Below are 55,967 nucleotides of genomic sequence, written 5' to 3' on the forward strand. Positions count from 1 at the left end.
ACCCTTGACCTCGGCGGCGACCACCGCGAAGCCGCGGCCGGCCTCTCCGGCCCGGGCCGCCTCGATCGTGGCGTTGAGCGCCAGCAGATTGGTCTGCTCGGCGATCACCGAGATGATCCGCACGACCTCGCCGATCCGCTCGGCCACGGAGGCCAGCCCCTGGATCTGCCGATCGGTGCGCTCGGCCTCGCCGACGGCTTGAAGCGCGATCTCAGCCGATTTGGAGACCTGGTCGCCGATCTCCGCGATCGAGGCCGATAGCTCCTCGGTGGCGGCGGCCACGGTCTGGACATTGGCCGAGGCCTGCTGCGCCGCATCCGCGGCCGAACCGGTCTGCCGGGCGGTCGCGGATGCGGTCTCCGACATAGCCCGGCAGGCCTCCCGCATCCCGGCCGCTGCCGTATCAACTTTTTGCAGGAGGTCGCTCGCGCTCTGGTCGAAGCTGCGGCTCGTCTCCTCGATCCAGCGGGCGCGCTCCTCGCGCTTCGCCTGTTCGGCGAGCTGGTCGGCGGACAGGGTCTGCGCCTGGATCATGCTGTCCCGGAACACGCCGGCCGCGGCGGCCATCTGGCCGATCTCGTCGCGCCGGCCGATCCCCGGGATCGCGATGGCGAGCTCGCCCGCCGCGAGTCGGCGCAGGGCCGCCGTGAAGGCGCTCAACGGCTTGGTGATGCTGCGGGCGAGCAGGATTCCAGCCACCACGATCCCGCTGAGGATCGGGATCAGCCAGAACAACGTCTGGATCAGCCGCTGGCGGCTCAACGCGTAGATGTCGTCCACGTAGAGCGACGCGTTGACGGACCATTGCCAGGGCGCGAAGCCCAGCGAGTAGGCGACTTTGGGCGCGGGCTCGGCCTCACCGGGCCGCGGCCAGCGATACTCGGTGAAGCCGCCTCCCGCTTGCCCACGCTCGACCATCTGCCCGACGAAGGTCGCCTTCATCTCTTCGTCGCTGCGGCTCTTGGTGCCCTCGATCTTCGGATCGGGGTGAACGACAACGCGTCCCCATTGGCCCGGCTCGGTATTGTAGACAAAGATATACTCGTTCCCATTGAACCGGATCGACCGCAGGGCATCGGCAGCCCGTCGCTTCGCCTCGTCCTGGGTGATCGTCCCGGCCTCGGCCTGCTTGGCCAGGGCCACCACGATGCTGTGCGCCGACTCGACCTGATGGCGGATGACGGCCTTCCGTCCATCCATCAGGATACCTTCAACGGATCTGAACTCGACAAGTAAGATCGCTACAAATGCAAGCAAAAATCCACCAAGAATAAGGAGTATCTTTTTGCCGATTGTCATCGATAAAATTCCTTTGATCGATTCCTGAAATCTGAACTCGATATATTTTTCTCTTTCATGCCATGATCTTTACAGATTCAATCCGCCACTATCAAGTAGTTCGGCAAATAATTTCAGTCCACTCATCGACGGATGTGCCGCCCGAAAGTCGCTCAACTCTCGGGTGTCGAGACTGAGATCTCGAGGATTCGAGCCGGATTCCTCTTCCGGGCCTTGAACGCCGCGCTGCGAGCCGGCCGGCGCTGCACCAACCGGCCCCCAAAGAGGTGGGCGACAGGAACGCGGGCGGCGCCGTTCGAGGACCGCGCTGCCGTGGTATCGGCGGTCCCTTCTCTCGACTCGCAGGACCATACCCGCCGCGGACGGACCGCAGGACAACACGGATCTGGCACGTGACGGGGGCTGAGACTTGCGGCGCAGTTCCGGGATGGCGGTTTTCGGTCGCTCCGATGACGGAGCGGTGTGACTGAAAGCATATCCTACATCTAGCAACAGCTTAAGCTATGCCTATGGCAAGATACATCTAGAATGTAGCAGCTTACAGCCCGCGCATAAAAACAAAACGAGACAGGCTAGGCCATCATTGCGAGTGATGGGACGGAATGCTTCACGCGCCGCAGAATCGTGCAAGCTCCGCAGCCGAGGAAGTGGATCCGATCGGGATCTTGATTTCTTCGAATGAGTCCGCATATCGCGGACATGGCTGAGGGACAGGCCCCGGCTGAAATGCGGGACAGCCCCCAGGATAGCTCCCTATGACCGACGCGACGCCGAACCTCGATTTTCAAGAGCAGGTCGCTCGGATCGAGCGCAACCAAGCTGAAACGCGGAAATTCAGTCGCGAAGCATCGATCGCTCCTTTCACCGCGGGAGCGGCGGTTGCGGGCGGTGCCGCTGCCGCCGTGGTTGCCTTCCAAAAATTTCTCGGGGCATGACCCCCGACCGCTTTCGCGCGTGCGTCAGCCTGTTGCGTTGGACGCAACGGGGCCTCGCCGATGCGCTCCACTGCGATGACCGCCTCGTGAGGCGCTGGGCCGCCGGGACGGCCGACATTCCCGTGAGCGTGGCGGCATGGCTCGAAACTTTGGCACAATGCCACGAGGCGACTCCGCCGCCGACCGGATGGAAGCGCCGGACGGGCGCGCTCACGTAGCGAAAACGGAAGACTTGGAACCGGGCCGGCGATCGGCGCTCGTTCCGCTTTCAAGGGCGCATCGCGTCTGATCGCGACCGGGGCGGCCGCGTGTGGCCTCACAACCGATGAACGACAGGGCCGCGGGTGGCGCTGTTCGCGGGCCGCCGGGCCGTGGTATCAGCGGCCTCTCCGCCCGGCCCGCAGGACGAGACCCGACGCGGGCGGCGCTCGGAGCAACACGGATTGGGCACACGTGACGGCGGCTGAGACTTGCGGCGCACTTCCGGGATGGCGGTTCTCCGTCGCTCCGATGATGGATTGGACCGATCGGCATTGCCGGGCCTTCCACCGCACCCTGTCGGCGCGGGCGCGGCTCTACACCGAGATGGTCACCACCGGCGCGGTGCTGCACGGCCCGCGCGAGCGGCTGCTCGGCTTCTCGGAGATGGAGCATCCGGTCGCGGTGCAGCTCGGCGGGTCCGACCCGAGCGAGCTGGCGCAGGCCGCGCGGATCGCAACGGAGTTCGGCTATGCCGAGATCAACCTCAATGTCGGCTGCCCGTCCGACCGGGTGCAGGACGGCCGCTTCGGCGCCTGCCTGATGCGCGAGCCGGCCCTGGTCGGCGATTGCGTGGCCGCCCTGAAAGCCGCCGTCTCCGTGCCGGTGACGGTCAAATGCCGGATCGGCGTCGACGACCAAGACCCGGAAGCGGCCCTCGACGCGCTCGCCGACGCGGTCGTGGCCGCGGGGGTGGACGGGCTGATCGTCCATGCCCGCAAGGCCTGGCTCCAGGGCCTGTCGCCCAAGGAGAACCGCGACGTGCCGCCCCTCGATTACGGCCGCGCCGCGCGGCTGAAGCGGCGGCTCGGCGTCCTGCCGGTCGCGGTCAATGGCGGCCTGCGCGACCTGGACGCGGTGCAGGCGCGCCTCACCGAGGTCGACGGCGTGATGGTCGGGCGGGCCGCCTATACCGAGCCGGCGCTGCTGCTCGGCGTCGATCCGGACCTGTTCGGCGTGCCGGCGCCGGTGCCGGACGCCTTCGCGGCCGTCGAGGCGTTCGAGCCTTACGTCGCCGCCGCCCTGGCGCGCGGCGAGCGCCTGCACGCGATCACCCGCCACATGCTCGGGCTGTTCAACGGTCGGCCCGGCGCGCGGGCCTTCCGGCGCCACCTCTCGACCCATGGGATGCGGCCCGATGCCGGCCTTCAGACCCTGCGGGACGCGGTGGCGACGGTCTCGCGGGCGGTGCCGGAGGCGCAGGCGGCCTGAACGCCCCCATCGCCCTCAAGGCGGACTCAGGATCAGCCGGTCGCCCCGGACCTCGTAGGCGGACAGGCGCGTCAGGAAGGTCTGGCCCAGCAGGTTGCCGGCGAGCGATCCCGGCCGCGCCACCATGGCGTTCACCCGGCGCTCGGTGATCGTGCCGATGCGCAGCGAATCCAGCTGGATCGGCGCCGCATAGGCGAGGCCGTTGGCCGTGGACACCCGGGCGGTGAAGTCGGCCGGCGCCGGGGAGAGGCCCAGGGCGGCTGCGTTCTCGGCGGTCAGCACGACGCTGCTCGCCCCGGTATCGAACAGGAATTGCTGCACCCGGCCGTTGACCTCGGCGTCGATCCGGAAATCGCCGTCCGCCCGCCGGGTGATCGTCACGCTGCCGCCGGCCCCCGACACGGCCGAGCCCGGCCGCAGATCGCCGAGCACCCGGGCGCCGACGCCCTGGATCCGGTCGCGCTCGCCGTAGCCGATGACCAGGGCGAGCCCGATCAGCGCCCAGGCGAAGAGCGCGCGCAGGTTCGGGCCGAGCGCGGCCGTGAACTGCCGCCAATAGCCGGCGACCACCAGGGCCAGGATGCCCCCGGTCGAGGCCAGGGCGGCGAGGTGGTCGGGCTCGATCACGCCGCCGAGACTGTCGCTGCCGTCGCTGAAGACCAGCACGGCCGTCACCAGTGCGATAGCGGCGAGCCCGAGATAGATCATGACGTCAGCGGCTCCGCTCAATCATCGTTCCGGATCCTGGATCCGGGACGATGATTCCGGTCTTTGATGGCGCATCATCCGTTCCCGAAAGCCGGCGACCACCTTTCGGGATGATGCTCGAGGGGCATCAAACCGGCCGCGCGCATCCGGGCCCCGAGCCCGGCCATGACGGCGCGGCGCTCGGCCTCCGGCATCCCGCCCCAGGTGGCGATCTCGTCGCGGGTACGCCCGCAGCCGCAGCACAGCCCGCTGCCGGCGTCGAGCACGCAGACCTTGGTGCAGGGAGACGAGGGTTTGGGCGCGGGCGACATCGCCGATCCTTGGCCGAGGGATCGTGGCCCGATCAAGACCTGATCAAGACCTCATGGCGCGAATGGCGGCACGCTTGGCCATTCCGCCTCGACCAGAAGACCGCCCACGAGGCTCCTTACGCAGCGCCGACCATCGAGAGTCATCGCGACGTGCTGTCCCGGTGCGGTCCTGCGGATGGTGTCGGCGATGTCCGCGACCCGCGCCATCACAGCTGAGCGGCGATTGAGGGGCAAGGCCACGACGGTGAGCGTACGTCCGGCGAGGCTCTGCTGGTCTCCGATATTCTTGTCGTTCGTCACCAGGACGGCATAGCCCGCGGCCTCCACGGCCCGGATCAGGGCACCGTTGCTGATGCTCTGCCAGGCCGCCCTGAAGCGATCGGCATCCACGCCATGGGCCCGCAGCGCGTCCACGGGTTGCCTCGGCAAACCCTCGTCGAGAACCACCCTCACGCCGCTTCCGAACCCGCCAGAGACCGGGACATGAGCGTGAGGACCCGAACCACGTCGTCCTTATCCAGCGTCTGATAGGCGTCCACGATCTCGTCGACCGAGAGGCCGTCGGCCAGGTTCTCGAACAGCACCCCGACGGGCACGCGGGTGCCTCGGAAGACGCGTCGGCCGCCCAGAATTTCGGGATCCGAGGTGATGAGTTCCTCGAGGGTCGGTCCGCGCTGCGAATCGGCCGGCATGGCGATGGCTCCACGGCTTGCGACAGGTCGCCTGTCCGAAGCCATCATGTCGGAACCGCCGACCGGCCTCAATCCGCCAGAGCCGCCACCAGGGCGAGCAGCGCGGCGATCTCGGACAGCTGCTGGCAGGCGCCGACCACGTCGCCGGTCTGCCCGCCGATCTTGTGCCGGGCGAGGCGGGTCAGCGCGAGGGCCGCCAGGCCGGCGCACAGGATCGCCAGCGCGACGCCGCGGAGCGGCAGGCCGAGGATCACACCGGCGAGCGCAACCACGAGAAAGCTGCCGAGGGCGACCCACAGGCTCGCGCGATCCGGGCGGCCGACCGCGGCGGAGAGGCCTCCGGGCCGAGCCGGCGGCAGCAGCACCATCGGGGCGAGCGCCGCGAACCGCGACAGGGCAGCAACCAGGATCAGCGCGGTCGCGGCCCCATAGCCGGTACGGTCGAGGAGCGTCGCCAGCGCGCCGATGCGGAGCGCCAGCGCCAGGACCAAGGCCGCCCCGCCATAGGCGCCGATCCGGCTGTCGCGCATGATCTCCAGGCGCCGTTCGAGGGTGGCCCCGCCACCGAAGCCGTCGGCGACATCGGCCAGGCCATCCTCGTGGAGCGCGCCCGTGGCCAGGACCATGACGGCGACCGCCAGGGTCGCGGCCAGGAACGGCCCGAGCCCGATCCACCAGCCCCCCGCCAGCACCAGGGCGGCGGGCAGGGCCAGGATCACGCCGGCCAGCGGCAGCATCCGGGGCAGGGCGGTGAAATCGGGGACCCGGTGCGGGTCCGGCTCACCGGGCAGTTGCGGCACGGGCAGGCGGGAGTAGAACCGCAGGCACCCGGCGAGGTCGTAGAGGGCGCCGCGCCCGGGCCAGTCGGCCTCCCCGCCGGTCTGCCTGTCCATCGCGGTCTCTCCCCCGCCGCCCCCCGGCGGGGCGAGCCGATCGCGAGCGGTCGGGCGGCGCAGGATCACTATAGTCGCCCCGATACGCCGTCGTCTCGCCGTTCGCGGGCGCCCACAGGAAATCATCGCCGTCATGACCGACGCCACCAAGACTGATCCGGCCCCGTTCGACGACATCCGCAACCTGCTCAAGGCGATGCCGGGTCCCGACCGGGACGCGCAGGAGGCGGTGGCCGCCCGGGACGCGACCCTGACCAAGCCGGCGGGTTCGCTCGGGCGGCTGGAAGACCTCGTGTCCTGGCTGGCGGCCTGGCAGGGCAAGGCGCCGCCGAGCCTCGACCGGCCGCTGGTCTGCGTCTTCGCCGGCAGCCACGGGGTGACCCGCAAGGGCGTCTCGGCCTTCCCGGACGCGGTCAACCGCCAGATGCTCGACAACTTCGCGGCGGGCGGGGCGGCGATCAACCAGATCTGCGCGGCCTACGGGCTCGGCTTCAAGGTGTTCGACCTCGCCCTCGACATGCCGACCGGCGACATCACCGAGGGCCCGGCGCTGGACGAGCGCGCCACCGTGGCGACCATGGCGTTCGGCATGGAGGCAGTGGCCGCCGGCACCGATTGCCTCGGCATCGGCGAGATGGGCATCGGCAACACCACCGTGGCGGCCGCCCTCTATGCCGCCCTGTTCGGCGGCGAGCCCGCCCACTGGGTCGGGCGCGGCACCGGCATCGATCAGGACGGCCTCGCCCGGAAGGTCGCGGCCGTGGAGGCGGCGCTCGCGCACCATGCCGGCCATCTCGGGGACCCGCTCCAGGTGCTCGCCCGGCTCGGCGGCCGCGAGATCGCCGCCATGGCCGGGGCGATCCTGGCCGCGCGCCTGCAGCGCATCCCGGTGGTGATCGACGGCTACGTCGCCACCGCGGCGGCGGCCCTGCTCCACGCCGCCGACCCGACCGCGCTCGACCATTGCCTGGCCGGCCACGTCTCGGCCGAGGGCGTCCACGCGGAGGTGCTGGAACGGCTCGGCCTCGTGCCGCTGCTGGCGCTGGGGATGCGGCTCGGCGAGGGATCGGGAGCCGCCATGGCGATCGGCCTGCTCAAGGGCGCGCTCGCCTGCCACACCGGCATGGCGTCCTTCGCCCAGGCGGGGGTTTCGGGCAAGAGCGGCGGGTAGGCGCGCGAGCCACGTTTCGATGCTATATCGGGTCGACCCGATAACGGATCCATCGATCCCGCGTCCCCCACCAGATCACCTCATCCTGAGGTGGCGCAGCGAAGCGGAGCCCTCGAAGGAGGGCTCCAAGACTCGCGGCGGTCCCTGGAGGGCTCCTTCGAGGCCCGTCGATCTCCGATCGCCGGTCACCTCAGGATGAGGGCGCGGGTGGGATTGCTACGAAAAAAACGATGAACATCACCCAAGCCTTCACCTTCGAGGCGGCCCACCGGCTGCCGAACGTGCCCGCCACGCATCGCTGCCACCGGATGCACGGGCATTCCTACCGGGTCGAGCTGACCGTCGCCGGACCCGTGGATCCCCATACCGGCTGGGTGATCGACTTCTACGACATCGAATCCATCTTCGGTCCGCTTCTGGCGCGGCTCGATCACCATTGCCTCAACGAGATCGAGGGGCTGGAGAACCCGACCGCGGAGAACATCGCGGCCTGGATCTGGCATCACCTGCGGCCGGACCTGCCGGGCCTTGCCCGGGTGCGGGTCGCGGAGACGCCGATGTCCTGGGCCGAGTACGATGGCGACTGACGCTGCGATCATCGGCGACCGGTCGGCGCTGGTGCTGTTCTCCGGCGGCCAGGATTCGGCCACCTGCCTCGCCTGGGCGCTCGACCGGTTCGACCATGTCGAGACCTTAGGGTTCGATTACGGCCAGCGGCACCGGGTCGAGCTCGACCGCCGGGCGATCCTGCGCGCCGGCATGGGCCGCGTCCAGCCGGCCTGGACCGCGCGCCTCGGCGAGGACCACACGGTCGCCCTCGACGCTTTGGGAAAAATCTCCGAGACGGCGCTGACCCGGGATGCGGAGATCGGGTTCGAGGCGTCAGGCCTGCCCAACACCTTCGTGCCGGGGCGCAACCTCGTATTCCTGACCTTCGCGGCGGCGCTCGCCTATCGGCGCGGCATCCGGCACGTGGTCGGCGGCATGTGCGAGACCGACTATTCCGGCTATCCCGATTGCCGGGACGATACGATCAAGGCGCTGCAGGTCGCGCTGAATCTCGGCATGGAGCGCCGGTTCGTGCTGCACACGCCGCTGATGTGGCTCGACAAGGCGCAGACCTGGAGCCTCGCCGAGGCGCTGGGCGGGCGCCCGCTGGTCGACCTGATCGTCGAGGACAGCCACACCTGCTATCTGGGCGAGCGCGGCGCGCGCCACGCCTGGGGCTACGGCTGCGGCACCTGCCCCGCCTGCCGCCTGCGGGCGGACGGGTTTTCGCGGTTCACCGCGAGTGGTGGGATCAGGGCTTGACGCCCATCGGCAAGTGGTGGGGTGGCTGCTTCCGACCCAACCCGGCCGCTCGGGTCTCCATGGACGCTTCCCATAAGCGGCCATTCGTCGGCCGTCCCGCAACTTCGCCTGAGGTATAGACAGTGGACGTTGTCGGCAGGGATCGTTCGCGTAGCACCGCCCGGTGGGACCAATCATGCTGCGACTGCAACCTGTGCCAAAGGTCATCACCTTCGACTGCTACGGCACCCTAGTCCGGTGGCACGACGCTGTCCGGTCCGCGGCCCACGCGATCCTGGCCGGACGCCTCACGGAGCCCGATGCGCAAGCCCAATCGGTCGCTCTGGCTGACCGCCTGCGCAGCGCCGCCGTAGAGCGACAGCAGCGCCCGCCCTACTGCGATTATAAGTCCGTCCTGCGGTCTGCCCTCGCCGTAGCCCTCGCCGAGGCCGGTCATACAGCGAAGCCTAAGGACGAGGACATGCTGCTATCGACCCTCGGCCGGATCGACCCGCACCCCGACGTTCCGACCGCGCTCGGTCGCTTGCGCGCACGCTACCGGCTCGCAATCATCAGCAACACCGACGACGACCTGATCGCCGGCACCATCGCGGCAATCGGGGTGCCGATCGACTTCGTCATCACCGCCGAGCAGGCCCGCGCCTACAAGCCCGACCACCGGCTCTTCCTGCACGCCTACGCTACCTTGGGCGTGACGAAGGAGGAGACCGTACACGTCGGCATGGGGCAGTTCACCGACCTCAAGGTCTGCCACGAACTCGGCATCCGGTCCGTGTGGATCGACCGGATCGGCGAGCCGCTGAACCCGGACTGGCCGCCGCACGCCGAGCTGAACGACCTTGAGGGTTTGCCCGACATGCTGTCGGTCTCTTGAACGGGTTCGGAGCCTGTCTGCGGGGCCGCAAAGAGTCGAGAGCGGGTGCTCTACGGCGATGCCTCATGCCTTTGGTTATCGCCTGGACGCAGACCGTCGCAAAACCGCCCTTCTCGGACAGCACCAAAATCAAGCGGATTGCATTCAGACCGTGCCGGAACACGGCGGATTGGGAGAGCTTTTCCGCGCAGGCTCGCACGAGCCGATCGCAACCGTAGAAGATGCCCCTGCGCGCGCGGATCGGCCACTGGCCGTGGACCGTCTCCGCCTCACGCCCTGAGGCTGTCGACCAGCACTGCCAGCGTGCCCGCGAAGGCCGTGGGGCTCGCGAACAGCCGCTCCATCAGCAGAGCCCCCTCCAGGGTGGCGATGACGTAGCGGGCGAGCACCGCGGGCTCCGAGCCAGACCGCACGCTGCCGTCCGCTTGCCCCGCGCGCAGGATCGCATCCAGCCAGGCGAGGTGCCCCTTGAAGAACGCCGCGATGTCGCCGCGCAGGCGCTCGGGGAGCGCCTCGCCCTCGATGGCGAGCGCCGCGCACAGGCAGCCGAGCCCCTGCTCGACGCCTCCGAGATAGAGCTGTCCGTAGGCCGCGATCCGGCCCGGGCCGTCCGGCACCTCGGCCTGGATCGCCGCCAGGGCTGCATCGTAGCGGTCGGCATAGGCCGCCACCAGCGCCGCCCCGAGATCGACCTTGGTCGGGAAATGGTGGTGGATGCTCGCCTTGCGGATGCCCACCGCCTCGGCAAGGTCGGCGTAGCTGAACCCGGCATAGCCGCGCCCCCGGACCAGGGTCTCGGCCTGACTCAGCAGCTCGGCGCGGGTGTCTCGCATCGCTCGGACATCGTCTCTCTCGACTCGCGCGAACGTGTGACCGCCCGGCGCCCGGCCCCCAATCTGCCACTTGACCGCCCAAAGATCTACCTACTTAATGGTAGGCAATGAGAGTTCCTCCCAAGTCGCCCGCTGCGCCATCGTGCTCGGCGGGAAACGCCCGGCCATCGGGCGTCTTGGGAGAGGCTCAAAACAGGGAGGTTCCGGCATGACGGCATCCGCCGTCCATCCAGGGGAATCCGCCGTCGCGGGCGGCGCCCTGTCGCGGCGTCACGCCCTGTTCGCCGGCCTCTGCCTGTGCTGCCTGCCAACCCTTGGCCGCGCCGCCGAGAGCTTCACGATGGAGGAGGTCGGCCCCGGCATCTTCGTGCGCAAGGGGCTGATCGCCGACGCCACACCCGACAACGCCGACGCCATCGCCAATATCGGCTTCCTCGTCGGGCGGGACGGCGTGCTCGTCACCGAGACCGGCGGCAGCCTCGTGGACGGCCAGTGGCTGCGGGCCGAGATCGTCAAGCGCACGCCCAAGCCGATCACCCACGTGGTGCTGACCCATGTCCACCCGGACCACGTGTTCGGGGCCGGGGCCTTCGTGCAGGACAAGCCGGTCTTCATCGGCCATGCCAAGCTCGCCGAGGCGCTGGGCGCGCGGGGGGAGTTCTATCGCCAGCGCCTGATCGAGATGCTCGGCGAGGACCGCACCGGGCCGGTGGTCTACCCGACGATGAGCGTGGCCGACACGGCCGAGATCGACCTCGGCGACCGGCGCCTGACCTTCACGGCGCACGGGCCGGCCCATACCAGTTGCGACCTGTCGATGCGCGATTCCGGCAGCGGCCTGCTGTTTCCCGCCGACCTGCTGTTCGTGAACCGGATCCCGTCGCTGGACGGCAGCCTCAGGGGCTGGCTGACGGAGATCGACCGGCTGAAGGGCATGGGCGCGACCCGCGCCGTGCCGGGCCACGGGCCGGTCTCGGTCGATCTCGCCCCGGCGCTCGCCGACCTCTCCGGCTACCTGACGGCGCTCCGGGACGGCACCCGCGCGGCCATCGCCAAGGATGTCCCGATCGGGAAGGCGGTGGCCAGCGTTGCACAGGACCAGCGGGACAAGTGGGCCCTGTTCGACACCTATAACGGCCGCAACGTCACCGTGGCCTACCAGGAACTCGAGTGGGAATAGTTTTTTAGAAACGCCATACTGAGAGCAACCGGGAGAAACGCCATGACGCTCAGAACCGCACACACGGCAGCGCTCGCCCTCGTCCTCGCCACCACCGCCCTGGCGGGTCCCGCCTGGGCCGCCGGCGCCTCCGACACCGAGCAGGAGCGGACCGCGCGCTGGCAGGAGATCGCCAAGTCGATCTTCGGCGACCGCGCCATTGAGACCACCGACAGCCTGGTGAAGATCGACGCCCCCGCCCGGGCGCTCGACGCCGCCCTGGTGCCGATCACCCTGACCATGCCCGAGCCGTCCCGGATCAAGGCGGTCTCGCTGGTGATCGACGACAACCCGGCGCCCTACGCGGCCAAGTTCGAGTTCGGGCCGGCCGCCGACCCGGCGGAGCTGAAGCTGCGGGTGCGGGTCAACAACTACACCGACATGCACGCCGTGGTGGAGACCCAGGACGGCAAACTCTACGAGGCCAAGCAGTTCGTGAAGGCGTCCGGCGGCTGCTCGGCCCCGATGGGCATGAGCGACGAGGAGGCCATGAAGGGCATGGGCGACATGCGCATGAAGTTCGCCGAGGCGGGAGCCGGCAAGCCCGTGGAGGCGACGCTGATGATCCGCCACCCGAACTTTTCCGGCATGCAGATGAACCAGGTTTCCCGCGACTACACGCCGGCCCGCTACATCGACAAGCTCACCGTCTCGGCCGGCGACAAGACGGTCTTCACCATGACGGGGGACATCTCGATCTCGTCGAACCCGGTGATCAACTTCGCGTTCAAGCCGGACGGCAAGCCGCTCCAGGTCGCGGCGAGCGACAATGCCGGGGGCAGCTGGCATCACAGCTTCACCCCGCCAAGCCCGACGAACTGACCATGCGCGCGACCCTGATCGGCCGGCTCGCGGCGGCTTTGGCCGCCGTCGGCTGCCTCGCCGCCGCGCCGGCGGATTCGCCCGTGAACGTGCCCGAGCCGGAGGGGCTCTATGCCGGCCCGCCCAAGGGTTACACCCCGCAGACGCTGGCCGGCGCCGCGGTGATCGACGCCGAGAAACTCGCCGCGCTGATGGCGGGGCCGGACAAGCCGGTTCTGATCGACGTCGCCGCCCCCGACCGCAAGCCGGCGAACTTCCCCGCCGGCCGCCTCTGGCTGCCGGTGCATCCCTCGATCCCCGGTTCGGTCTGGCTGCCGGAGGCCGGGGCCGAGCCCCTGGCGCCGGAGCGCGAGGCCCTGTTCTACACCCGGGTCGCCGAGCTGACCGGCGGCGATCGGGCCAAGCCCGTCGTGGTCTTCTGCCACGTCGAGTGCTGGGGCAGCTGGAATGCGGCCAAGCGCCTGGTCCGCAAGGGCTATACCGGCGTGCGCTGGTTCCCCGAGGGCGTCGAGGGCTGGCAGGAGACGCACGAGACCACGGCCCTGCGCGAGGACCCGGCCTGGAAGGCGGGGGCCGAACCGCAGGCGGGGCGCTGACCGGCGGGGCCGGGCGGTGTATACCGCCCGGCGAAAAACGCCACGCGCTCTCCTCCCCCTTGCGGCTACGGGCTATACAGGTTTCAGTCAGAGCCTTGGTCATCCCGCTGGCGGAGGAGGCGCGGGTCCCCTCTCCCGTGCGGGAGAGGGACAGGGTGAGGGATGCCACTTCTCCGGAAAGACCTGGTCCCTCACCCCAACCCTCTCCCGCACGGGAGAGGGGGCGCGTCGCGGCCTGCGGCAGCGCCGGTGCCTCAAAACCGTGTAGGCCGTAACCCTTGCGGGGAGGGGAAAGCGTTTGCCCTTCAGAGGGTTGGTGTCATGCGCCAACCTATGGGTTCGGTGACTCGAACGAGGGACCACACCCACTCTCGACCCCGATGAGCCAAAAAAGGTCCGAACCATGTCGCAGGTCGTGCAGTCCCGCCGGCTCCGAGCCGTCGACATCGGCAAGCGCAAGGCCGAGGGGCGCAAGATCATCGCGCTCACCGCCTACCATGCCCACACCGCCGGGATCGTCGATCCCTATTGCGACTTCATCCTGGTGGGCGATTCGCTCGGCATGGTGATGCACGGGATGGAATCGACCATCCCGGTCACCCTGGAGATGATGATCCTGCAGGCGCAGGCGGTGATCCGCGGCACCGCCAAGGCGCTGGTGGTGGTCGACATGCCGTTCGGCTCCTACGAGGCCAGCCGGGAGCAGGCCTTCCTCAACGCCTCCCGGGTGCTCAAGGAGACCGGGGCGGGGGCGATCAAGTTGGAGGGCGGGGCGCATTTCGCCGAGACGGTGGCGTTCCTGGTCCAGCGCGGCGTGCCGGTTATGGGCCATATCGGCCTCACCCCGCAGGCGGTGAACACGATGGGCGGGTTCAAGGTCCAGGGACGGGCTCCGGACGACGAGCGCCGCCTGCTGGAAGATGCCCGCGCGATCTCCGAGGCCGGCGCCTTCGCGATCGTGCTGGAGGGCATCGTCGAGCCGGTGGCGCGCGCCATCGCGACGTCGTCCCAGGTCACCGCCGCCACGATCGGCATCGGCGCCTCGGCGGTCTGCGACGGGCAGATCCTGGTGCTGGAGGACATGCTCGGCCTCTCCGAGAAGACCCCGAAATTCGTGCGCCAGTTCGGGTCGCTGCGGGGCCATATCGAGGAGGCCGTGAAGGCCTACGCCGACGAGGTCCGGGCCGGGCGGTTCCCCGCCGACGATCATACCTACGGATAGGGCCTGCGGCTCGATCCACGCAGACCGCCCGGCCTTGGCCCTGACGGGCAACAGCGCCATACGGGACGGCGAGGCCGCGCTGGCCTTGCCCGACCAGACGCCCATGAGCACGCCCCATCACACCTCGACCGCGTCCAAGGGCGCGCCCTGGCCGATCGTCGCCAGCGGCCTCGTCGCCCTCGCGGTCGCCATGGGAATCGGCCGGTTCGCGTTCACGCCGCTGATGCCGCTGATGATGCGCGACGGCACCCTGAGCGCCGCCGCGGGCGCCGAATGGGCGGCGGCGAACTATGTCGGGTATCTGGTCGGCGCCCTGACGGCGTCGGGGTTCGCGCGCGATCCGCGGCGGGGACTTCTCCTCAGCCTCGTCGGCGTGGCGCTCACCACGGTGGCGATGGCGGCGGTCGACCATGACGGGCCGGCCGGTCTCGGGATCGGATTGCGCGCCCTGGCTGGATTGTTCAGCGCCTGGGCCCTGGTCTGCGCCAGCGGCTGGTGCCTGGCCGAGCTCGCCCGGCGCGGCGTCGCGCAGTTCGGCGCATGGATCTACACCGGCGTCGGCTTAGGGATCGCGCTCGCCGGCACGCTGGCCTGGCTCGGCGGAATCCAGCCGGCGGCCCGGCTGTGGCTCGAACTGGGACTGGTCGCGGGGCTCGGCACGGTGCTGGTCTGGTCCCTGTCCCGGAGGCAGGGCACGGCCCCGGCCCGGATCGAGGAGCGCGAAGCCGCTTCCTTGGTCCGACCCGCCCGGAGCGGGCAGGCGGCCCTGGTCCTGTGCTACGGCATCTTCGGGTTCGGCTACATCGTGCCGGCCACGTTCCTGCCCGCAATGGCGCGCGCGCTCGCCTCCGACCCAAGGGTGTTCGGCCTGACCTGGCCGCTGTTCGGCCTGGCCGCCGCCCTGTCGGTCGCGGCCGTGGCCCGCTGGCTGACGCGCGTGCCGCGCCAGTGCCTCTGGGCGGTGGCGCAGGGCGTGATGGCGCTCGGCACCGGCCTGCCCCTGGCCGCCCACGCCCTCTGGGCAGTCGCGGCCTCGGCGATCCTGGTGGGCGGCACGTTCATGGTCGCCACCATGGCGGGCCTGCAACTGGCCCGCGAGGCGCGGCCCGACAACCCGACACCGCTTCTCGCCCGCATGACCGCCGCCTTCGCGGCCGGACAGATCGTCGGCCCGGTTCTGGTGCGCCTCCTCGGCCCCGGCCGCTGGGCCGGCTGGGACGCGCTGGACTGCACCGGCGCCGTCGCGACCGTGCTGCTGGTGCTGACGGCGGTCTGGCTGTGGCGCACCGGGCGGCCATCGCCTGAGAGCTTGATGCCGGCCTGATGTGGCGTGGGGTCGACAATGTCGCCTCCGCGACCGTCGGTGCGTACGCGCCGAGCGCGGTAAATTACCCCACCCGCCGCGACGGCAGCCGCAGCCCCGGGGCCGGCCTTTCCAAAAGAACCTCCCGCCGGAAGCGCACCAGCCGGGCCGGCCGGCCGGCGGTGCCGCGGGTGATCGCCTCGGTCTCCTCCACCAGCCCCTGCTGGGCCACGAGGCGGCGAAAGTTCTGCTTGTGCAGCTGCGTGCCCGAGAGCGCCTCGACGGTGCGCTGGAGCTGGAGCAGGGTGAAGGCCGGGGGCATCAGCTCGAACACCACCGGGCGATACTTGATCTTGCCGCGTAAGCGGCCGATCGCGGTCGCCAGAACCCGGCGGTGGTCGAAGGCCATGGGCACGCCGGCCGGGTCGTTCGGCACCGCCGGGCCGGCATTGCCCCGCGCCTCCGGGATCAGGCCGGCCTCGAACAGCAACTCGTAGCGCTCGAGCACCCGCTCCTCGTTCCAGGTGCCGCCGTTCATCCCGAAGGTGAGGCCGAGCCGGTCGAGGCGGCGGGTCCGGATTGCGCAATCCTCGGGCTCGGCCGCCCAGGCCGCGAGCCGCGTCTCGATCGCGTCGAGCTGGGGCGGGCGGCCCTTCCTAAAATCCTCGTACGGGAGGTAGCGGTACCAGTTCTGCCACGCCGCCTCAGCAAGGCCGGCCGGGCGCTCCTCGCGGACCAGGGCCAGATAGGCCACCGAGAGCGCGTGCGCCTCCGGGGCCTCGTCGCCGCCGGAGCGGTCGCGGTCGCCGAAGGTGTAGAGCTGCTCGACATAGCCGAGGCGCTGGTGGGTCTGCCGCTCGACCCAGGCGCGCAGGCCGCGCTCCAGGGTGGCGTGCTCGGGCACGAGCGGCCCGGCCGGCAGGCCGTCGCCGCGGCCCGGCGCTTGGTCCGGGACCCGGATGGTCAGGGCGCGCGGCTCCCCCTTGGTCGCCGCGACGATCACCGCGACGAGGCCCACGGAGGAGCGCTCCGGCAGGGCCTGTACCCCACCCGCACCCGTCTGCGCCTCGCCGACCGTCATCGCCCCTCGAAACCCTCTCCCGCCGGGCGCGGGATTCTTTCAGACCGGATCCATCCCTATAGGGGGACAGGATCGCCCCGCGTCAACGCGGCCGTGTGACCGGACGGGTTGCCAAGCCGGCGACCGCTGCCCAAACAGGGCCGCCGGAGATGTGCCGGCGCGGGGCCAATTCCGGCGAGGGGCAGGCGACCACGATGGCAGCGAGCGCGACCTCCGCGACGGCCGGGAGCCGGCCCGTCGACCTGCGGCTCTACGGCCTCCTCGATGTCGGAATCTGCGGCGCCGACGGCGACCACCTGGCCCGGCTCGCCGCCGACGCCGTGATGGGGGGCGCCACCCTGCTCCAATACCGCGAGAAGGACATCCCGGATGCCCGCGCCGCCCTCGCGCGGATCCGCGCGATCCAGGCGGCCGTGGGGGGCCGGGTGCCGGTCCTGGTCAACGACCGGGTCGACCTCGCTTTGGCGGCGGGGGCGGACGGGGTGCATCTCGGCCAGAGCGATCTCCACTCGGCCGAGGCGCGCCGCCTCCTGGGGGAGGGGGCGATCATCGGGCTGACCGTGAAGAATGCCGCCCAGGCCGACGAGCTGTACCGGCTCCCGGTGGACTACGCCTGCATCGGCGGCGTGTTCGCCACCACCAGCAAGGACAATCCCGACCCGCCGGTCGGCCTCGACGGGTTTTCGCGTATCGCCTTCCGGGCCCGGCTCGCCCGGGGCGCGGGCCTGCCGCTCGGCGCCATCGCGGGGATCGGCCTGCACAACGCCGCCCCGGTAATCGCCGCGGGGGCGGACGGCGTCGCGGTGATCACCGCCCTGTTCGGCACCGAGCCGGTGCGGCAGCGCGCCCGGGAGCTGCGCGCGGCCATCGACGCCGCCCTGGCGGCGCGGGGAGCCGCCCGATGAGCGGCGCTAGCCCGATCGCGGTCACGATCGCCGGCTCGGATTCCGGCGGCGGCGCCGGCATCCAGGCCGATCTGAAAACCTTCTCGGCGCTCGGCGTCTACGGCGCCAGCGTGATCACGGCGCTGACCGCGCAGAACACACGAGGCGTCCAGGGCATCCACGACGTGCCGGCGGATTTCGTGGCCCGGCAGATCGACAGCGTCTTCTCCGACCTCGCGGTCGACGCCGTGAAGATCGGTATGCTGTCGCAGATCGCGGTGATCGAAGCGGTGGCCGACGGGCTGGTGCGGCATGCCGCCACGATCCCGGTGGTCCTCGATCCCGTGATGGTCGCCACCAGCGGCGACCGGCTGATCTCCGAGGACGCCGTGGCGGCGCTCCGGGACCGGTTGCTGACGCGGGCCGACCTGATCACCCCCAACCTGCCGGAGGCGGCGGTGCTGCTCGGCGAGGCCGTGGCCGAGGACGAGGCCGGAGCGGCAGCCCAGGCCCGGCGGCTGGTGGCGCTCGGCGCCCGCGCGGTGCTGATCAAGGGCGGCCACGGGACTGGCGCCCTGAGCGTCGATCACCTCGTGACCGCCGACGGCCACGCGCAGACCTTCGCGGCCCCGCGCATCGCCACGCACAACACCCACGGGACCGGCTGCACCCTCTCCTCCGCGATCACGGCCGGGCTCGCCCGGAGGCTGACGCTGCCGGAGGCGGTGGCTGCCGCCAAGGACTACCTCACGGCGGCGCTCAGCGCGGCCGACCGGTTGGAGATCGGCTCCGGTCACGGCCCGGTCCACCACTTTCACGCGATCTGGTCCTAACTTAAGCGGGGTGCCCGCCTTGCGTCCGGGCGGCGATTGCGTTTGAAGAAGCGCACGATCGTTCGGATAACGGAACGGCCTGGGTGGACCGGTGACGATGCAGGACCAGGCGGAACGGCCCGACCGGGCGCGCGGACGCGACCTGCTGACCGGGGCGCAGGTGCTCTCCGGTCAGCTCGGCAAGACGATCCAGCGCCTGCGTAAGGCCTACAACCTCTCGCTGTCGGAGCTCGCCGAGCAATCGGGCGTGGCGAAATCGATCATCAGCCAGATCGAGCGCAACGAGACCAACCCGACGCTCGCGACGATCTGGCGGCTGTCGCAGGCGCTCGACGTGTCGATCGACCGGGTGCTGGCGGCCGGCGACGAGGAGCCGTTCATCGAAAAAACCTCCCGGGCGGACACGCCGATCCTGGTCTCGGAAGACGGCAAGGTGCGGCTGGCGATCATCGGCTGGATCAAGACGATCGAGTGGCTGCAATGGTACGAGGTCACGGCCGATCCCGGCGGCGTGCTCGATTCGGACCCGCACCAGCGCGGCTCGGTGGAATCGCTCTCGGTCGCCGAGGGCGCGTTCGAGGTCGAGATCGGCGGGATCGTGCAGCGGGCCCGGGCCGGCGAGACCCTGCGCTACCGCTGCGACCGCCCGCACCTCGTGCGCTGCACCGAAGGCCCGGCCCGGGCCACCATGGTGGTGATCATGAAGGCCGCGGTGATGGAGTGACCGGACGGTGTTGTCTTCTTGCGCGAATCGTCGCGTCGCAGCAAGCTCAAGGCTGAACGGAGCTCAAGGGAATCAGGGGCGGATTCGTGGAGCGCATCACGCGGTTGCTCTTCGACCACCCCCCTGGTGAAAGCCGTCGGCCTCGGCCTCCTTGGTCTTCTTGGAAACGTCCTGGCCGGCGCCTACATCTTCGAGATCACGAAGACGATCGACGGAGTACAACGCCTCGATCGGAGCGCCACGCCCTACAGCCGCTCCTTCTGGCTTCTCGTGATCGTCTTGTCGGCCATGGGCTTGTACGGCTGGGGGGGGCGCCCGCTACGAAAACAGGATGCGCCGCGCATTGAGTGAGGCCGACGTTCTGGGCATCGCGCTTCAGGAACTGGTCGGCCCGATGATCGGAGCGGCGAAACGCGATATTCGGGACGGGAAGCTGCGCACGCTCGACGACGTCAAGCGGATGTTCGGATCCGAGTCAGGGGATCGTCACCCATGAACACGGTGTTCACCCAGCATGCCGTCGACCGCATGCAGGCGCGCGACGTCAACGACATCGACGTGAGCCGCCTTCTCGAAAAGGTCGAGCACGTCTCGAAAGATCGCGAGACCCTGACACATTCGGAGGATGTCGTCCGCCTAGGCATGCGACACGGCGAAGAAACCTTCATCGTGCGTGCCGGCGACATGAGAGCTGTCTTGGCGCTCACGCAAGACCGACCGGAGCAAATGATCGTCCTGGGCGTATTCCGGGCTGACGAAGCGCCATCTCCAATCGACTGATTATACAGCCGGGCGCTTGAAGGACGGCCGCGTGTGGCCGCCATGATGTCCGATCACCGCCCGGAATTCACCCACCGCACCACGTCGGTCAGCACGAGGGTCAGCGCCTGGTCGAGGGCCTGGGCGCCGTTGCCGGCATCGATCTTGGCCACGGGCACGCGGGCGGTGAAGATCCGGGCGGCAGTCACCTTGCCGGTGCCGTCGGCCACGAGCTTCAGCGACAGGTCGACCACCGCCTCCCCGGTCGTGGCCTGGATGTCGAAGGCGCGGATCTCGCTGATCAGCTGGTAATCGGCCACGACCTTGTCGCCGGGCCGGCTGACCGAGCGGAGCCGGCCGGAATTCTCCAGGCTCTGGAGGAGGCGGGTCTGGATCAGGCGCGGTAGCCGGTCGGCCCATTGGCCGCCCCCCAGGAAGGCGAGGGCGCCGCCAGCTTCGCGCACGATGATCCGGTCGGCCTCGAACGGCTGGATGCCCACCGGCTCCGAGACCGCGATCGAGCGGCCGGCCGCGACCGGGCGCCCGGCCGGGGGGAGCGCCGCGAGATCGAAGGTCAGCGGTGCCGCGCCGCCGCCGCAGCCGCCCAGCAGGGTGGCGAGCAGCGCGGCGGCGGCGAGGAGATGGGACGAGCGGGCCATACGCAAACCTGAGGAACCCCGCCGGCGAGCGGCCGAGCTGTATAAGCTATGCCGCAGAAACTATCCCTCGCCCGTATCCGTGCCGTGCGCCGGGACACATCGACCCGGCACACGGCACTTTCACCGGCCGCCGTTGTATTCGGGCAACGACGGCTTGCCGCCGAAAATCACCTGGCTCGGATCGCGCTCCAGGCTGCGCACGGTGCGGTTCAGGGTGTTCAGCGTGCGCTGTCCGTCCCCCGACAGGGCCTCCACCTCGCGGCGGCCGGTGCCGCTGAGGCGGCCGAAATTGGTCGAGATGCTGGCCGTGCGCTTGTCGAGGTTCTCCGACATGACCCGGAAGGCCTTGCCGGCGTCGCGCACCGAGACCGCGGCCGCGCGGATCTCGGTAAACGTGCTGGAGCCCTCCTGGCCCGCGGCGGAGCCGAGGAAGCTCTGGGCGCCGTTGAGCACCCCGTCGATCTTGTCGGCGGAGGCGTTGAGCTTGGCCGCGAGCGAGCGGGCATCGTGCACCGCCCCCTCGATGTCGGGGCTGGACTTGGACAGGGCGGCGGAGAAGCGGTCGGCATTGTCGATGACGTGGCCGAGCTTCACCCCGTCCACCGCCTTGACCAGGGTCGCGATGTTCGGGCCGGCATCGGCGAGCGTCTTCGAGAACGCCTCGACGTTGGTGAGCGCGCGGTTGATCGCGCCCTCATTGCCGGCCACGATCCGGTCGAGCCGGGCGAGCATGTCGTCCGCCCGCTGGGCCACCTGGCGGGCGAGCGCCATCATGTCCTGCATGTCGGAGGAATCGGCGAAGATCGTCGGCGGCTCGCCATTGGCCATCGGCGTGAGCACCGGCGCGTCGGCGTTGCCGCCCGACAGGGAGATCACCGAGACGCCGGTCAGCATCGCCGAATCGAGGCGGGCGCGGGTATCGGCCCGGAGCGGCGTCGAGGGATCGACCTTGATCTGGGCGAGCACCCGGCGCGGATCCTGCGGGGCGAGGCGGATATCGGTGACCTCGCCGACCTTGATGCCGTTGAAGTTCACGCTCGACCCGCGGGAGAGCCCCCCGACCGAGCCGGAGAACACGATGCGGACGGTCTGGCTGACCTGCCGCGACGAGCCGCCGGAGAGCCACAGCACGGTGCCGAAGCCCGCCAGGATCACGGCGAGGGTGAAGGCCCCGATGAGGGCGTAGTTCGCGCGGGTTTCCATGCGGTCAGCCTGCGGTTCCGCTCGGCGACCAGGGTCCGGCCGAGCTGCGTGTCCACGATTCCGAGCGGAACCGGGACGGGATCAGGGGGAAGGGGCGGTCAGGCATGCGCCGGCACCCCGGAGGTGATGGCGCGGGCCCGCTTGCCGTGGAAGTACGAGCGCAACCAGGGGTGGTCGCTCGCCAGCATCTCGTCGATCGTGCCGGCGGCGATGATCTGGCCGTCGCCCAGCGCCGCGATCCGGTCGCAGGCGGTGTAGAGGCTGTCGAGGTCGTGGGTGACCATGAACACGGTCAGGCCCAGCGTCTCCTTCAGGGTCGAGACGAGGTCGTCGAACTCGCCCGCGCCGATCGGGTCGAGCCCCGAGGTCGGCTCGTCGAGGAACAGGATCTCGGGATCGAGCGCCAGGGAGCGGGCGAGCGCCGCGCGCTTGATCATGCCGCCGGACAGCTCCGAGGGCAGCTTGTCGGCCGCGTCCGGCTTGAGGCCGACCATCTCGATCTTGAGCCGGGCGAACTCGTCGAGCAGGCGCTCGGACAGGTTCAGGTGCTCGCGCATCGGCATCTGGATGTTCTGCTTGACCGTGAGCGCCGAGAACAGGGCGCCCTGCTGGAACAGCACACCCCAGCGCTGCTCCATCCGCCGCCGCTCGGCATGGGTCATGCCGTCGACGTCGCGGCCGAACACCTCGATCGTGCCCGCCCGCTTGGGCGTGAGGCCCAGGATCGTCCGGGTCAGTACCGACTTGCCCTGGCCCGACGGCCCGACGAAGCCCATGATCTCGCCCGCCCGGATATCGAGGTTCAGACCTTTCAGGATGTTCCGGTCACGGAATCCGACCACGAGGTCGCGCACCCGGATGATGGGCGCGGGGCCGGCTTCGGTCTCGGGCATGGCGGGGGCGATCATCTGGACGGGCTCAGAAATCGATCGCGGCGAAGAACACCGCGAACAATCCATCGAGGACGATGACCATGAAGATGGACTTCACGACTGAGGCGGTGACGTGGCGGCCGAGCGACTCGGCCGAGCCCTCAACGGCGAAGCCCTCGATCGTGGCGAGGATCCCGATGATCAGCGCCATGAACGGCGCCTTGATCAGGCCGACCATGACGTGGTGCACGCCCACGGCCGCCTGGAGCCGGACCAGGAACTGATCCAGCGTCAGCCCGCCATACAGCATGGCGGTGAGGCCGCCGCCGGTGAGCGCGGCGATGTCGCCGATCAGCGTCAGCATCGGCAGGCCGACCATCAGGGCCAGCACCCGCGGCACGATCAGGATCTCGACGGGATCGAGGCCCATGACCCGCAGGGCGTCGACCTCCTCGCGCATCCGCATCGAGCCGATCTCGGCGGTGATCGCCGAGCCGGACCGGCCCGCGACCATGATCGAGGTGAGCAGCACGCCCATCTCGCGCAGGATCAGCAGCCCGATCAGGTTCACCACGAAGGTCTGGGCGCCGAAGCGCTGGAGCTGGAAGATGCCCTGCTGGGCGACGATGCCGCCGACCAGGAACGAGATCAGCACGATGATCGGCGTCCCGTTGAACGCCACCTGCTGGATCTGGTTGACGAGGGCCGTGCCCCGGAACGTGCCCGGCCGCAGGGCGACGCGCCCGCAGGCAGCGATCACCTCGCCCAGGAAGGCGAGGGCGGTGACGAACGCGTGGCCGCCGCGCACCGTCTCGCGGCCGACCGTATCGAGGACGCCGACGATGCGGCCGAGCCGGGCCGAGGGCGCGCTTTCGGATTCGGGCAGGCGCACCTCGCCCAGAAGGGTGCGGTGCTCGGGCCGTACCCCGACATAGGTCAGCGTGCCGCCCGCCTGCGCGATCTCGGCGCGAGTCCGCTCGAGCACCCAGGCGCCCAGCGTATCCAGCCGTTCGATCCCCGACAGGTCGACCGCCACGGCGCCGGCCCGGCCCACGGCCAGGAGACGCGCCGCATTCGCCTCGACGGTCGGCGCCTGATCGGCGGTCCAGCGCCCGTCGAGCGCCAACCGGCCGTCGGCCGGCCGGTCCCGCAGCGACGCGCCGGGAACCATGCCCTCGCTCAGCAAGACCCTCACTCCTCGATTGGAGGCACCACCCTGCCGTGGGGTTATGTCGACATTACGGTTGACGATCCGTCTCCATCGTCACGCGGCCGGAGGCGAGCGCCAGGCCCAGGCCGCAGGCGGCGAGCGGCGCCATCAGCAGGAAGGCGAGGGGGCCGCCGGCCCGGTAGGCGAGGCCGCTCACCAGGGTCGCCCCCACGGAGATGCCGGCATTGACCGCGCTCAGCGTGCCCTGCGCCCGCCCGCGCGCGCCCTCGGGGGCGAAGGCCGACACCGCCGCCATCGCGCCGAGCTGCGTCGCCCCGAAGGTCAGGCCGTGCAGACATTGAAGCGGCACCAGGGCGGCCAGGTGATCGCCCAGGAGATACATGCCGATGGCGCGCAGGATCGCGGCACCGGCGCCGAGGGCCAGGAGCCGCACCGGATTCCGCCAGGACGGGGGCAGGGCGGTGATGCCGGCAAACAGCGCGATTTCGGCCAGCACCCCGGTCGCCCAGAGCGCGCCGACCCAGACCGGCGAAATGCCCTGGCTCGTCCAGTAGATGCTGCCGAACCCGTAGATCGCCCCGTGGCTCGCGTGGATCGCCGCCGCCGCGCCGATGCACAGCCACAGCGTCAGCGGCAGGCGTGGCCGGACCGTGCCGGCGGGGACCTGCGGCAGGGCCACGACCGAGCGGCTGCGCCAGGCCACGAAGCCCGCCGCCAGGGCGAGGCCGGTGAGCAGCAGCGGCACCGCGAGCTGGCCGCCCAGCGCCGAGAGCAAGAGGCCGCCCGCGAGGTTGGCAAGCAGGAACGCGATGGAGCCCGCCATCCGGATCCGGGCATAGACCAAGCGGGCATCCCGGCGCACGGCCGCCAGGGTCAGGTAGTCGATGCACGGGACCAGCGGCGCGCCGGCCACCGCGTTGAGCAGGATCAGCAGCGCGAGCACGGGCCAGCCGATCCCGGCGGCGCCGGGCATCAGCGCGTAGGTCAGGCTGAGGGCGAGGCTGCCGAGCAGGATCAGCCGGCGCGGGCCCAGGCCCCGGTCGAGCAGGCTCATCAGCGGCGCCGTCGCGACGATCCGGGTGGCGATCGGCAGGGCCAGGAGCACGCCGATCACCCGGGCATCGAGGCCGAGGCCGTCGAGCCAGAGCGGCATGAACGGCATTGCGATGCCGATCTCGGTGAAGACGACGGCGTAGAGCAGCGACAGGCGCGCCGGGCCGGATGGACGAAGCACGGATGGGGGTTTCTCGGACGAGGCGGGTTCGGAGCCCGGACGCCGTAAGCGCCCGTTAAACCCTCCCTGTCAATTTGCGGGCCTCCGGGTCGTGCCGCGTGCCGGCCGTCGCCGCACCGGCCTTTCGGGTTCGGAGGGATCCCATGTCCGGTTCTGCCCCCGCGAGTGCCCCGGCCGAATACGAGGCGATCGAGGCGACGATCGGTCTCACCGAGCGCGGGCGCTGGTTCCTGGCCGAGTACGCCCGCCGCAACCGCGCCGCCGAGACCGAGATGCTGCTCGGTGCGATGAGCCGGCTCGAACGCGCGGTGACCACCGACCGGGACCACCAGACCGTCGGGCAGCTGCACGGCAACCTGATCGAGATGGCCGCGGCGATCAGTCAGACCAAGGCCGAGATCGCCGCGATCAGCACGCGGGACAACGAGCCGACCCGCCTCTCGCAGGCCTCCCTGGCGCTGGACGCCATCGTGCGGGAGACCGAGCAGGCGACCTCCGACATCCTCGGCTCGGCCGAGGCGATCCAGGAGGCGGCCTGGACCCTGCGCGAGCGCGGCTCCGACGCGCCGACCTGTGACGCCCTCGATCGGCACGCGACGGCGATCTACACCGCCTGCTCGTTCCAGGATCTCACCGCCCAGCGCACCGCCCGGATCGTCTACACCCTGCGCTACCTCGAGGACCGGCTCGCCTCGATGATCGCGATCTGGGGCGGCGAGCCCCAGCGGGTCCCGCCGATGCCGCGCGATCCGGCGATCGGCCCGGAAGCCCCGCCGCTCGACCTCTGCCAGAGCGACATCGACCGCTACATCGCCCTCGAGGTTCCGGCCGTCACGGCGGCGGCCCGCGTCGCCCACCCCGGCAGCCCACCGCTCCACGAGGACATCGTATTCCTGCCGGTTTCGGGCGGGGAGGAGACCGAATACGTGGCGGAAGCCGAGGTGTTCGAGGCGGCCGAAACGCCCGCCCCGGTCATGCTCGGCGACGACGCGGCCGACCAGGCCGATGTCGCCGATGCAGCGCCCGACGCGGACTGGCCCGACGCGGACTGGGCCGACCATGACGCCGCCGCCCCCGAACCCGCCGCCGAACCGGACGCGCCGATCCTGAGCTTCGCGGCGATCGACGCCCTGCCGCCGGAGCAGCGGCTCGCCCTGTTCGCCTGACGGCGCGGAGAGGCCCTGCTATCAGGGGCGCCCGCCCGCCGAGGGTCGTGAGGCAGGAAAACCCCCGTGGCCCTGAACCTGATCAAGCTCTCCGTCGGACCCGACTCCATCGCCGACCTCGAAGCCCGTCAGGAGCGGTTCCGGACCGAGGCGCTGCGCGAGGGCCGGCCGGCCGACCCGTTCCACGTCACCCGCACCCTGCCCAAGCGGCATCGCGAGATTACCGGCAAGGGCTCGATCTACTGGGTGATCCGCGGGACCCTGTCCTGCCGGCAAGCGATCACCGCGATCGAGAAGCTGACCGGGGAGGACGGCATCCCGCGCTGCCGGCTGGTCTTCGACCCGCGCCTCGTTCCGGTGTCGCCCCGCCCCTGCCGCCCGTTCCAGGGCTGGCGCTACCTCACGGCCCGCGACGCGCCGGCCGATCTCGGGGCCGGGCAGTCGGGGGACCTCGCCGAGATGCCCGAGGCCCTGCGCCGCGAACTCGTCGGCCTCGGTCTGCTCTGAAGGTCCTTGTCCTGCGGCGCGGGCGCTTATTGAGCGCCCGGGCCTTCTGTCGTCCTACGCCCCGTCGAAGCGCCCGCTGGCATGGGCCAGCATGGTGTAGACCTTGCCGGTCTCCGAGGTGAGGTACGCGTCGGTCCGCTTGGCGTCGCTGTCGTTCTTGACCACGTCGCCCAGGAGCCGCTCGAACTCACCCACGTAGCGGTCGACGCTGCGGCGGAACTCCGCGTCCGACCGGTAGCGGCGCTGGATCTCCGCGAAGGTAGTCCGGCCCTGCGGGGTGTAGATGCGCGGGTCGAACAGGTTCGGCTCGCCCCGGCGATAGCGCTCCCACAGGTCGACTACGGTCCGGTGCTCGATCATCCGGGCGATGTCGGTCGAGATCGTGTCCAGCGCGATCCGCCCGGTCTCGGCAGGAGCCTGGGACGATGCCTGCTGGGACGTTGCCTGGGACGGGCGGCCTGCCGGCGCCGGGGCGGCGGCATTGGTCGCCTCCGCCTCGGCATCGTCGTCCTCGTCCAGGGAGGCGCGGGTCAGCAGGTCGGACAGCCAGCCGCGCTTGGCACCGCCGGCCGTCATGGCGACGGGGCGGGCGGTCGCGGAGGGCCGCGGCGCCTCGATCCGGGCCGGGCCTGCGGTAGACCGCGCCGGAGCCTGGGGCGCCGGCAGGGCCGGAGCCGAGACCGGCTGAGCCTGCGTCGCGGTCGGAGCCGGAGCGCTGCTCACCTGCGCCGGAGCGGCGGAGCGGGAACCGCCCTCCGCCACCCGGCGCTGGGCCTGCGGCTGAGCCACGTCCACCGAGCGGGTGGTGCGGGAGACCAGGGCCGACAGCTCGTTGAGCGCCTTGATCTGGTCGGCCACCACCCGGCGCATCTCGCCGGTGGCATCCTGCGTCTCGCGCGGCAGATCGAGGACACCCCGGGCGAGTTCGGCGCGGGTCGCGTCGAGTTCGCCGCGGATCGAGCCCGCCATCTCCCGCAGGGACGACACGGACGCGCCGAACTTGGTCTGCGCCTCGTCGAGACCGCTGCGCATCTCCCGCGCCGCCTCCTCGATCGCCTGGCGCACGCCCTGGGCCGCCTTCTCGCCCTCGGCGCCGGCACTGTCCTTCAAGCCCTCGAAGGCGCTGGTGACGGACGCGCCGGCACCCTCCGCCGAGCGCGTCAGCGACTCGCCGACGGCGCGGGCGCGCTCCTCGGCACTGCGCAAGGTGCGCTCGATCGTCTCGGCGAGCGCCCCGCCCTGCTGCTCCAGGACGTTGGCGCGGGCCTCGAAGCCGGCCAGCGCCTGCGCGAGTGCGGCCTCGCGGCCCGACAGGGTCGCCCCCAACCGCTCCTCGATCGCCGCGAGCGAGGACGCCGCCCGGTCGAGCGCCGACACGTGCACGGACGTCTGCTCGCCGAGCGCACGGCCACGGCCGTCGAGGGTCTCGGCCAGGCCGGACGCCTCGCGGAGCGCCGTGTTGGCGACCTCGCGCAGGGCCTCGACCTGGGCTGCGACGCCCGCAGTGGCGCGACCGGTCTCGGAAGCAATGCGCTGGAGCGCCGTCTGGACCTGCTCGACCCGGCCGGCCAGCCCCTGCTCGATCGCGCCGAGGTTGGTGCCGGCCCCGGAGACCAGCTCGCCGAGCGCCGCGTTGGCGCCCTCGATCCGCTGGAGGACGGCGCCCAGCTCCCGGCCGAGCCGGTCGTTGGTCTCGAACAGCTCGGTGAGGGCGCGGCCGGCACCGTCGTCGATGGCGGCGCGGAGCAGCTCGGCCGAGGCCCGCGACTGCGCGGCGAGTTCCTCGGTCTGCAGCCGCAGGGTCTCGGCCAGCGGCACGCCGGTCTCGATCAGCACCCGCTCGATCGCATCGGCGCGGTCGGCCATGGCGCGGGACAGGTCGAGCATCGGCCCGTCGATGGCGGCGCGCAGGCGCGCGACATGCCCTTCCAGGCTGTCGCCGACCGCACGGCCGCTGCCGTCGACGCTGGCGATCAGCGCCCCGCCCTTCTCCTCGATGGCACGGACCAGCGCCTCGGCGCTCTCCGCGAGACGGCGCGACAGGGCCTCGCCGCGGGCATCGACCAGGGCGCCGAGCGCGGTGGCGCGGCGCTCGAAGCCGGCCCCCAGCGCCTCGGTGCGAGCGTCGATCAGGCCCGCCAGCGCGGCCTCGCGCCGGCTGAGCGTCTCGGCCAGGGCGGCGTTGTGCGCGTCGACCTGCTCGGCATGGGCCCGCGCCCGCTCGTCGAGCGCCGCGACCAGGCTGGCGGTGCGCTCGTCCATGAGGCCGGCGAAGGCGTCGTGGCGGTCGTCGAAGGCGTTGGCCAGCGTCTCGGCGCGCTGGGCGACCAGGGTGGCGAACAACCGCATGCGGCTGTCGATGCGCTGGGTGAAGGCGTCGGCGCGGGCATCGACCCCGCGGGCCAGGGCCTCGGTCTGCGTCTCGACGGAGTGCACCAGGGCGGCGGTGCGCCCTTCCACGACGCCGTCCAGGTCACGGATCCGCGCGTCGAAGGCCTCGACCAGCGAGCCGGTGCGGCCGTGCGCGGCGTCGAGCAGAGACTGGCTGCGCTCGTCGACGAGGGCCTCGATCGACGAACGTGCCTCGTCGAAGGTCCCGCGCAGGGTCTCGATCCGGGCATCCAGGAGGGCGGCGACGCCGGTGGGCGCCGCGTCGAGGAGGTTGCGCAGGTCCTGCGTGCGCGCCTGGACCGCCATGGCGATCTCCCGGCCGCGGTTCTCCACCGAGGTTTCGAGGCTGGACTGCGCCCGCTCGAACAGGGTCCTGAGCTGACCGCTCTGGACCTGGAAGGCCTCGGCGAACTGGTTCTCGCGCGCTTCGAGCAGGCCGGCGATGGCCGGGCTCGCCTGCTCGATCACGCTCTGCAGGGCCTGGGTCCGATGCTCGATCGTCCCGGCGATCTCGCGGCCGCGGCCGTCGACCATACGGTCGATCTCCGCCTGTGCCCGCTCGAACAGGGCCTCGAGCTGCCCGCTCCGGGCCTCGAACGCCTCGGCGAGCTGATGCTCGCGGGCCTCCATCAGGCCGGCGATGGCCGGGCTCGCCTGCTCGATCACGCTCTGCAGGGCCTGGGTCCGGTGCTCAATCGTCCCGGCGATCTCGCGGCTGCGGCCGTCGACCAGGCGGTCGATCTCCGACTGCGCCCGCTCGAACAGGGTGCGCAGATCCGCAAAGCGCGCGTCCAGCAGGTCGGCCATGTCGGTGGGGGCGGCGTCGAGGGTCTGGCGCAGGCCCTCGGTCCGGGTCGTGATCGTGTCGGCGAGTTCCTGACCGCGCACCTCCACGAGGTCGCGCAGGCCGGCCTGGGCCTCCTCGAACAAGGCGCGCAGGCGCTGCGTGCGGCTGTCGAGGGTCGCGGCGAGCTGGCGCTCGCGGGTCTCGACCAGCGCGGAGACGGCGGCGGGCGCCTCCTCCAGCATCGTCCGCAGGGCCTGGATCTTGGTGTCGACCGAGGCGGCGAAGCGACCGCCGCCGCCTTCCACCACGGCGTCAAGGGCGGTGTGGGCCTCCTCGAACAGGGTCCGCAGGCCCTGGGCGCGGGCATCCAGGGTCTCGGCGAGGCGATTGCCGCGGCCTTCGACCAGATTCTCCAGATGGCCGAGACGCTCGTCGAACAGGCTGCCGAGCGCCTGCGTGCGGGAATCCAGGCTGCCGGCGGCGGTGCCGAAGGCGTCCTCGACGGCGGCGATCAGCGCGCGGCCGCGAGTGTCCAGTGCCTCGTTGAGTGGGCCCATGCGTCCGTCGAGGGTGCTGGCCAGGGTGCCGGCATGGCCGTCCAGCATCACGCGGATCTGGTCGGTGCGGTCGTCGAGCAGCCCGTGGACCGAGCGCACGCCCTCGTCGAGCAGGCCGCTGATATCGGCGGTGCGGCTCGACAGGGTGTGGCCCAGGCGGCCTTCGCCGGCCTCGAGCATCCGCTCGGCATCCGCGATGGTCTGCTGGAGCTTGGACAGGACGCTCTCGCCGCGCTGGTCGATCAGCTCGGCCAGCGAGGTGCCGCCGCGGTCGAACAGGCGCGCCAGCTCGGTGATGCGGCCGCCGATCGCCCCGAACACGCTCCGGCCCTTCTCGTCGAGCTCGCTCGACATGGCGGTGATCCGCTCGTCGATCAGCTTCGCCAGCAGCTCCGAACGCTCGGCGAAGGCTGCGCGCACGGCCTCGGTCCGGGCGGACAGGGCGGCGTCGGCGCTCTCGGCGCGCTCGTCCACCAGCTGGACGATCTCCTGCACGCGCCCCGACAGCGAGGCTTCGAGAACGCGCGTCGATTCCGCCACGGCACCCGTGAGGGTGCCGATGCTCTCGGCCATCGCCTTGTCGATCCCGCCGGTCCGGTCGGTGATCGTGGCGACCAGGTCGCGGGTGCGGCCGGCCAGTTCCTCGTCCACGGCGCGGGTGCGCGCCTCGATCAGGCGGATCGCCTCGAAGGCCTGCACGCCAAAGCTCTCGTCCACGAGGCGGGCGCGCTCCTCCAGGGCGTTGGCGATCTCCTGCAGGCGGTTGATCACGCCGGCGTCGAAATGCTCCGCGCTGCCCGCGATGCGGCGGGCCATCTCGGCGGTGCGCCGGTCGATATCCTGCCCGAGCCCGTCGACCCGGCCATCGAGCACCGCGACCAGGTTGCGGCTGCCCTCTTCCATGATCCGGGCCATCTCCCCGGTCCGGGCGGCCAGCGCCTCGTTCAGGGCCTTGCCGCGGGAGTCGATCCGGCCGTCGACGTGGTCGACCAGGTTCGCCACGACGTCGCCGATCTCGGCCGCGCGCTTGGCCGAGCGCTCCTCCAGGTTGCCGAGATGGGTCTCGACCAGGCTGCCGGCCTCGCGGGCGCGGGTCGCGATGGTCTCGGCCACGGCCTGGCCCTTGACGGTGATGAGCCGGTCCATCTCCTCCAGACGGGCTCCGACGGTCTCGCCCAAGGTCGCGGTGTCGCGGCCGATGCGGTCGGCCAGGATGTCGCCGCGGGCGATGGTCTCCTGCAGCGCGGAGAGGCGGCTGCCCAGCGTCTCGTCGATGGCCCGGACGCGCACGTCCGCGGTCTCGGCGAAGCTGGCGCCGGTCTGGCTGAGCGTGTCGGCGATGCGCGCGCCCTGGCTCGCCACCGCGAGCACGATGTCGCGGCCGGTGCCGCTGATCCGGGTCTGGGTTTCCTCGGCGTGGCTGGCCAGGAGATCGGCGACGCCCTTGCCGTGCTGGCCAAAGGCGGCCTCCATCTCGCCGATGCGAGCGGCGAGGTCGTCCGAGATGGCGCGGGCGGCCTGGGTCAGGCTGCCGCTGGCGTCGCCGGTGCGGGCGGACAGTTCCCGGTTGAGGTCGTCCAGGGCGCCGCGCAGGGCGGACACTGCCGCAGCGCCGCGCTCGCCGAATTCGATGCCGGCCCGGTCGGCGGCGTCGCGGAAGCGGGCCAGCAGGCCCGCGGTCTCGGCCTCGACGGCGCCGGTCACCTCGGCCGAGCCGTGGCGCAGGGTCTGGAGAGTCTCGACCAGGCGCGCGGAGGCGTCACGGGTATGGGCCTCGACCTCGCCGGTGACGGCGCCCGCCGAGCCGCGCAGGGACTGGACGGCGGCGGCGGCGCCGGCCTCGAAACCGTGGCCCAGCGCCGAGAACGCAGATTCCAGGCTCTCGGTGGCCGCCTGGGTCCGCTCGGTGATGTGGCCGCCTGCGCGCTCGGCCGCGGCCGCGACGCGGGTCTCGAGATCCGAGGCCTGCACCGTCACGGTGTCGTGGAGGCGCGCCGCGATGCCGTCCATGCGCTCGGCCAGGGCGTTGCCGCGGTCCGCGACCGTCTCGGCGATCCGCTCGGCGGTGCCGATCAGGTCGTCGCGCACCGCGCCGGCCTGGTTGGTCAACGTCTCGCCGACACCGCCCATGGCCAGCGCCAGGGCGGCCTGGGCGTCGCGCCCGCGGCTCTCGATCGCCTCGGCGACGGAGAGGCCGGCCGTCTCGATCTCGGTGCGCAAAGCCAGGCCGCGGCCGGCGATGTCCTGGGTGAGCGCCGCGCCGGTCTCGGCGAAGCGCGCGGTGATCTGGGTGCCCATCGCGCCGAAGCGCTCCGTCAGCTCGGAGCCCCGCGACAGGAAGGCGTTCTCCAGGCCGATCACCGAGCGCTCGAAGCTCTCGCGGACGACGCCGCCCTGGCGCTCCAGGGACTCGCTCACGCGCAGGCCGGTCTCGGCGAGGCTCTGGGCCACGGAGGCGGTGCTCTCCGCGATCCGCCCGGTGAGGGCGGTCCCGGTTGCCTCGAAGGCGCCGCTCACGTCGCGGGCACGGGTCTCGAAGGCCCGCGTCAGGGTCTCGCCGACTTCGAGAAGGCTGCCGCGCACGCCTTCGCTGGTGTTCGCGAGGCTCTCGATCAGCTCATCGCCGCGCCCGGTCATCAGGTTGACGACCCGGTCGCCCGCCTCGCCGAGGGAGGCGGTGATGGCGGCGCCGCGAGCGTCGAGCGCCCCGGTCACGCGCTCGCCCGCGCCGGTGAGCGCCATGACGATCCGCTCGGACGCGCCCTCCAGCTCCTGGCTCAGGCTCTGGTGCGAGCCGGTGATGGCGCCGCGCACCCGCTCGGCGTTGGTGACGATGGATTCCCGCTGGGCGACCAGTTCCTCGACCAGGGAGCGGATGCGGATCTCGTTGTCGGAATAGGCCCGCTCCAGGGTGGCGATCTCGCCCCGGACCAGGGTCTCCAGCTCGCCGGCCCGGGCCAGAGCGCGCTCGACGCCGTCGCCGACCGCGGCGACTTCCCGGCGCACGGTCTGCGACATGGTCAGCACGGCGTCGGTGGAGAAACTCTCGGGCTCGGCCAGGCGCACCGCGACCTCGCCGACCGCGCGGGCGACGAGGCGCATTTCCTGCGCCCGGGCCGCCAGCATGGCGGCGATCACGAACAGCACCACCGGGCCGAGCAGGGCCGCAGCGCCCACAGTCGCCTGCAGGGCGGTGAGGCCCGAGACGACGCCGCGCAGGTCGCCGCCGGATTGCAGCCAGGCGACCAGCACCAGGGCGCCGATCCAGGCGAGGCCGGCCAGCAGGGCGAACAGGTAGGGCTTGGGCGAGGAGCGCACCCGCAGGGTCTGCTGCAGGATGCCGATGTTGCGCCGGTCGTCGTTCGCCACCAGCGAGCGGTCGGGCGGCAGCAGGCCACCCTCGCGGCGCGGACGCTCGCGGCCGGGCGGAGGCAGGTCTGAGGCGAGCGGCGGGTCGAGGTCGAGGCGCGGCGGCATCTGGCGGCCGGCCGGATCGAGGGCGCCGTCGAGCAGGGGATCGGCATCCCCGACATCGGGCAGGCGCGGCTCGGCGCGGCTCTCGGTGCCGGTCGGCGTCAGGGCGTCGAGGTTCAGCGCCTGCTCGATCGCAGAGAGCGCGGCCTCGGCCGGGTCCTTCAGCTTCTTCTCGGTCGCCATTCAACGCCTCGTTACACGGGCTTCACCGGCACCTGGGGAGGCGGATGCCAGAGACGCAACGTCCCGTTTACCATTACAGGATTAGACGCGGACACCGATTGCCGATACCCGAGCCGCCGTCCGACCCCAGAAACCGTTAACACTATGGTTACTGCGGCCGCTGCCTTCCGGCTCCACCATCTTGGCGCAGATGAGGGTCCGTGCGCGATCCCCGTCCAGCGAATCAGGGGGTGAATCATGGGGATCGGTTCGGCAACCCCCAGAAGAATGCGGATTCCGGGAGTGCGCGCATGCTGGCCATCGACCGTGCGGAGCTCGATGCGCAGACCGGCGGCGATGCCGCGCTGGCCGACGAGGTGCTGGCGCTGTTTGCCGGGCAATGCCGGTCGATCCTGCCCCGGCTGACCGATCCGTCCCTGCCGGGGCCCCAGCGCGCCGACCTCGCCCATACCCTGAAGGGATCGGCCGCCGGCGTCGGCGCCATGCGGGTGCGCGCCTGCGCGGACGCCGCCGAGGCGCAGCTGCGGTCGGGCGCGGCGCCGGCGGCGCTCGACGCCCTCGTGCAGGCGGTCGCGGCGGCGCTGGCCGAGATCGCGGACGGCGCCGAGTCTTAAGAGCGCTCGCTGCCGAAATGGACACCGGTTCGGCGCAAGCAAGCGCGCCAAATCGAAGACTGAGAGTCGTTTCACCGCGTGAGTACAGATGCGGCGATCAATCCGGACGGTCGAGCGCCGTCGCGCTTGCATTCCGTGGCCCCAGCCGCCAAGCAGGCACCCCGCCCGTCGAAGCGAGGCCGCTCGACGCGAGCCCGGAGCCGAGCATGCCCAAGATCACTTACGTCGACCACGCCGGGACGGAGAGGACCGTCGAAGGCAGCGTCGGCGCGACCGTGATGGAGACGGCGTTGCGCAACAACGTCCCGGGCATCGACGCGGAATGCGGCGGCGCCTGCGCCTGCGCCACCTGCCACGTCTACGTGGCCGACGACTGGATCGACGTCGTCGGCAAGGCCCAGGATATGGAGCAGGACATGCTCGATTTCGCCTCCGACGTACGCGAGAATTCCCGCCTGTCCTGCCAGATCAAGATCGCGCCGAACCTGGACGGGCTCGTGGTCTCGACCCCCTCCCAGCAGGGGTAGCTCGTCAGGCACTTAGCTGATGAGAGAATGAGGTTGCCCGCCTTCGATGGGGCTTACCTTCACGCGTCATATTCAGCGCGCAGGTGAAGTCGAGAATGACTCCCCATGAGGCTCGCGCGGGGCTAAGCTGTCGCGCGGGCATCATCGTTTTCCGAAAGCAAGCCACCATCTTTCGGGACGATGATGCGGGAGCCTGAACATGACCAGGGTTGAATTCCGGCAGGAACAGCGGCTGGACTCGTCCGACGAGACGGCACAGCAGCGTAAGGCTCGCCTCGCAGCCGAAGCGTCCATGCTGGCGGTCGCCAAAGCAGATATCGCAGAAGGTCGATATATCGCGGACGGCGATGTCGATGCTTGGCTCGATGCTTGGGTGAATGGAGAGCCGGTCGAGCTTCCTGAAGCCTCGGCCCGCTCGCTCAAGCGCTGATTTACGACCTACGAACTTCGGACCGTGTCGTTTCGCTTTCGGATTTCCCGCGCGGCGGCGGCTGATCTCGCTTCCGTGCGAAGATGGCTCCGCCAATCTGGCGCAGGGGAGAGGGCGGCACAGCGCCTTGCTCAGATCAACAGAGCCCTTCAGGACCTGCGACACACCCCGCTCATGTGGCCGGACGGCGAGCATGAAGGAACGCGATCCCGCACCGTAGCGGGCCACCGAATCGTCTACACGATCACAGACGACGAAGGCATGGCAGCAGTTGATGTGCTCCGCGTCTTCGGACCCGGCCAGAACTCGGATAACCTTTGAAGCCCTGACTGGCTTTCACCAGCCCTCACCGCACCAGCGCCCGGGCCGCAGCATCGAGCCCGTCGAGAGTCAACGGGAACATGCGCCCGCCTACCAGCCGCTGCACCATCCCGATCGACTGGGTGTAGCCCCAGTGCGTCTCCGGCACCGGGTTGAGCCAGGCCGCCTTCGGGAAATGGTCGAGGAGCCGCTGCAGCCACACGGCGCCGGGTTCCGCGTTCCAGTGCTCCACCGAGCCGCCCGGCGTGGCGATCTCGTAGGGGCTCATCGAGGCGTCGCCCACGAACACCACCCGGTAATCGCTGCCATAGGTGCGGATCACATCCGGCAGCGCGGTCCTGGCCTCGTGCCGGCGCCGGTTCTCGGTCCAGACCGCCTCGTAGGGGCAGTTGTGGAAGTAGTAGTGCGCGAGGTGCTTGAACTCCGAGCGCGCCGCCGAGAACAAAGCCTCCGCCTGCGCGATGTGAAAGTCCATCGAGCCGCCGACATCGAGGAACAGCAGCACCTTGACGGCGTTGCGCCGCTCCGGCCGCAGCCGCACGTCGATATAGCCCTGGCGGGCGCTCTCGCGGATCGTGCCGTCGAGGTCGAGTTCCTCGGCCGCCCCCGTCCGGGCGAAGCGGCGCAGCCGCCGCAGCGCGATCCGCATATTGCGCGCGCCGATCTCGCGGTCGTCGTCGAGATCCTTGAATTCGCGCTTATCCCAGACCTTCACCGCGCGGAAGTTGCGGTTCCCGTCCTGGCCGATGCGGATGCCCTCGGGATTGTAGCCGTAGGCGCCGAACGGGGAGGTCCCGCCGGTGCCGATCCATTTCGAGCCGCCCTGGTGGCGCTCCTTCTGCTCGGCCAGCCGCTGCTTGAGCGTCTCGAACAGCTTGTCCCAGCCGAGGGCCTGCAGCTCGGCCTTCTCGGCCTCGGTCAGGTACTTCTCCGCGAGCTTGCGCAGCCATTCCTCGGGGATCGCCGCGGGCGCCACCGCCTCGCCGAGGGTCTCGAGGCCCTTGAACACGGTGCCGAACACCCGGTCGAACCGGTCGAGATGCGCCTCGTCCTTCACCAGCGCGGTGCGCGACAGGAAGTAGAACGCCTCGACGTCGTGCTCGGCCAAGCCCCGGTCGAGGGCGCCGAGCAGGGTCAGGTACTCCTTGAGGGAGACGGGAACCTTGGCCTCTCGGAGGGCCGTGAAGAACTGCAGCAGCATCCCCGAAGAACGCGCCAGCAAAGCGCCCGGGTCAAGCCCGGGCGAATCAGACAAGCTTACGACCGGCCGGGCAGGATTTCTGAACCTGTTCTCCGAGTCGTCGCGGATGGTCGACAAGATTCATCGCCGGACAAAGCCCTAATCCAGGGGCCCTCGGAGAGTCTTCAGCCGCCCCGGAGACTCATAAGTTGGGCATAAGTCGTCGAATCTGTTGATATGTGCGCGAACAAGCCTCGCGCGGTCACTGAAACCGTCACGGGAATCGCTCAACTGAGGGCATCAGGTGTGTTCAGCCGCGACAACGCGTGCCGCACCAACCGAAGCGAGGAGACCTGCGATGGCGGTCATCCTGCGGAATGTGACGGATTTCAAGCGGTTTCTCGGGAAGCCGGGCGCAACGATTCAGTTGGTGCGCAACACCTTCATGGATCGCCAGCCCGAGGCGACCCGGGAGGCCTACCGCGCCAAGGGCATGTACGCGCCGCGCGCCGTACAGGCCCTGTCGCGCAAGGCCGCGGTGTTCACCCTGCGGGGGTTCCCCGGGACCGTGTGGCTGTACTGGGACAAGGGTGCCCGCGGCTGGCGCTTCTCGGGGGACACCGTGATCGTCCCGCTGGTCACCGGTCTCGGACCGGCCGACGAACTCGTCTACCGGTGCAGCTTCGCCGACGGTTTCGAGCCGGCGCCGCGCAACCGCGTGACGCGGCAGCCCAAGCACGCCGAGGCGCATCTCGCCCCAGCGTGAGGCCTGCCACGCCCGTCGGCTCAAGCCTCCTGGCGCGCCGCAATCTCTTTCTTGGCCGGCGGCTTGCCGAGGGCCTTTCCGACGGTGCGCCGGGCGCGAAAAATCGGCTTCGCCTCGTTCTCGCGCTTCTTCAGCAGCGCGCGATACTCGTCCCGACGCTCGTGGATCGACGCGATGACGAGGCCCATCGGCACGCCGACATCGACCAGCACCGCCTCCGACAATTGCAGCGAGGCCTCGATCGTCTCCGGCACCGCGTCGTCGACGCCGAGTTCGTACAGGGCCGAGGCGTGGCGGGCGTCGCGGGCGCGGGCGACGATGGTCAAGTCCGGCCGCTCGGCCCGGGCCGCCGCCACCGCCTGCTCGACGGCTCGCGGGTTGTCGAGGGTCACCACCAGGGCGCGGGCCGTGGCGATGTCGCAGCGGCGCAGGATCTCGGTGTTGCCGGAATCCCCGAAATAGACCGGCGCGCCGGCGCGGCGCTGCTCGGCCACCCGGGCCGCGTCGGAATCGAGGGCGAGGTACGGGATCCCGTGCCGGTCCAGCATCTCGCCGACCTGGCGGCCGACGCGGCCGAAGCCGGCGATGACCACCCGGTTCTCGATCTTGTCCGGCAGCGGCTCCGACTTCATGGCGGCCTGGGCGGAGTTCGTCGCGCGCCGGCCCAGTCGCCGGCCCAGAGCCGCCAGTGCCGGGATCATGATCATCGTGACCGTGGTCACGATCAGGGCGGCCGCGCCGACATCCTCCGGCACCAGCCCGGTGGCGACCGCGCCGCCGATCAGCACGAAGGCGAACTCGCCGCCCGGCCCGAGCAGCAGGGCCGCCTCCAGCGCCACCGGCCGGGAGATCTTGAGGGCAGGCGCCGCCATCATCACCACGGCGGCCTTGATCAGGACGAGCGCCAGCGACAGGCCGATGATCGCCCCGGGCGCCGCCATAAGCTGGGCCGGGTCGAGGTTCATGCCCACCGAGACGAAGAACACGCCGAGCAGCAGGCCCTTGAACGGGTCGATCGTCGCCTCGATCGCCCGGCGATATTCGGTCTCGGCCAGCAGCAGCCCGGCCACGAAGGCACCGAGCGTCATCGATAGGCCGCTCGCCGCCGCCGTCAGCGCGGTGCCGACGATGACCAGCAGGCAGGCCGCCATGAACAGCTCGGTGGATCGCGTCCGCGCCACCAGCTGGAACAGCGGGCGCAGGGCGAGGCGTCCCGCGACCACGATCAGCACCAGCGCGATGGCGGCCTGGCCAAGCGCCATGGCGAGCGCCCAGCCCTTGTCGCCCTCGTCGCCGCGGCCCAGCACCGCGATGGCGAACAGCACCGGGGCGACTGCGAGGTCCTGGAACAGCAGGACCGCGAAGCTCGCCCGGCCGGAGGGCGCGTTGAGCCGCTTCTGCTCGGCGAGCACCGGCAGCACCACCGCGGTCGACGATAGCGCGAGCCCGATGCCGACGATCGCCGCGCCGGCGAGCGGCACCTGCAGGCCATACAGGATCGCCCCGAGGATCAGGGCCGAGCAGCCGACCTGCAGCGAACCGAGGCCGAAGACGAGCCGGCGCAGGGTCCGCAGCCGCTCCCACGACAGCTCGACCCCGATCATGAACATCAGGAAGATCACGCCGAACTCGGCCAGGTGCGCGATCTCGGTGCGATTGCCGATGGTGAAGAGGTGGACGTAGGGATGCGTGTCGGCGAGCCGCCCGAGACCGAACGGCCCGAGCAGGGCGCCGGCCCCGATGAAGCCCAGCACCGGGGAGATCCGCAGCCGGTGGAACAGCGGTACCACGATGCCCGCGGTCACGAGGAACAGGATCGCTTCCTTGTAGGAGCCGGCGTGGACCTCTGGCATCGGCGGCGGATCGAACCTCGTCTGTTCCGACCGGTGCGGAGGCCGATCACGGATGCGCGATCATGGGTCGATGCCGGGCCTCGGGCAACCGCTTTCGGCCCCGGCAAGGCCCAGGAGGTGCGCTCCGACACAAGCCGGATACACATCTCGGGTGAGACATTTGAGCCACGTGGCGGAAGCTTGCCGGCGAACCCTCGGCGAATGCGTGCAGTGCGGCCCAAAATCGGCACAATGCCCGCATACACGCAGCGATTAACTGAGGGTTAAGCTCGGCCGGGGCCGCGCCTGCGACCAGACCCGATGGATGTGACGAGGCCGATGATCTCCCTCAAGTCGATCTTCTCCGGTCCCAAAGCGGCTCCGAGCCGCGATCTTGCGCGCGAGCGCCGCGAGTGGAAGCTCGAATCGGATCGGTGGCAGCACCAGCGCCACGTCGACCGCGGCTACCGCATCAAGTGGGGCTACGTCGCGATCGCGTATCTCGTCGAGTTCATGGTGATCGGCGCCTCGCTCTGGGGCGCGTGGCTGTTCGCCGGGGTCTACAGCGACGGCGACTGGCACGCCTTCTACTTCATGCTGCTGGCGCCCCTGGTCTATGCCGCCGTGGAGCTGTGCCGGGTGCCGCTCGGCATCCTGGCCCGGACCCAGCGCTCGCACTTCGTCCGCGGGCTCGCCGTGCTCGGCATCATCTTCGCGGCCGGCGTCACCACCAAGTCGGTGTCGCAGCTCGGCGAGATGATGTTCCATCCCCGCCTCGTCGAGGCGACCAAGACCAAGACCGCCCTGAAGGACGCCCAGGCCGACCGCGCCACGATCGGCGACCGCATCAAGGCGGCGGACGAGCGCGTGGCGCAGTACACCGCCGAGCTCGACCAGATCGAGAAGCGGTCCTCCGACAACGCCCAGCAGCTCGCCGGCCTGCCGGCCCAGCGCTGCGAGCGCGTGTTCGGCACCAACAGCAAGGGCCGGAGCTATCAGAACCTCAAATGCGTGGCCGATCCGCGCGTGGCCGCCCTGTCGGCCGGCGTCAGCAAGGCCGCCGCCGACCGTGCTGCGCTGATCAAGAGCCTCGAGGACGCCCGCAAGGCGCGCGCGACGCTCGATCCCGGCGCCGCCGACCGGCGGGTGGCCGATGCCGAGCAAGCCTACCGGAATGCGGTCAACCGCTCACAGCTGCACTCCTTCACCGCCATGGTCTACGGCGTCGACCCGATCGACGTGACCGAGCAACAAGTCCACGCTTTCCTGCGAATCTTCGTGTTCCTGCCGGCCCTGTGCGCCGCCTTCGCGTCGACCATCCTGGCGCTCTGCGCGGTCTCGACCCGCCGGACCTTCATGGATGAGGACGATCTCGGTGCCGCCGTGAACCCGGAAGCCGCGCCGTTCATGCTGGACGCGATCGCCGACGCGCTGCGCTCGAACCCCGAGCCGATCCTGCCCCGGGCGGCCAACGCCACCGGCGCGGTGATCCCGATGAACCGCCCGGCCCAGGGCCAGCAGAGCCTGCCGGGCCAGAGCCATCCGGGTCAGAACCATCCGGTTCAGCAGACCCTCCCAGCCGCGGGAGCCGGCGCATGAACTACGTTGCCGGCGGCACCCCTGAGAACGTCGCCCTCGCCCAGCAGGTGAATTCCCGCCTGCGGGCGGATTCGAGCTACGTCGCGGCCCGGGCCTTCCTGTTCCGGGCGCTGGGCTTCGGCGCCTTCGCGTGCCTGGCCGGCATCGGCGTCGGCGCGGCGGCCTATGGCTGGGCGACCCTCAACCAGTTCGACACGGCCGCGGAGAAGATCGCCGCCGCCATGCAGGCCGCACTCTCGGACGTGACCCTGAAGACCAAGGGCGAGGTCACGCTGACCGACAACACCCTCAAGCTCGAGGGCCTGCCCAAGCTTGGCGGCGGCACGCCGACGCCGACCAAGGCCCAGCTCGGCAGCGACGCAGCCCCGGCCTCGAAGGCGGCGGTGAACACCACCTTCACGGTGTTCAAGCAGGTGCCTTATCTCGACGGCCAGATCGTGACCGGCTGGAACTTCAAGGACAACGCCGACCAGCCCTATCAGCAGTATTGCTACTTCTCGCGCCGCTCCAACGAGTCGAAGGGCCAGGTCGAGATCAAGATCGACCTCGCCATGGACACCAAGACCCTGCCGCAGCCGCAGAAATCCGACGTGAACCTGGAGATCCTGGCCCGCAACTGCGTCTGGCACGAGAAGGGTTAGCCGGTCTCGCTTGCGGGGCGGCGTCGGCACGCGCTACCGGTTGCGTCCAGGCCAGCTTCTCCGAGAGCGCGATGCGATTTTCCGGAACCGAGTCCTACGTCGCGACCCCCGACCTGACCGCCGCGGTCAACGCCGCCGTGGTCCTGGAGCGCCCGCTCCTGGTCAAGGGCGAGCCCGGCACCGGCAAGACCGTGCTGGCCGAGGAGATCGCCAAGGGACTGGGCGCGCCGCTCATCGTCTGGAACATCAAGTCGACCACCAAGGCCCAGCAGGGCCTCTACGAGTACGACGCGGTCTCGCGGCTGCGCGACTCGCAGCTCGGCGACCCGCGGGTCTCGGACATCGGCAACTACATCCGGCGCGGCAAGCTCTGGGAGGCGTTCACCGCGCCCGAGCGGCCGGTGCTGCTGATCGACGAGATCGACAAGGCCGATATCGAGTTCCCCAACGACCTCCTGACCGAGCTCGATCGGATGGAGTTCCACGTCTACGAGACCGGCGAGACCGTGAAGGCCGCACGCCGGCCGATCATGATCATCACCTCGAACAACGAGAAGGAGCTGCCGGACGCGTTCCTGCGCCGCTGCTTCTTCCACTACATCAAGTTCCCGGACGCCGAGACGCTGATGCGCATCATCGACGTCCACTATCCGGGCATCAAGCACCGCCTGGTCGAGGAGGCCCTGCGGGTGTTCCTCGAGACCCGCGAGGTGCCGGGCCTTAAGAAGAAGCCCTCGACCTCGGAACTGCTGGACTGGCTCAAGCTCCTCGTCTCCGAGGATATTTCCCCCGAGACCCTGCGCGAGCGCGACGGCCGCAAGCTGATCCCGCCGCTGCACGGCGCACTCCTGAAGAACGAGCAGGATGTCAGCCTGTTCGAGAAGCTCGCCTTCATGATGCGCCGGGAGCAGCGGGGCGGCTGAGACCCGGCCCGCCGCGGTTCCCGCGCGCTACGCTTTGGGCTAACCGAAGCCGCGGCGAAGGTTGGGCGCCCGTCGATCATTCCCGCCGAGAAGGGCACGCTCCATGCGCAGGCTGATCCTGTTGCGGCACGCCAAGTCGGACCGTCCGGCCGGCGTCGCCGACCACGAACGGCCCCTCAACGACCGCGGCCGCCGCGCCGCGCCGGCCGTGGGCGCCCATCTCGCCGAGGCCGGCTTTCGTCCCGAACTGGCCCTCGTCTCCACGGCCACCCGGACCCGCGAGACCTGGGAGGCGATCTCCGCCGCCCTCGGCCCGCCCGAGGCGCGGTATCACCGCGAGATCTACGAAGCGCCATCGACGCGGATCCTCGACGTGATCCGGGGCGCGCCTGACGCCGTGGAAACCGTGATCGTGATCGGCCACAATCCGGGGCTGGGCGACCTGGCGGCGACCCTGGCCGGGGAGGGGCCGCGCAAGGAGCGGGCGCGCCTCGCCACGGAATTTCCAACCGCCGCCTACGCGGTGATCGATTTCGATGCCGCGACCTGGTCGGCAGTCAGCCCAGGGCAGGGACGGCTGGAGCGGTACGTGCGCCCGCGGGATATCGATCCCGCGCTGGGGGGCTGAGGCTCACCCTCGGCCCGAACCGCAAAAGTCCCGGTTTCAAAAGGCCGCCGGCCTTTTGCGGGTGAAGGGGGGAGCCCTTCTCTCGGGCTTTGCCCGATCCATCGGGGCTCCGCCCCGATACCCCGCCAAAGGGCTGAGCTCTTTGGGAACCCGCCGTGACGCGGGCGCTGCGACGGGTCAGGCCACCGGCACGGCTTGGTGCGCCTCCACCTCATTGTGCGAGGGCAGGGGCGAGCCCGGCACGAAGGCATCGAAGGCCGCCCAGAAATCCTGCCGGATGGCGTCGCGCTCGCTCAGGATCTCGTGCCGGGAATCCGGAAGGACCAGGATGTGGCCGGCCTTCAACCGGGCCGCGAACCGCTCGGTCTCCAGCGTCCCGCAGACCGGATCGGCGCCGGCCGCGACGATCAGGGTCGGCAGGGTGATGCGCGGGGCGACGCGCGGGTCGCGCAGGCGCGCCATCGCCCGGAACGCTTCCGCGAGCCACGCGATCGTCGGGTCGCCGACCGCCCCGGCACCGACCTGCCGGGCCGCCGCCGCGTTGCGGGCGTAGCGCACGGGATCGCGCGACAGGCGGTTGCCGGCATAGGGCTTGGTGGCGATCGAGACCGGCTTGCCGAGCGGGATGTAGCGGTCGCCGAGCCCGATCCGGTGCAGAGCCCGCGACAGGAACGCCGCCCCGGCGGGCCAGCGCACCATCCGGACCGACAGCATCGGCGCCACCGTCACCAGCCGCCGGAACGGCAGCCAGCCGTCGAGCGCCCCGATGAGGGCGACGCAGCCGCCCATCGAGTGCGCGAGGCCGACATGCGGCTCGGGCATCAGCGGCACCAGCACCGTCTCGGCCACCGCCCGCAGATCGAGGCGGTAATCGTCGAAGCGCGCGACGTGGCCCTTGTGCGGATCGTCCACGCGCCGGTCCGACTCGCCCTGGCCGCGCCAGTCGAACGCCACCACGGCGAAGCCGCGCGTCCGGAGGTCCTGGATCGTCTCGTAATACTTCTCGATGAACTCGGCCCGGCCCTGGAGCAGGCAGACCGTGCCCCGGCAGGTCCGCGCCGTGCTCTGCCAATAGGCCGCCCGCAGGGTGCAGTCGTCGCGGGTACCGACCGCGATCAGGGTGCCGCCGGGCGGCACCGGGTTGTCCGGCGTGCCGCGCAGGGTCAGGAGCGGCGGCTCCCGCCCGGTATCGCCGTCGAACCGTCTCACGGGCCCACCTCGCTGCGTCCGCGTACCGGCCCGACCGTAGCCGAAAAAATCTCGGATTCGGCCCTTGCGACAGGTCTTGAAGGCCGATTTTCCACCCCCGATATTCCGTCTGTGCCGGCCGTCAGGCGGCACGAAAGACGGGTCCGGCCCATCGGGCGGACCAGCTCTGCATGTTGCTCATACGAGGATATGTCATGCGTCAGTTCGATCTCGCCCCCCTGTATCGTTCCACCGTCGGTTTCGATCGTCTGTTCTCCGCCCTCGACCAGTTCGCCACCGCCGAGGCGGCGCCGACCTACCCGCCCTACAACATCGAGCGGACCGGCGAGAACGCCTACCGCATCACCGTCGCGGTCGCCGGCTTCACCGAGGCCGACCTGTCGATCGAGGTCCGGGAGAACGCCCTCACCCTCAAGGGCGAGCGCAAGGCCGAGGCCAAGGCGGAGTTCCTGCACCAGGGCATCGCAGCCCGCACCTTCGAGCGCCGCTTCCAGCTCGCCGACCACGTCCAGGTGACCGGTGCGGCCCTGGAGAACGGTCTCCTCCACATCGACCTCGTCCGCGAGGTTCCGGAGGCGAAGAAGCCCCGCCGCATCCAGATCGCCACGGCCGGCACCCCGTCCGCGCCGGTGATCGAGGGTGACGTGCGCAGGGACGCGGTCCAGCAGCAGGCGGCCTGATCCGGCCGCAAGCCTGAGACCCTGCTCGCGTGATGGAGCGCCCCGGCCCAGGCCGGGGCGTTTTCGTGTCGCGGCTGTCATAATGGCGTATGCGCGGCGTGCTCTTTAGTGGGTCCGGACGGTGCACGGTCGTGCGCCTGGAGTGAATCCGACCATGGTCGCCAATCTCGCCCGCGGAGCCTACAGCGCACTCGGAGCCGGCTGGCACAAGGGCGTGCAGGGCGTGCAATGGGGCGTCGGCGCGCCGATCGCGTAGCTCCGCCGCCGGCACGCCCTGATCCAGGCCGGCCCTGCGGGCATCGCCGAGATCCTGTCGGCCGAGCGGGCGATCCGCCTGCCCGAGCCGTTCGAGGGCCGCAGCCTCGGCCGCATCGGCAATCTCGAGGTGCGGCTCGCGTCGAAGAAATCCGAGATCCGGCGGGCGCAGCGCCTGCGCTTCAAGGTCTTCTACGAGGAGATGGCGGCGATCCCGACGGGCCTCGCGGCGTTGTCGCGACGGGACGCCGACGCCTACGACGCGCTCTGCGACCATCTGCTGGTCCTCGACCATTCCGCACCCCGGCGGAAGAAGCCATTCGTCGAGCACCGCCCGAAGGTGGTCGGGACCTACCGGCTGCTCCGCGGTGAGGTGGCCGAGCGCCATGCCGGCTTCTACTCCGAGGGCGAGTACGACCTGGAGCCGATCCTGGCCGCCCAGGGGCACCGGCGGCTGCTCGAACTCGGCCGCTCCTGCGTGCTCAAGCCCTACCGGAGCAAGCGCACCGTCGAGCTGCTGTGGCAGGGGATCTACGCCTACGTGCTGCACCACCGGATCGACGCGCTGATCGGCTGCGCCAGCCTGGAGGGGACCGATCCGGACCGGCTGGCCCTGCCGCTGTCGTTCCTGCACCACCATGCCCGCGCCCCGGAGGAATGGCGGGCGCGGGCTCTGCCGGAGCGCGCGGTCTCCATGGATCGGCTGCCGCTTGAGGCGATCGACCCCAAGGCGGCGCTGCAGGCGCTACCGCCGCTGATCAAGGGCTACCTGCGGCTCGGGGCGACCTTCGGGGAGGGCGCGGTGATCGACCGCCAGTTCGGCACCACCGACGTGTTCGTGGCGCTCCCGGTCGAGGCGATCGGCGCGCGCTACCGCGGGCACTTCGCGCCGGCGAACTGAACGGGCGGGGCACGGCACGGAAACACGGCCGTTCCAACCCACCCCTTCATCCTGAGGTGCCCGGCGATCGAAGATCGCTGGGCCTCGAAGGAGCCCTCCAGAGATCGATGGGCTTTCTGGAGGGCTCCTTCGAGGCGACCGCTGCGCGGCCGCACCTCAGGATGAGGGGGTGGGTGGGATGACGCCCCGCAGAAAGGCGTTCTGAACGTCGCCCCGCGACTCTTCGCGAAGCGTCCCGTAATCCTACAGATCGCCCAAGGCCAGCTGGCCCTGGTTGCGCGCCTTGGCGGGGGCCTTGGGGGCGGCCGCCTTGCGCTCCTTTAGACGGGACGCGGCCAGGGGCGGCTTCTTCGGCTTGGGGTCGCCGCGCATGCGGGCCAGCGCCTTGTCCCGGGCCACCGCCTCGGGAGCCTGGGGATCGTCCGACAGCCACTTGCCGCGCTTGATCACCTCGTTGACCCGGCCCTGGTTGACCCCGACCTTGAAGGCGATCTCCTGCTGGGTCATGCCCGTGGAGGCGTGCAGGTCGAGGATCGCCCGGGCGAGCTCGGGCGTCATCTTCTGGCCGGTCAGCCGGCGGGCCGGCTTGACCGTGCGGGTGGCGCGGTCGCGCTCGCGCAGGCGCTCCAGCAGCGCCAGCGCCATGTTCATGCCGTGCTCGCGCAGGGCTTCCTCGAATTCCTTCAGGGTCGCCATCGGCGCCATCCTCCGCCGGGCTCGTTGGCCGGTACTCTGTGGAAGAACGTGCCGGGAACGCGGCGGTTGCGCAAGCGCTCCGGGCCGCGGCTCCGGGCGGTGCCAGTGGACGGGCGATGTCATCCACCGGAAATGCGGACCCTAGCCTCCCGGCGGCGGCTCGGCTACAGGATTGCGCCCCTCCGCCAGGCAGGCCCGGCCCGCGCACGATGATCAGCCCGATCCGCACAGTCGCCCCCGGCGAATCCGCCGCCTCCCTGGCCTGGGAGCTGGAAGCCGGAGCGGTGCTGCTGTTCCCGGACCTGCCGTTCCCGTTCAGCGACTTCGAGCGCCGGTTCACCGAGCGGCCCTTCGCGGACGGCAAGGCGAAGAACGTCAACATCCGGGGCGAGGCCGCGGAGTTGCGCGGCGCGGCCGGCACCCCGGAGGAGCAGGAAGCCCTGCGCCAGCTCCTGATCCGCTACCGCGCCTTCGCCCGGGACCTGATCGGCACCTACCTGCCGGCTTATGCCGACCTGGTGAGCCTGGCCGGCACCTCCTACCGCCCCTTCGATGTAGACCGGCGCAAGCTCAGCTGGCGGCGCGACGACACCCGCATGCATGTCGACGCCTTCCCGTCGAACCCGATCGGCGAGAAGCGGATTCTGCGGGTGTTCCGCAACATCAACCCGGCGGGCGAGCCGCGCCGCTGGCGGGTCGGCGAGGACTTTGGATCGATGGCGGAGAAATTCCTGCCGCGGGTCCCGCGCTACTCGGTCCTCTCGGCCCACGTCCTCGCTGCCCTGCGGATCACCAAGGCCCGGCGCTCCGAATACGACCACCTGATGCTGCACCTGCACGACGCCCTCAAGCAGGACGAGGCCTATCAGGCCAGCGCTCCCCAGGCCGATGTCGCGTTCCGGCCCGGCGCGACCTGGGTGACCTTCTCCGACCTCGTGATGCACGGGGCGATGGGCGGCCGCTACATGCTGGAGCAGACCGCCTACCTGCCGGTCGCGGCCCAGGCCGACCCGGCCTTGAGCCCGCAACGCATCCTGGCGGCCAAGCTCGGCCGCCCCCTCCACGCGTAAGGACAAGGATTCGACGCCATGATCCTCGAAATCGCACAGATCGAGATCAAGCCCGGGATGGAGGCGGCGTTCGAGGCCGGCATCGCCGAGGCCTCGGCGATCTTCAAGGCCGCCAAGGGCTGCCGTGCCTTCGAGGTGCGCCGCTCGATCGAGCACCCCCAGCGCTACCGCCTGATGATCCACTGGGACACGCTGGAAGCCCACACCAAGGACTTCACCGGCTCGCAGCCCTGGCAGGATTACCGCGCCCTGGTCTCGCACTGCTTCGCCGGACCGGTCTCGGTCGAGCACACCGAGCAGGTGCTCAAGGCATTTTAATCCGGTTTTTTGGTTTCGGTTTGCGCCCGTCGTGACGGCGCGGCACGACGGGCCGCGCCGCTCCCCGTGACAGGCGCGGGTTCCTCTCCCATGGGGCTCCGATGTTCACACATCGCTGCCGGATGAGGGCCAAGGCTACCCCCAAGCGCGTCTCCCTCCCCCCTTCTGCGGGCTATCGGCTTCACACATCCCCGGATGTGGCGCGGGTCCCCTCTCCCGTGCGGGAGAGGGACAGGGTGAGGGATGCGACCTCTCCGGACAGACCTGATCCCTCACCCCAACCCTCTCCCGCACGGGAGAGGGGGCGCGTGGCGGCTTTCGCAAGCCGATGTGTGAAACATCGTAGCTCTGCGGGGGAGGGAGAGCCGCGGTGTCTCCAGCGTATCGTGCAGACCCCGATTTGTGAATCCGCCAGCCCGTACAGGAGCGGAGGTGCGTCGCGGCCTGCAAAAGCCCCTCGCTCCTCGACCCTGTCGCGGCCGTAGCCCCTCGCAAAGGGGCCGCAGAACGGCTCCGAACACGCGCCCAAGGCGTTGCGGCGAGACTCGCAGGTGCTAGGCTTCCGCCCGGCCGATCCCGGTGCGATTCGTCCGGGATCCGGGACCGACGAGGGCAAGCGCATGGCGTGGCGGAACCGGCTCGCGGGTGCTCTGGCGCTTCTGGCAGGCCTGGCCTGCGGGCCGGCCCTCGCCCAGACCACGCCGGCCGCCCGCGCCGCTTCGCGGCCAGCGGCCGTCCAAGCACCAACCTTCAAAAAAAACTTCGTCCGCAACGATCTCGCCAGCGCCGCCGTGCGGCTCGAAGCGGCTTTGCGCGCCGAAGCCGGGGCCCCCCTGAGGCCGGCCGGCCAGTCCCTGGCCGCCGGACAGGCGCTGCTCGCCGCTGACAAGCCGGACGCGGCGCTGGCCCCGCTCACCGCGGCTGTGGCGGCCGACCCGGCTGATATCCGCGCCTGGCAGGCTTACGCCCGGGCCGCCGCGGCGGCGGTCGAGACCCTGGAGGAAAACGACTACCAGGGCCGTGCCCGCCTGCGGGACCGGGCCGTCGCCGCGGCCTATCGGGCTTACGAGCGTTCCGGATCGCCCGCCGACGCGGCGGCGTCCCTGGCCCAGCTCGCCGCCGTGGAGGCCGGACAATCGTCCTGGCGGCCGGCCCTGGAGGCCTACGCCGCCAGCCTCGCCCTCGACGACGTCCCCGGAATCCGCCGGACCTACGAGGCCCTGCGGGTCGAGCACGGCTTCCGAATCCTCGGCTACAAGGTCGATGCCGACGCCGCCGCGCCGCGCCTGTGCTTCACGTTCTCGGAGCCGCTGCTGCCCAAGACCGATTACGCCCCCTACGTGGCGGTCTCGGGCAGCAGCAGCGCCGCCGTGACCGCGGAGGGCGCGCAGGTCTGCGTCGACGGGCTCAAGCACGGCGGCCGCTACGCCGTGGTCCTGCGCCAGGGTCTGGCCTCGACGGTGGGCGAGAGCCTGCTCACATCCGCCGATTACGAGATCTACGTCCGCGACCGCGCCCCGCAGGTCCGGTTCACCGGGCGCAACTACGTCCTGCCGCGCACCGGCCAAGCGGGCGTGCCGCTGGTCTCGGTCAATGCCGCCAAGCTCGACGTGGAGGTCCTGCGCATCGGCGACCGCGGCCTGCTGCCGACCCTGCGCTCGGAGGATTTTCTGGGCCAGCTCAGCGGTGCGACCGCCAGGACCCTGGCGGCCGAGAAGGGCGTGCGCGTCTGGAAGGGTACCCTCGACACCGCCAAGGCCGAGCTGAACCAGGAGGCGGTGACCGCCTTCCCGGTCCTGCAGGCTTTGGGCAGGCTGGAGCCCGGCCTCTACGTGATGCTGGCCCGGCCTTCCGGCACGGGCGCGCCGGACGAGGACAGCTACGAGACCCAGGCGACCCAGTGGTTCGTGGTCTCAGATCTCGGGCTCACCGCCACCAAGGGGCGGGACGGGGTCCACGTGGTGCTGCGCTCGCTCGCCTCCGCGCAGGTGCTGCCGGGGGCCGAGATCCGCCTGATCGCCCGCAACAACGAGGTGCTGGGCACCGCCAGGACCGACGCGCAGGGCCATGCCGCCTTCGATCCGGGGCTCGCCCGCGGGGAGGGCGGCACCGCGCCGAGCCTCGTGGTCGCCCAGGCGGGGGACGATTACGGCTTCCTCGACCTGAGCCTCGGCGCCTTCGACCTGACCGACCGCGGGGTGAAGGGCCGGCCCGAGAGCGGCGGGCTCGACGCCTACCTGTTCACCGAGCGCGGGGTCTACCGCTCGGGCGAGACCGTGCAGATCACCGCCCTGCTGCGCGATCCCCGCAACGCCGCGGTGCCGGACCTGCCGCTGACCCTGGTGGTGAAGCGCCCGGACGGGGTCGAGTACCGCCGGGTCTCGGTGCCGGACCAGGGGCTCGGCGGCCGGGCGCTGCCCCTGCCGCTGCTGTCGGGGGCCATGCACGGCACCTGGCGGGTCGCCGCCTATACCGACCCGAAGGCGCCGGCGCTCGGCACGACCAGCTTCCTGGTGGAGGATTACGTCCCCGAGCGGCTGGAGGTGACCCTCAAGGCCGCCCAGGCCGCGCTACGCCGGGGCGAGGCCGCGCAGATCGACGTCGCCGCGCGCTATCTCTACGGCGCTCCCGGCGCCGGGCTCGACGTGTCGGGCAGCGTCGTCGTGCAGGCGGCCTCGGGCAGCGGCATCACGGGCTTGGCGGGCTACACGATCGGCCTCGACGACGAGGCCGTGGAGCCGAGCGTGCAGGAGCTTTCGACCCACGCGACCACGGACGCGCAAGGGCACGCCACCGTCACGGTGCCCCTGCCGCAGGTGGCCGCGCCCCGGCCGCTGGAGGCGAAGATCACCCTCGCGGTGGGCGAGCCCGGCGGCCGGGCGCTGTCGCGCAGCCTCACCCTGCCGATCCTGCCGGCCGGGCCGGTTCTGGCCCTGCGCAAGACGTTCTCGGAGCTGAAGGCGGGCGACCGCGCGGGTTTCGAGGCGGCGTTCGCCGCCCCGGACGGGACGCTGCTGGCCCGGCCCGGGGTAACCTGGACCCTGTCGCGGGTGGAGCGGACCTACCAATGGTATCGCTCGGACGGCCGCTGGTCGTTCGAGGCGGTCAAGACCAGCCGGCGGGTCGCCAGCGGCAGCCTCGACCTCACGGCCGGGGCCCCGGGCCGGATCGAGGCGCCGGTGGGCGAGGTGGGCCGCTACCGCCTGGAGATCGCGACGGCGGGCGCCCCGGAGGCCACGGCGAGCCTCGGCTTCGAGGTCGGCTGGGGCGGCTCCGAGACAGCGGACGCGCCGGACCTGCTCGACCTGACCCTCGACAAACCCGCCTACGCGGCCGGCGACACGCTGCGGGCCACGCTCAGCCCGAAGTTCAAGGGCCAGGCCAGCCTCATGGTCGTCAGCGACCGGGTGCACGAGACCGTGGAGGTCAGCGTTCCGGCAGGCGGCACCACCGTGAGCCTGCCGGTCAAGGCCGCGTGGGGCGCCGGCGCCTACCTGGTCGCCACCGCCTACCGGCCCCTGGACCAGGCGGCCAAGCGGCTGCCGGGCCGGGCGCTGGGGCTGGCCTGGTTCTCGGTAGATCGCGAGCGGCGCAGCCTCGGCGTCACCCTTAAGGCGCCGGAACGCACCCGCCCGCGCCAGGATCTGACCCTCCCGGTGCAGCTCACCGGGATGAAGCCCGGCGAGGCGGCCCGGATCACCGTGGCGCTGGTCGATGTCGGCATCCTCAACCTGACCCGCTACGAGGCGCCGAACCCGACCCAGTACTTCCTCGGCCAGAGGGCCCTGGGGCCGGAATTCCGCGACCTCTACGGCTACCTGATCGACGGCATGCAGGGCTCGGCCGGGGCGATCCGCTCCGGCGGCGACGCGGGCGGCGGCGAGCTCGCCGACGCGCCGCCAACCCAGGCGCCGCTCGCCCTGTTCTCGGGCGTCGTGACCGTGGGGCCGGATGGCGCCGCCAGCGTCACCTTCCCGCTGCCGGCCTTCAACGGCACCGGCCGGGTGATGGTCACCGCCTGGAGCGGCGACCGGGTCGGCCAGGCGCAGGCGGACGTGATCATCCGCGACCCCGTGGTGCTCGCCGCCACCCTGCCGCGCTTCCTCGATACCGGCGACCGCTCGCGCCTGTTCGTGGCGCTCGACAATGTCGAGGGCCGGGCCGGCGACTACACGGTGGACATCGCCCCGTCCGGCCCGATCCTGATCGGCGCCAGCGCGTTGCGGCAGACGATCCGGCTGGAGGCCGGGGGACGGGGTCAGGTCGCGATCCCGCTCACCGCCGCGGGGCCGGGCACGGCGCGGCTCGACCTCGCCCTGTCGGGGCCGGGTCTCGACGGGACCCTGAGCCAGAGCTTCGCGCTCGGCGTGCTGCCGGGGACCGGGGCGCTGCTGCGCCGCTCGGTGCGAACGCTCGCCCCCGGGACCGGCCTGACGGTCAGCGCCGACCTGCTGGCCGACCTGCTGCCGGGCACCGGCAGCGTCTCGCTCTCGGCCTCGGCGCTGCCCGGCCTCGACGTGCCGGCCCTGCTCCAGGCCCTCGACCGCTATCCCTATGGCTGCTCCGAGCAGATCGTCAGCCGGGCGATGCCGCTGCTCTACGTCAACCGCCTGGCCGCCCTGGACAAGCTCGCCCTCGACGCCAACGTCGACGACCGGGTGCGCGAATCGATCGAGCGGCTGCTCGCCCGCCAGGATGCGAGCGGCGATTTCGGCCTGTGGTCGGCGCAAGGCTCAGGCGACCTCTGGCTCGATGCCTACGTGACCGACTTCCTCACCCGCGCCCGGGAGCGCGGCTTCGCGGTGCCCCAGGGGGCCTTCGCCCAGGCCCTCGACCGTTTGCGCAATACGGTCGCCAACGCCACGGAGGTGCGGGACGGCGGCGCCGACCTCGCCTACGCGGCCTACGTCCTGGCCCGCAACGGCCGGCCGGTGATCGGCGACCTGCGCTACCTCGCCGACACCAAGCTCGACGCCTTCGCCACCGGGCTCGCCCGGGCGCAGCTCGCGGCTTCCCTGGCGCTGCTCGGCGACCGGGGCCGCGCCGCCACGGTGATGGACTCGGCGCTCGCCGCGCTGAAGTCCCGGCGGGATGCGGGCCTCTACCGGGCCGATTACGGCTCCCGCCTGCGCGACGGCGCCGGGCTGATTGCCCTGGCGGCGGAGAGCGGGCTCACCCAGGCCGCCCTGGCCCCGGTGGCCGCCATCATCGGCGAGGAGCGGCAGGATACGCGAGCGACCAGCACGCAGGAGAATGCCTGGCTGGTGCTCGCCGCCGAAAGTCTGTCCAAGGAGGCGGAAGCGCTGTCCTTCAGCCTCGACGGCGTGGCGCAGACCGGTGCGCTCGCCCGGATCTACCGGGGGGCGGCGCTGGAGGGGCGCAACGTCGAACTCACCAATACCGGCCGGGCGCCGGTGCAGGTGGCCCTGGGGGTGAACGGCAGCCCGCTGGTGCCCGAGCCCGCCGCGGCGCAGGGCTACACGATCGCGCGCACCTTCCACCGGCTGGACGGCAGCCTGGTCGATCCGGCCCAGGGCCTGCGCCAGAACGACCGGCTCGTGGTGGTGCTCAAGGTCACCGAGGACAAGGCCCGGGCCGCCCGGCTCCTGCTGGTCGATCCGCTGCCGGCGGGCCTCGAGATCGACAACCCGAAGCTGCTCGACGCCGACGCCCTCCAGGGCCTCGCCTTCGCCAAGTCCGACGTGCAGCCGGTCCACACCGAGTTCCGTGACGACCGGTTCGTTGCCGCCTACGACCGCACCCCGGAGCAATCGGCGTTCTTCACCGTGGCCTACACGGTCCGGGCGGTCTCGCCGGGCAGCTACGTGCATCCGGGCGCCTCGGTGGAGGACATGTACCGCCCGGCCCGGTTCGGCCGCATGGCGACCGGGAGCGTGGAGATCGGCGCGGCTCGGTAGAGGCGCCAGCGACGGATCGCTCGGCGGCCGATGCGGGTCTGTCGAATCGCGCGCGATGCCGACCAACCCGCCGAAGCGCAACCGCCCGGCCGCGCCCTCACCAGGTCGCTGCATTGCAGCAGCGGCATGGTGCATTGCGGAACCTCGGCTGGCGCCCTCCATTCCTCCAGGTCCCGTTCGGAACCCGTGGAGGTCATGCCCGATGCCGGACCTTGATGCCCTGACCGGCCGTGCCGCCTCCGTGCTGGCCTATCTGCCGTGGTGGGCCGAGAGCCTGATCGTGATCGTCGCCTGCTGCGCCGTGGTGATGCCGCTGCACGGCGTCGCCTACCGGGCGCTGAAGCGGGCGGTGGCAGGCAAGAGCCTGTTCTGGCGCTCGCTGGTTTCCCGCACCCACGGCCCAAGCCGGCTGGGCCTGATCGTCGTGGCGATCAGCATCGCCTCGACCACGGTGCACCTGTCCTGGGAGGTGCGGATCGCCCTCAACCAGATCCTGCTGGTCGCCTTCGTGACCCTGACCGGCTGGTGCTGCGCCACCGCGCTCCACATCGCCACGGTGATCTACCTGCGCCGGTTCAAGCTCGACGCCGAGGATAACCTGCTGGCGCGCAAGCACTTCACGCAGATGCGCATCCTGGAGCGGGCCGCCGTGACCCTGGTCGGCCTCATCACGGTCTCGGTGGCGCTGATGACCTTCGAGCCGGTGCGCCAGTACGGGGTGAGCCTGCTGGCCTCGGCGGGCGCCGCCGGCCTGATCCTGGGCCTCGCCATGCAGCCGGTCCTGTCGAACCTCGTGGCCGGCATCCAGATCGCCATCACCCAGCCGATCCGGATCGAGGACGCGATCATCGTCGAGAACGAGTGGGGCTGGGTCGAGGAGATCACCGCGACCTACGTGGTGGTGCGCCTGTGGGATTGGCGCCGGCTGGTGCTGCCGCTGACCTACTTCATCCAGAAGCCGTTCCAGAACTGGACCCGCGACGGCGCCTCGCTGATCGGCAGCGTGTTCCTCTACGTCGACCACCGCGCCCCCGTCGCGCGGATGCGCGAGAAGCTGTCGGAGATCGCCGCCGCCACGCCCCTGTGGGACGGCAAGGTGGTCAACCTTCAGGTCTCGGACGCCAAGGAATCGACCATCGAGATCCGGATGCTGGTGAGCGCCCGCAACGCCCCCCAGGCCTGGGACCTGCGCTGCGTGATCCGCGAGGCGATGATCACCTGGCTCCAGGCCGAGCATCCGGAGGCCCTGCCGCGGCACCGCACCGAGTGGGTCGGTGCCGAGGACGCGCCCCTGCGTCGGGCGGACGGGCAGCGG

General features: G+C 70.9%; 52 protein-coding genes (1 of these 52 running past the window's edge). 34 read left to right on the forward strand and 18 right to left on the reverse strand.

Features of this window, described 5'->3' with window-relative positions; all coding sequences use genetic code 11:
- Positions 1-1,200: methyl-accepting chemotaxis protein (locus tag MKL09_RS05485; protein ID WP_244018702.1), on the reverse strand; the 1,200-nt coding region annotated here is incomplete at its 3' end.
- A gap of 854 nt (positions 1,201-2,054) precedes the next feature.
- On the opposite strand from MKL09_RS05485, the gene MKL09_RS05490 reads away from it, so the two are divergent.
- Both MKL09_RS05490 and dusA read left to right on the forward strand, forming a co-directional pair.
- A complete protein-coding gene (locus tag MKL09_RS05490; RefSeq protein WP_244018704.1) occupies positions 2,055-2,234 on the forward strand; it encodes a hypothetical protein in 180 nt (59 codons plus the stop codon).
- A gap of 453 nt (positions 2,235-2,687) precedes the next feature.
- On the forward strand, positions 2,688-3,704 hold the full coding sequence (gene dusA, locus MKL09_RS05495; protein ID WP_313901170.1) for a tRNA dihydrouridine(20/20a) synthase DusA: 1,017 nt from the start codon (positions 2,688-2,690) through the stop codon (positions 3,702-3,704).
- 15 nt (positions 3,705-3,719) lie between these two features.
- On the opposite strand, the gene MKL09_RS05500 is transcribed toward dusA, so the two are convergent.
- The 5 genes from MKL09_RS05500 to cobS all read right to left on the reverse strand — a co-directional run bounded on the left by MKL09_RS05500 (position 3,720) and on the right by cobS (position 6,308).
- Entirely contained in the window at positions 3,720-4,412 is a 693-nt protein-coding gene (locus tag MKL09_RS05500; RefSeq protein WP_244018857.1) for a TIGR02281 family clan AA aspartic protease, read from the reverse strand.
- A gap of 74 nt (positions 4,413-4,486) precedes the next feature.
- Entirely contained in the window at positions 4,487-4,723 is a 237-nt protein-coding gene (locus tag MKL09_RS05505; RefSeq protein WP_244018708.1) for a DUF1289 domain-containing protein, read from the reverse strand.
- A gap of 51 nt (positions 4,724-4,774) precedes the next feature.
- A complete protein-coding gene (locus MKL09_RS05510; protein ID WP_244018710.1) occupies positions 4,775-5,137 on the reverse strand; it encodes a hypothetical protein in 363 nt (120 codons plus the stop codon).
- A gap of 35 nt (positions 5,138-5,172) precedes the next feature.
- On the reverse strand, positions 5,173-5,415 hold the full coding sequence (locus tag MKL09_RS05515; RefSeq protein WP_244018712.1) for a DUF433 domain-containing protein: 243 nt from the start codon (positions 5,413-5,415) through the stop codon (positions 5,173-5,175).
- Between the two features lie 68 nt (positions 5,416-5,483).
- Complete coding sequence (gene cobS, locus MKL09_RS05520; protein ID WP_244018714.1) at positions 5,484-6,308, reverse strand: adenosylcobinamide-GDP ribazoletransferase; 825 nt, start codon at positions 6,306-6,308, stop codon at positions 5,484-5,486.
- Positions 6,309-6,441: 133 nt separating this feature from the next.
- On the opposite strand from cobS, the gene cobT reads away from it, so the two are divergent.
- The 4 genes from cobT to MKL09_RS05540 all read left to right on the forward strand — a co-directional run bounded on the left by cobT (position 6,442) and on the right by MKL09_RS05540 (position 9,664).
- Positions 6,442-7,479: a nicotinate-nucleotide--dimethylbenzimidazole phosphoribosyltransferase gene (gene cobT / locus MKL09_RS05525; protein WP_244018716.1), complete on the forward strand. Its 1,038-nt coding sequence runs from the start codon at positions 6,442-6,444 to the stop codon at positions 7,477-7,479.
- Between the two features lie 230 nt (positions 7,480-7,709).
- Positions 7,710-8,066 (forward strand): 6-carboxytetrahydropterin synthase QueD, encoded by a 357-nt coding sequence (gene queD / locus MKL09_RS05530; protein WP_244018718.1) that lies wholly within the window; start codon positions 7,710-7,712, stop codon positions 8,064-8,066.
- Entirely contained in the window at positions 8,056-8,790 is a 735-nt protein-coding gene (gene queC, locus MKL09_RS05535) for a 7-cyano-7-deazaguanine synthase QueC (protein ID WP_244018720.1), read from the forward strand. The genes queD and queC overlap by 11 nt, the downstream gene beginning before the upstream one ends.
- A 175-nt stretch (positions 8,791-8,965) precedes the next feature.
- Positions 8,966-9,664 (forward strand): haloacid dehalogenase type II, encoded by a 699-nt coding sequence (locus MKL09_RS05540; RefSeq protein WP_244018723.1) that lies wholly within the window; start codon positions 8,966-8,968, stop codon positions 9,662-9,664.
- 269 nt (positions 9,665-9,933) lie between these two features.
- Here MKL09_RS05540 and MKL09_RS05545 read toward each other — a convergent pair whose 3' ends face one another.
- A complete protein-coding gene (locus tag MKL09_RS05545; protein ID WP_244018725.1) occupies positions 9,934-10,497 on the reverse strand; it encodes a TetR/AcrR family transcriptional regulator in 564 nt (187 codons plus the stop codon).
- 208 nt (positions 10,498-10,705) lie between these two features.
- Between MKL09_RS05545 and MKL09_RS05550 the strand changes: the two genes are divergently transcribed.
- The 5 genes from MKL09_RS05550 to MKL09_RS05570 all read left to right on the forward strand — a co-directional run bounded on the left by MKL09_RS05550 (position 10,706) and on the right by MKL09_RS05570 (position 15,680).
- Positions 10,706-11,677 carry a quinoprotein relay system zinc metallohydrolase 2 gene (locus MKL09_RS05550; RefSeq protein ID WP_244018727.1) on the forward strand — a complete coding sequence of 324 codons (972 nt, stop codon included), beginning with the start codon at positions 10,706-10,708 and terminating at the stop codon, positions 11,675-11,677.
- Between the two features lie 42 nt (positions 11,678-11,719).
- Positions 11,720-12,538, forward strand: coding sequence for a quinoprotein dehydrogenase-associated SoxYZ-like carrier (locus MKL09_RS05555; protein ID WP_244018728.1), 819 nt, complete (start codon positions 11,720-11,722; stop codon positions 12,536-12,538).
- A 2-nt stretch (positions 12,539-12,540) separates the two neighbouring features.
- Positions 12,541-13,134: a rhodanese-like domain-containing protein gene (locus MKL09_RS05560; protein WP_244018730.1), complete on the forward strand. Its 594-nt coding sequence runs from the start codon at positions 12,541-12,543 to the stop codon at positions 13,132-13,134.
- Positions 13,135-13,537: 403 nt separating this feature from the next.
- Positions 13,538-14,356, forward strand: a complete 819-nt coding sequence (gene panB, locus MKL09_RS05565; RefSeq protein ID WP_244018732.1) for a 3-methyl-2-oxobutanoate hydroxymethyltransferase — start codon at positions 13,538-13,540, stop codon at positions 14,354-14,356.
- 34 nt (positions 14,357-14,390) lie between these two features.
- On the forward strand, positions 14,391-15,680 hold the full coding sequence (locus MKL09_RS05570; protein ID WP_244018734.1) for a YbfB/YjiJ family MFS transporter: 1,290 nt from the start codon (positions 14,391-14,393) through the stop codon (positions 15,678-15,680).
- A gap of 64 nt (positions 15,681-15,744) precedes the next feature.
- On the opposite strand, the gene MKL09_RS05575 is transcribed toward MKL09_RS05570, so the two are convergent.
- Positions 15,745-16,740, reverse strand: a complete 996-nt coding sequence (locus tag MKL09_RS05575) for an NUDIX hydrolase (RefSeq protein WP_244018736.1) — start codon at positions 16,738-16,740, stop codon at positions 15,745-15,747.
- A 194-nt stretch (positions 16,741-16,934) separates the two neighbouring features.
- Here MKL09_RS05575 and thiE point away from each other — a divergent pair, with 194 nt between their 5' ends.
- The 6 genes from thiE (at position 16,935) to MKL09_RS05605 (ending at position 19,961) form a co-directional block, all read left to right on the forward strand.
- On the forward strand, positions 16,935-17,645 hold the full coding sequence (thiE, locus tag MKL09_RS05580) for a thiamine phosphate synthase (protein WP_244018738.1): 711 nt from the start codon (positions 16,935-16,937) through the stop codon (positions 17,643-17,645).
- Positions 17,642-18,457: a bifunctional hydroxymethylpyrimidine kinase/phosphomethylpyrimidine kinase gene (thiD, locus tag MKL09_RS05585; protein ID WP_244018739.1), complete on the forward strand. Its 816-nt coding sequence runs from the start codon at positions 17,642-17,644 to the stop codon at positions 18,455-18,457. The genes thiE and thiD overlap by 4 nt, the downstream gene beginning before the upstream one ends.
- 97 nt (positions 18,458-18,554) lie before the next feature.
- Positions 18,555-19,181 carry a helix-turn-helix domain-containing protein gene (locus tag MKL09_RS05590; protein ID WP_244018741.1) on the forward strand — a complete coding sequence of 209 codons (627 nt, stop codon included), beginning with the start codon at positions 18,555-18,557 and terminating at the stop codon, positions 19,179-19,181.
- A 126-nt stretch (positions 19,182-19,307) separates the two neighbouring features.
- Positions 19,308-19,532 carry a hypothetical protein gene (locus MKL09_RS05595; protein ID WP_244018743.1) on the forward strand — a complete coding sequence of 75 codons (225 nt, stop codon included), beginning with the start codon at positions 19,308-19,310 and terminating at the stop codon, positions 19,530-19,532.
- Positions 19,513-19,677: a hypothetical protein gene (locus tag MKL09_RS05600; protein WP_244018745.1), complete on the forward strand. Its 165-nt coding sequence runs from the start codon at positions 19,513-19,515 to the stop codon at positions 19,675-19,677. Before MKL09_RS05595 ends, MKL09_RS05600 begins: the two co-directional genes overlap by 20 nt.
- Positions 19,674-19,961 carry a DUF4258 domain-containing protein gene (locus MKL09_RS05605; protein ID WP_244018747.1) on the forward strand — a complete coding sequence of 96 codons (288 nt, stop codon included), beginning with the start codon at positions 19,674-19,676 and terminating at the stop codon, positions 19,959-19,961. The genes MKL09_RS05600 and MKL09_RS05605 overlap by 4 nt, the downstream gene beginning before the upstream one ends.
- A 53-nt stretch (positions 19,962-20,014) precedes the next feature.
- On the opposite strand, the gene MKL09_RS05610 is transcribed toward MKL09_RS05605, so the two are convergent.
- From MKL09_RS05610 to MKL09_RS05630, 5 genes are all read right to left on the reverse strand, one after another.
- Positions 20,015-20,599: an ABC-type transport auxiliary lipoprotein family protein gene (locus MKL09_RS05610; RefSeq protein ID WP_244018749.1), complete on the reverse strand. Its 585-nt coding sequence runs from the start codon at positions 20,597-20,599 to the stop codon at positions 20,015-20,017.
- Between the two features lie 120 nt (positions 20,600-20,719).
- Positions 20,720-21,802, reverse strand: coding sequence for an MlaD family protein (locus MKL09_RS05615; RefSeq protein WP_244018751.1), 1,083 nt, complete (start codon positions 21,800-21,802; stop codon positions 20,720-20,722).
- Positions 21,803-21,900: 98 nt separating this feature from the next.
- A complete protein-coding gene (locus MKL09_RS05620) occupies positions 21,901-22,710 on the reverse strand; it encodes an ABC transporter ATP-binding protein (RefSeq protein ID WP_244018753.1) in 810 nt (269 codons plus the stop codon).
- 10 nt (positions 22,711-22,720) lie between these two features.
- Positions 22,721-23,845, reverse strand: coding sequence for an ABC transporter permease (locus tag MKL09_RS05625; RefSeq protein ID WP_244018859.1), 1,125 nt, complete (start codon positions 23,843-23,845; stop codon positions 22,721-22,723).
- A gap of 67 nt (positions 23,846-23,912) precedes the next feature.
- Positions 23,913-25,079 carry an MFS transporter gene (locus tag MKL09_RS05630; RefSeq protein ID WP_244018754.1) on the reverse strand — a complete coding sequence of 389 codons (1,167 nt, stop codon included), beginning with the start codon at positions 25,077-25,079 and terminating at the stop codon, positions 23,913-23,915.
- Between the two features lie 143 nt (positions 25,080-25,222).
- On the opposite strand from MKL09_RS05630, the gene MKL09_RS05635 reads away from it, so the two are divergent.
- Together MKL09_RS05635 and MKL09_RS05640 are read left to right on the forward strand one after the other, a co-directional pair.
- The gene (locus tag MKL09_RS05635; protein WP_244018756.1) at positions 25,223-26,245 is read left to right on the forward strand and encodes a hypothetical protein; all 1,023 of its coding nucleotides are present in this window, start codon (positions 25,223-25,225) and stop codon (positions 26,243-26,245) included.
- Between the two features lie 66 nt (positions 26,246-26,311).
- Positions 26,312-26,752 (forward strand): DUF1489 family protein, encoded by a 441-nt coding sequence (locus tag MKL09_RS05640; protein WP_244018758.1) that lies wholly within the window; start codon positions 26,312-26,314, stop codon positions 26,750-26,752.
- A gap of 54 nt (positions 26,753-26,806) precedes the next feature.
- Here MKL09_RS05640 and MKL09_RS05645 read toward each other — a convergent pair whose 3' ends face one another.
- Complete coding sequence (locus tag MKL09_RS05645; RefSeq protein WP_244018760.1) at positions 26,807-34,144, reverse strand: hypothetical protein; 7,338 nt, start codon at positions 34,142-34,144, stop codon at positions 26,807-26,809.
- Positions 34,145-34,434: 290 nt separating this feature from the next.
- On the opposite strand from MKL09_RS05645, the gene MKL09_RS05650 reads away from it, so the two are divergent.
- The 4 genes from MKL09_RS05650 (at position 34,435) to MKL09_RS05665 (ending at position 36,036) form a co-directional block, all read left to right on the forward strand.
- Positions 34,435-34,758: an Hpt domain-containing protein gene (locus MKL09_RS05650; protein ID WP_244018762.1), complete on the forward strand. Its 324-nt coding sequence runs from the start codon at positions 34,435-34,437 to the stop codon at positions 34,756-34,758.
- A 206-nt stretch (positions 34,759-34,964) separates the two neighbouring features.
- Complete coding sequence (locus MKL09_RS05655) at positions 34,965-35,285, forward strand: 2Fe-2S iron-sulfur cluster-binding protein (protein ID WP_244018764.1); 321 nt, start codon at positions 34,965-34,967, stop codon at positions 35,283-35,285.
- A gap of 199 nt (positions 35,286-35,484) precedes the next feature.
- The gene (locus MKL09_RS05660) at positions 35,485-35,715 is read left to right on the forward strand and encodes a hypothetical protein (protein WP_244018766.1); all 231 of its coding nucleotides are present in this window, start codon (positions 35,485-35,487) and stop codon (positions 35,713-35,715) included.
- A 24-nt stretch (positions 35,716-35,739) separates the two neighbouring features.
- Positions 35,740-36,036: a type II toxin-antitoxin system RelE/ParE family toxin gene (locus MKL09_RS05665; protein WP_313901171.1), complete on the forward strand. Its 297-nt coding sequence runs from the start codon at positions 35,740-35,742 to the stop codon at positions 36,034-36,036.
- A 25-nt stretch (positions 36,037-36,061) separates the two neighbouring features.
- On the opposite strand, the gene MKL09_RS05670 is transcribed toward MKL09_RS05665, so the two are convergent.
- Positions 36,062-37,237, reverse strand: a complete 1,176-nt coding sequence (locus MKL09_RS05670; protein ID WP_244018767.1) for a vWA domain-containing protein — start codon at positions 37,235-37,237, stop codon at positions 36,062-36,064.
- 337 nt (positions 37,238-37,574) lie between these two features.
- Here MKL09_RS05670 and MKL09_RS05675 point away from each other — a divergent pair, with 337 nt between their 5' ends.
- Entirely contained in the window at positions 37,575-37,982 is a 408-nt protein-coding gene (locus tag MKL09_RS05675; RefSeq protein ID WP_244018769.1) for a hypothetical protein, read from the forward strand.
- 20 nt (positions 37,983-38,002) lie between these two features.
- Here the strand turns inward: MKL09_RS05675 and MKL09_RS05680 are convergent, their stop codons facing one another.
- A complete protein-coding gene (locus MKL09_RS05680) occupies positions 38,003-39,835 on the reverse strand; it encodes a cation:proton antiporter (protein WP_244018771.1) in 1,833 nt (610 codons plus the stop codon).
- A 300-nt stretch (positions 39,836-40,135) separates the two neighbouring features.
- On the opposite strand from MKL09_RS05680, the gene MKL09_RS05685 reads away from it, so the two are divergent.
- From MKL09_RS05685 to MKL09_RS05700, 4 genes are all read left to right on the forward strand, one after another.
- Positions 40,136-41,413 (forward strand): ATPase, encoded by a 1,278-nt coding sequence (locus tag MKL09_RS05685; RefSeq protein ID WP_244018773.1) that lies wholly within the window; start codon positions 40,136-40,138, stop codon positions 41,411-41,413.
- Positions 41,410-42,054, forward strand: a complete 645-nt coding sequence (locus tag MKL09_RS05690) for a hypothetical protein (protein WP_007568312.1) — start codon at positions 41,410-41,412, stop codon at positions 42,052-42,054. Before MKL09_RS05685 ends, MKL09_RS05690 begins: the two co-directional genes overlap by 4 nt.
- Positions 42,055-42,125: 71 nt before the next feature.
- Positions 42,126-42,977, forward strand: a complete 852-nt coding sequence (locus MKL09_RS05695; RefSeq protein ID WP_244018775.1) for an AAA family ATPase — start codon at positions 42,126-42,128, stop codon at positions 42,975-42,977.
- A 103-nt stretch (positions 42,978-43,080) separates the two neighbouring features.
- The gene (locus MKL09_RS05700; RefSeq protein WP_244018777.1) at positions 43,081-43,605 is read left to right on the forward strand and encodes a SixA phosphatase family protein; all 525 of its coding nucleotides are present in this window, start codon (positions 43,081-43,083) and stop codon (positions 43,603-43,605) included.
- Positions 43,606-43,782: 177 nt separating this feature from the next.
- On the opposite strand, the gene MKL09_RS05705 is transcribed toward MKL09_RS05700, so the two are convergent.
- Positions 43,783-44,814 carry an alpha/beta fold hydrolase gene (locus MKL09_RS05705; RefSeq protein WP_244018779.1) on the reverse strand — a complete coding sequence of 344 codons (1,032 nt, stop codon included), beginning with the start codon at positions 44,812-44,814 and terminating at the stop codon, positions 43,783-43,785.
- Positions 44,815-45,008: 194 nt separating this feature from the next.
- Between MKL09_RS05705 and MKL09_RS05710 the strand changes: the two genes are divergently transcribed.
- Both MKL09_RS05710 and MKL09_RS05715 read left to right on the forward strand, forming a co-directional pair.
- A complete protein-coding gene (locus tag MKL09_RS05710; RefSeq protein ID WP_244018781.1) occupies positions 45,009-45,494 on the forward strand; it encodes an Hsp20 family protein in 486 nt (161 codons plus the stop codon).
- A 274-nt stretch (positions 45,495-45,768) separates the two neighbouring features.
- Entirely contained in the window at positions 45,769-46,650 is an 882-nt protein-coding gene (locus MKL09_RS05715; protein WP_409566902.1) for a GNAT family N-acetyltransferase, read from the forward strand.
- A gap of 243 nt (positions 46,651-46,893) precedes the next feature.
- On the opposite strand, the gene MKL09_RS05720 is transcribed toward MKL09_RS05715, so the two are convergent.
- Positions 46,894-47,346, reverse strand: a complete 453-nt coding sequence (locus MKL09_RS05720) for an RNA polymerase subunit sigma-70 (protein WP_244018783.1) — start codon at positions 47,344-47,346, stop codon at positions 46,894-46,896.
- 209 nt (positions 47,347-47,555) lie between these two features.
- On the opposite strand from MKL09_RS05720, the gene MKL09_RS05725 reads away from it, so the two are divergent.
- The 4 genes from MKL09_RS05725 to MKL09_RS05740 form a co-directional block, all read left to right on the forward strand.
- Positions 47,556-48,416 carry a Kdo hydroxylase family protein gene (locus MKL09_RS05725; RefSeq protein ID WP_244018785.1) on the forward strand — a complete coding sequence of 287 codons (861 nt, stop codon included), beginning with the start codon at positions 47,556-47,558 and terminating at the stop codon, positions 48,414-48,416.
- A gap of 18 nt (positions 48,417-48,434) precedes the next feature.
- A complete protein-coding gene (locus tag MKL09_RS05730; RefSeq protein WP_243972277.1) occupies positions 48,435-48,734 on the forward strand; it encodes an antibiotic biosynthesis monooxygenase family protein in 300 nt (99 codons plus the stop codon).
- A gap of 620 nt (positions 48,735-49,354) precedes the next feature.
- Positions 49,355-54,652, forward strand: coding sequence for an alpha-2-macroglobulin family protein (locus MKL09_RS05735; RefSeq protein ID WP_244018787.1), 5,298 nt, complete (start codon positions 49,355-49,357; stop codon positions 54,650-54,652).
- Between the two features lie 202 nt (positions 54,653-54,854).
- Positions 54,855-55,967, forward strand: the 5' portion of a protein-coding gene (locus tag MKL09_RS05740; RefSeq protein WP_244018789.1) for a mechanosensitive ion channel family protein. The gene runs 12 nt beyond the window's last position; the window shows 1,113 of its 1,125 coding nt (coding positions 1-1,113); it begins with the start codon at positions 54,855-54,857; the stop codon falls past the right edge of the window.

Source organism: Methylobacterium sp. J-048, assembly GCF_022829515.1.
Classification (GTDB): domain Bacteria; phylum Pseudomonadota; class Alphaproteobacteria; order Rhizobiales; family Beijerinckiaceae; genus Methylobacterium.

What these genes read in the sequence shown, in the direction of transcription:
- queC (WP_244018720.1), top strand. Translation starts at nt 8,056, where the DNA reads ATGGCGACTGACGCTGCGATCATCGGCGACCGGTCGGCGCTGGTGCTG.
- MKL09_RS05675 (WP_244018769.1), top strand. Translation starts at nt 37,575, where the DNA reads ATGGCGGTCATCCTGCGGAATGTGACGGATTTCAAGCGGTTTCTCGGG.
- thiE (WP_244018738.1), top strand. Translation starts at nt 16,935, where the DNA reads ATGGCAGCGAGCGCGACCTCCGCGACGGCCGGGAGCCGGCCCGTCGAC.
- MKL09_RS05655 (WP_244018764.1), top strand. Translation starts at nt 34,965, where the DNA reads ATGCCCAAGATCACTTACGTCGACCACGCCGGGACGGAGAGGACCGTC.
- MKL09_RS05600 (WP_244018745.1), top strand. Translation starts at nt 19,513, where the DNA reads ATGCGCCGCGCATTGAGTGAGGCCGACGTTCTGGGCATCGCGCTTCAG.
- MKL09_RS05550 (WP_244018727.1), top strand. Translation starts at nt 10,706, where the DNA reads ATGACGGCATCCGCCGTCCATCCAGGGGAATCCGCCGTCGCGGGCGGC.
- MKL09_RS05685 (WP_244018773.1), top strand. Translation starts at nt 40,136, where the DNA reads ATGGATGTGACGAGGCCGATGATCTCCCTCAAGTCGATCTTCTCCGGT.
- MKL09_RS05605 (WP_244018747.1), top strand. Translation starts at nt 19,674, where the DNA reads ATGAACACGGTGTTCACCCAGCATGCCGTCGACCGCATGCAGGCGCGC.
- MKL09_RS05660 (WP_244018766.1), top strand. Translation starts at nt 35,485, where the DNA reads ATGACCAGGGTTGAATTCCGGCAGGAACAGCGGCTGGACTCGTCCGAC.
- MKL09_RS05515 (WP_244018712.1), bottom strand. Translation starts at nt 5,415, where the DNA reads ATGCCGGCCGATTCGCAGCGCGGACCGACCCTCGAGGAACTCATCACC.
- MKL09_RS05560 (WP_244018730.1), top strand. Translation starts at nt 12,541, where the DNA reads ATGCGCGCGACCCTGATCGGCCGGCTCGCGGCGGCTTTGGCCGCCGTC.
- MKL09_RS05690 (WP_007568312.1), top strand. Translation starts at nt 41,410, where the DNA reads ATGAACTACGTTGCCGGCGGCACCCCTGAGAACGTCGCCCTCGCCCAG.
- thiD (WP_244018739.1), top strand. Translation starts at nt 17,642, where the DNA reads ATGAGCGGCGCTAGCCCGATCGCGGTCACGATCGCCGGCTCGGATTCC.
- MKL09_RS05645 (WP_244018760.1), bottom strand. Translation starts at nt 34,144, where the DNA reads ATGGCGACCGAGAAGAAGCTGAAGGACCCGGCCGAGGCCGCGCTCTCT.
- MKL09_RS05610 (WP_244018749.1), bottom strand. Translation starts at nt 20,599, where the DNA reads ATGGCCCGCTCGTCCCATCTCCTCGCCGCCGCCGCGCTGCTCGCCACC.
- MKL09_RS05555 (WP_244018728.1), top strand. Translation starts at nt 11,720, where the DNA reads ATGACGCTCAGAACCGCACACACGGCAGCGCTCGCCCTCGTCCTCGCC.
- MKL09_RS05490 (WP_244018704.1), top strand. Translation starts at nt 2,055, where the DNA reads ATGACCGACGCGACGCCGAACCTCGATTTTCAAGAGCAGGTCGCTCGG.
- MKL09_RS05575 (WP_244018736.1), bottom strand. Translation starts at nt 16,740, where the DNA reads ATGACGGTCGGCGAGGCGCAGACGGGTGCGGGTGGGGTACAGGCCCTG.
- MKL09_RS05545 (WP_244018725.1), bottom strand. Translation starts at nt 10,497, where the DNA reads ATGCGAGACACCCGCGCCGAGCTGCTGAGTCAGGCCGAGACCCTGGTC.
- MKL09_RS05650 (WP_244018762.1), top strand. Translation starts at nt 34,435, where the DNA reads ATGCTGGCCATCGACCGTGCGGAGCTCGATGCGCAGACCGGCGGCGAT.
- MKL09_RS05695 (WP_244018775.1), top strand. Translation starts at nt 42,126, where the DNA reads ATGCGATTTTCCGGAACCGAGTCCTACGTCGCGACCCCCGACCTGACC.
- MKL09_RS05590 (WP_244018741.1), top strand. Translation starts at nt 18,555, where the DNA reads ATGCAGGACCAGGCGGAACGGCCCGACCGGGCGCGCGGACGCGACCTG.
- MKL09_RS05700 (WP_244018777.1), top strand. Translation starts at nt 43,081, where the DNA reads ATGCGCAGGCTGATCCTGTTGCGGCACGCCAAGTCGGACCGTCCGGCC.
- cobT (WP_244018716.1), top strand. Translation starts at nt 6,442, where the DNA reads ATGACCGACGCCACCAAGACTGATCCGGCCCCGTTCGACGACATCCGC.
- MKL09_RS05680 (WP_244018771.1), bottom strand. Translation starts at nt 39,835, where the DNA reads ATGCCAGAGGTCCACGCCGGCTCCTACAAGGAAGCGATCCTGTTCCTC.
- MKL09_RS05635 (WP_244018756.1), top strand. Translation starts at nt 25,223, where the DNA reads ATGTCCGGTTCTGCCCCCGCGAGTGCCCCGGCCGAATACGAGGCGATC.
- MKL09_RS05540 (WP_244018723.1), top strand. Translation starts at nt 8,966, where the DNA reads ATGCTGCGACTGCAACCTGTGCCAAAGGTCATCACCTTCGACTGCTAC.
- MKL09_RS05500 (WP_244018857.1), bottom strand. Translation starts at nt 4,412, where the DNA reads ATGATCTATCTCGGGCTCGCCGCTATCGCACTGGTGACGGCCGTGCTG.
- queD (WP_244018718.1), top strand. Translation starts at nt 7,710, where the DNA reads ATGAACATCACCCAAGCCTTCACCTTCGAGGCGGCCCACCGGCTGCCG.
- MKL09_RS05620 (WP_244018753.1), bottom strand. Translation starts at nt 22,710, where the DNA reads ATGATCGCCCCCGCCATGCCCGAGACCGAAGCCGGCCCCGCGCCCATC.
- panB (WP_244018732.1), top strand. Translation starts at nt 13,538, where the DNA reads ATGTCGCAGGTCGTGCAGTCCCGCCGGCTCCGAGCCGTCGACATCGGC.
- MKL09_RS05720 (WP_244018783.1), bottom strand. Translation starts at nt 47,346, where the DNA reads ATGGCGACCCTGAAGGAATTCGAGGAAGCCCTGCGCGAGCACGGCATG.
- MKL09_RS05730 (WP_243972277.1), top strand. Translation starts at nt 48,435, where the DNA reads ATGATCCTCGAAATCGCACAGATCGAGATCAAGCCCGGGATGGAGGCG.
- MKL09_RS05735 (WP_244018787.1), top strand. Translation starts at nt 49,355, where the DNA reads ATGGCGTGGCGGAACCGGCTCGCGGGTGCTCTGGCGCTTCTGGCAGGC.
- MKL09_RS05625 (WP_244018859.1), bottom strand. Translation starts at nt 23,845, where the DNA reads ATGGTTCCCGGCGCGTCGCTGCGGGACCGGCCGGCCGACGGCCGGTTG.
- MKL09_RS05710 (WP_244018781.1), top strand. Translation starts at nt 45,009, where the DNA reads ATGCGTCAGTTCGATCTCGCCCCCCTGTATCGTTCCACCGTCGGTTTC.
- cobS (WP_244018714.1), bottom strand. Translation starts at nt 6,308, where the DNA reads ATGGACAGGCAGACCGGCGGGGAGGCCGACTGGCCCGGGCGCGGCGCC.
- MKL09_RS05670 (WP_244018767.1), bottom strand. Translation starts at nt 37,237, where the DNA reads ATGCTGCTGCAGTTCTTCACGGCCCTCCGAGAGGCCAAGGTTCCCGTC.
- MKL09_RS05505 (WP_244018708.1), bottom strand. Translation starts at nt 4,723, where the DNA reads ATGTCGCCCGCGCCCAAACCCTCGTCTCCCTGCACCAAGGTCTGCGTG.
- MKL09_RS05615 (WP_244018751.1), bottom strand. Translation starts at nt 21,802, where the DNA reads ATGGAAACCCGCGCGAACTACGCCCTCATCGGGGCCTTCACCCTCGCC.
- MKL09_RS05725 (WP_244018785.1), top strand. Translation starts at nt 47,556, where the DNA reads ATGATCAGCCCGATCCGCACAGTCGCCCCCGGCGAATCCGCCGCCTCC.